At 71.3% G+C, this 55,298-nt stretch carries 39 protein-coding genes (1 of these 39 only partly in view); 27 read left to right on the top strand and 12 right to left on the bottom strand.

What is annotated here, in order from left to right; all coding sequences use genetic code 11:
- Positions 1 to 232: 232 nt before the first annotated feature.
- From ACIQE0_RS33850 to ACIQE0_RS33840, 3 genes are all read right to left on the bottom strand, one after another.
- The gene (locus tag ACIQE0_RS33850) at positions 233 to 1,288 is read right to left on the bottom strand and encodes a type III polyketide synthase (protein ID WP_366337371.1); all 1,056 of its coding nucleotides are present in this window, start codon (positions 1,286 to 1,288) and stop codon (positions 233 to 235) included.
- 260 nt (positions 1,289 to 1,548) lie between these two features.
- Positions 1,549 to 2,760 carry a cytochrome P450 gene (locus tag ACIQE0_RS33845; RefSeq protein ID WP_366337369.1) on the bottom strand — a complete coding sequence of 404 codons (1,212 nt, stop codon included), beginning with the start codon at positions 2,758 to 2,760 and terminating at the stop codon, positions 1,549 to 1,551.
- Positions 2,761 to 3,552: 792 nt separating this feature from the next.
- Positions 3,553 to 4,086: a hypothetical protein gene (locus tag ACIQE0_RS33840; protein WP_402339109.1), complete on the bottom strand. Its 534-nt coding sequence runs from the start codon at positions 4,084 to 4,086 to the stop codon at positions 3,553 to 3,555.
- Positions 4,087 to 4,301: 215 nt separating this feature from the next.
- Here ACIQE0_RS33840 and ACIQE0_RS33835 point away from each other — a divergent pair, with 215 nt between their 5' ends.
- The 12 genes from ACIQE0_RS33835 (at position 4,302) to ACIQE0_RS33780 (ending at position 19,322) form a co-directional block, all read left to right on the top strand.
- Complete coding sequence (locus tag ACIQE0_RS33835; RefSeq protein ID WP_402339107.1) at positions 4,302 to 5,075, top strand: PTS sugar transporter subunit IIA; 774 nt, start codon at positions 4,302 to 4,304, stop codon at positions 5,073 to 5,075.
- A gap of 46 nt (positions 5,076 to 5,121) precedes the next feature.
- Positions 5,122 to 6,711: a PTS ascorbate transporter subunit IIC gene (locus ACIQE0_RS33830; RefSeq protein WP_402339105.1), complete on the top strand. Its 1,590-nt coding sequence runs from the start codon at positions 5,122 to 5,124 to the stop codon at positions 6,709 to 6,711.
- 253 nt (positions 6,712 to 6,964) lie between these two features.
- Entirely contained in the window at positions 6,965 to 7,420 is a 456-nt protein-coding gene (locus ACIQE0_RS33825) for a MarR family winged helix-turn-helix transcriptional regulator (RefSeq protein ID WP_366337363.1), read from the top strand.
- Complete coding sequence (locus ACIQE0_RS33820) at positions 7,417 to 8,406, top strand: ABC transporter ATP-binding protein (protein ID WP_402339102.1); 990 nt, start codon at positions 7,417 to 7,419, stop codon at positions 8,404 to 8,406. The genes ACIQE0_RS33825 and ACIQE0_RS33820 overlap by 4 nt, the downstream gene beginning before the upstream one ends.
- Complete coding sequence (locus tag ACIQE0_RS33815; protein WP_402339100.1) at positions 8,366 to 9,223, top strand: ABC transporter permease; 858 nt, start codon at positions 8,366 to 8,368, stop codon at positions 9,221 to 9,223. The genes ACIQE0_RS33820 and ACIQE0_RS33815 overlap by 41 nt, the downstream gene beginning before the upstream one ends.
- 687 nt (positions 9,224 to 9,910) lie before the next feature.
- Positions 9,911 to 10,300, top strand: coding sequence for a cell division protein SepF (locus ACIQE0_RS33810; protein WP_366337357.1), 390 nt, complete (start codon positions 9,911 to 9,913; stop codon positions 10,298 to 10,300).
- Between the two features lie 55 nt (positions 10,301 to 10,355).
- A complete protein-coding gene (locus tag ACIQE0_RS33805; RefSeq protein ID WP_402339098.1) occupies positions 10,356 to 11,789 on the top strand; it encodes a biotin transporter BioY in 1,434 nt (477 codons plus the stop codon).
- Complete coding sequence (locus ACIQE0_RS33800; RefSeq protein WP_366337353.1) at positions 11,786 to 12,142, top strand: nucleotide pyrophosphohydrolase; 357 nt, start codon at positions 11,786 to 11,788, stop codon at positions 12,140 to 12,142. Before ACIQE0_RS33805 ends, ACIQE0_RS33800 begins: the two co-directional genes overlap by 4 nt.
- A 475-nt stretch (positions 12,143 to 12,617) precedes the next feature.
- Positions 12,618 to 13,073 (top strand): DUF6099 family protein, encoded by a 456-nt coding sequence (locus tag ACIQE0_RS33795; RefSeq protein WP_366337351.1) that lies wholly within the window; start codon positions 12,618 to 12,620, stop codon positions 13,071 to 13,073.
- Between the two features lie 577 nt (positions 13,074 to 13,650).
- Positions 13,651 to 14,574 (top strand): LLM class F420-dependent oxidoreductase, encoded by a 924-nt coding sequence (locus tag ACIQE0_RS33790; protein WP_384102132.1) that lies wholly within the window; start codon positions 13,651 to 13,653, stop codon positions 14,572 to 14,574.
- A 237-nt stretch (positions 14,575 to 14,811) separates the two neighbouring features.
- The gene (locus tag ACIQE0_RS33785) at positions 14,812 to 16,434 is read left to right on the top strand and encodes a 3' terminal RNA ribose 2'-O-methyltransferase Hen1 (RefSeq protein ID WP_402339114.1); all 1,623 of its coding nucleotides are present in this window, start codon (positions 14,812 to 14,814) and stop codon (positions 16,432 to 16,434) included.
- Complete coding sequence (locus tag ACIQE0_RS33780; RefSeq protein WP_402339095.1) at positions 16,431 to 19,322, top strand: polynucleotide kinase-phosphatase; 2,892 nt, start codon at positions 16,431 to 16,433, stop codon at positions 19,320 to 19,322. The genes ACIQE0_RS33785 and ACIQE0_RS33780 overlap by 4 nt, the downstream gene beginning before the upstream one ends.
- A gap of 131 nt (positions 19,323 to 19,453) precedes the next feature.
- Here the strand turns inward: ACIQE0_RS33780 and ACIQE0_RS33775 are convergent, their stop codons facing one another.
- Positions 19,454 to 20,500 carry a helix-turn-helix domain-containing protein gene (locus ACIQE0_RS33775; RefSeq protein WP_402339093.1) on the bottom strand — a complete coding sequence of 349 codons (1,047 nt, stop codon included), beginning with the start codon at positions 20,498 to 20,500 and terminating at the stop codon, positions 19,454 to 19,456.
- Positions 20,501 to 20,595: 95 nt separating this feature from the next.
- On the opposite strand from ACIQE0_RS33775, the gene ACIQE0_RS33770 reads away from it, so the two are divergent.
- The 6 genes from ACIQE0_RS33770 to ACIQE0_RS33745 all read left to right on the top strand — a co-directional run bounded on the left by ACIQE0_RS33770 (position 20,596) and on the right by ACIQE0_RS33745 (position 30,101).
- Positions 20,596 to 22,137 (top strand): MFS transporter, encoded by a 1,542-nt coding sequence (locus ACIQE0_RS33770; protein ID WP_402339091.1) that lies wholly within the window; start codon positions 20,596 to 20,598, stop codon positions 22,135 to 22,137.
- Between the two features lie 131 nt (positions 22,138 to 22,268).
- Positions 22,269 to 23,504 (top strand): arginine deiminase, encoded by a 1,236-nt coding sequence (locus ACIQE0_RS33765; RefSeq protein ID WP_402339089.1) that lies wholly within the window; start codon positions 22,269 to 22,271, stop codon positions 23,502 to 23,504.
- 280 nt (positions 23,505 to 23,784) lie between these two features.
- Positions 23,785 to 24,789 (top strand): ornithine carbamoyltransferase, encoded by a 1,005-nt coding sequence (argF, locus tag ACIQE0_RS33760; RefSeq protein WP_366337339.1) that lies wholly within the window; start codon positions 23,785 to 23,787, stop codon positions 24,787 to 24,789.
- Between the two features lie 192 nt (positions 24,790 to 24,981).
- Entirely contained in the window at positions 24,982 to 26,463 is a 1,482-nt protein-coding gene (locus ACIQE0_RS33755) for an amino acid permease (RefSeq protein ID WP_402339087.1), read from the top strand.
- Positions 26,464 to 26,901: 438 nt separating this feature from the next.
- Positions 26,902 to 27,729 (top strand): enoyl-CoA hydratase family protein, encoded by an 828-nt coding sequence (locus ACIQE0_RS33750; protein ID WP_384102118.1) that lies wholly within the window; start codon positions 26,902 to 26,904, stop codon positions 27,727 to 27,729.
- Positions 27,714 to 30,101, top strand: coding sequence for an FAD-dependent monooxygenase (locus ACIQE0_RS33745; RefSeq protein ID WP_402339084.1), 2,388 nt, complete (start codon positions 27,714 to 27,716; stop codon positions 30,099 to 30,101). Before ACIQE0_RS33750 ends, ACIQE0_RS33745 begins: the two co-directional genes overlap by 16 nt.
- A gap of 61 nt (positions 30,102 to 30,162) precedes the next feature.
- Here the strand turns inward: ACIQE0_RS33745 and ACIQE0_RS33740 are convergent, their stop codons facing one another.
- Positions 30,163 to 31,158 (bottom strand): ScbA/BarX family gamma-butyrolactone biosynthesis protein, encoded by a 996-nt coding sequence (locus tag ACIQE0_RS33740; protein ID WP_366337331.1) that lies wholly within the window; start codon positions 31,156 to 31,158, stop codon positions 30,163 to 30,165.
- A 134-nt stretch (positions 31,159 to 31,292) separates the two neighbouring features.
- Entirely contained in the window at positions 31,293 to 31,910 is a 618-nt protein-coding gene (locus ACIQE0_RS33735; protein WP_366337330.1) for a ScbR family autoregulator-binding transcription factor, read from the bottom strand.
- 191 nt (positions 31,911 to 32,101) lie between these two features.
- Here ACIQE0_RS33735 and ACIQE0_RS33730 point away from each other — a divergent pair, with 191 nt between their 5' ends.
- A complete protein-coding gene (locus ACIQE0_RS33730; protein ID WP_366337328.1) occupies positions 32,102 to 33,130 on the top strand; it encodes an NADP-dependent oxidoreductase in 1,029 nt (342 codons plus the stop codon).
- A 32-nt stretch (positions 33,131 to 33,162) separates the two neighbouring features.
- On the opposite strand, the gene ACIQE0_RS33725 is transcribed toward ACIQE0_RS33730, so the two are convergent.
- Positions 33,163 to 33,816, bottom strand: a complete 654-nt coding sequence (locus ACIQE0_RS33725) for a TetR family transcriptional regulator (RefSeq protein ID WP_402339081.1) — start codon at positions 33,814 to 33,816, stop codon at positions 33,163 to 33,165.
- A gap of 453 nt (positions 33,817 to 34,269) precedes the next feature.
- Between ACIQE0_RS33725 and ACIQE0_RS33720 the strand changes: the two genes are divergently transcribed.
- Entirely contained in the window at positions 34,270 to 35,076 is an 807-nt protein-coding gene (locus tag ACIQE0_RS33720; protein WP_366337324.1) for an HAD family hydrolase, read from the top strand.
- 91 nt (positions 35,077 to 35,167) lie between these two features.
- Here the strand turns inward: ACIQE0_RS33720 and ACIQE0_RS33715 are convergent, their stop codons facing one another.
- Both ACIQE0_RS33715 and ACIQE0_RS33710 read right to left on the bottom strand, forming a co-directional pair.
- Positions 35,168 to 36,040: a PaaX family transcriptional regulator C-terminal domain-containing protein gene (locus ACIQE0_RS33715; RefSeq protein ID WP_402339079.1), complete on the bottom strand. Its 873-nt coding sequence runs from the start codon at positions 36,038 to 36,040 to the stop codon at positions 35,168 to 35,170.
- 4 nt (positions 36,041 to 36,044) lie between these two features.
- A complete protein-coding gene (locus tag ACIQE0_RS33710; protein ID WP_402339077.1) occupies positions 36,045 to 37,652 on the bottom strand; it encodes an AMP-binding protein in 1,608 nt (535 codons plus the stop codon).
- Positions 37,653 to 37,823: 171 nt separating this feature from the next.
- Between ACIQE0_RS33710 and ACIQE0_RS33705 the strand changes: the two genes are divergently transcribed.
- Complete coding sequence (locus tag ACIQE0_RS33705; protein WP_402339075.1) at positions 37,824 to 38,987, top strand: acyl-CoA dehydrogenase family protein; 1,164 nt, start codon at positions 37,824 to 37,826, stop codon at positions 38,985 to 38,987.
- A gap of 142 nt (positions 38,988 to 39,129) precedes the next feature.
- Here ACIQE0_RS33705 and ACIQE0_RS33700 read toward each other — a convergent pair whose 3' ends face one another.
- Together ACIQE0_RS33700 and ACIQE0_RS33695 are read right to left on the bottom strand one after the other, a co-directional pair.
- Positions 39,130 to 40,854 (bottom strand): SulP family inorganic anion transporter, encoded by a 1,725-nt coding sequence (locus ACIQE0_RS33700; protein WP_402339073.1) that lies wholly within the window; start codon positions 40,852 to 40,854, stop codon positions 39,130 to 39,132.
- Positions 40,855 to 41,500: 646 nt separating this feature from the next.
- Positions 41,501 to 43,030, bottom strand: a complete 1,530-nt coding sequence (locus ACIQE0_RS33695; protein WP_366337314.1) for a UDP-N-acetylglucosamine 1-carboxyvinyltransferase — start codon at positions 43,028 to 43,030, stop codon at positions 41,501 to 41,503.
- A 79-nt stretch (positions 43,031 to 43,109) separates the two neighbouring features.
- On the opposite strand from ACIQE0_RS33695, the gene ACIQE0_RS33690 reads away from it, so the two are divergent.
- The 3 genes from ACIQE0_RS33690 (at position 43,110) to acnA (ending at position 48,084) form a co-directional block, all read left to right on the top strand.
- A complete protein-coding gene (locus tag ACIQE0_RS33690; protein WP_402339071.1) occupies positions 43,110 to 44,090 on the top strand; it encodes a DUF1648 domain-containing protein in 981 nt (326 codons plus the stop codon).
- A gap of 1 nt (position 44,091) precedes the next feature.
- Entirely contained in the window at positions 44,092 to 44,451 is a 360-nt protein-coding gene (locus tag ACIQE0_RS33685; RefSeq protein ID WP_366337310.1) for a GntR family transcriptional regulator, read from the top strand.
- Between the two features lie 918 nt (positions 44,452 to 45,369).
- Complete coding sequence (gene acnA / locus ACIQE0_RS33680) at positions 45,370 to 48,084, top strand: aconitate hydratase AcnA (protein ID WP_402339069.1); 2,715 nt, start codon at positions 45,370 to 45,372, stop codon at positions 48,082 to 48,084.
- 97 nt (positions 48,085 to 48,181) lie between these two features.
- On the opposite strand, the gene ACIQE0_RS33675 is transcribed toward acnA, so the two are convergent.
- Positions 48,182 to 51,601 carry a GH92 family glycosyl hydrolase gene (locus ACIQE0_RS33675; RefSeq protein WP_402339067.1) on the bottom strand — a complete coding sequence of 1,140 codons (3,420 nt, stop codon included), beginning with the start codon at positions 51,599 to 51,601 and terminating at the stop codon, positions 48,182 to 48,184.
- 592 nt (positions 51,602 to 52,193) lie between these two features.
- Between ACIQE0_RS33675 and ngcE the strand changes: the two genes are divergently transcribed.
- The 3 genes from ngcE to ACIQE0_RS33660 all read left to right on the top strand — a co-directional run.
- Complete coding sequence (gene ngcE / locus ACIQE0_RS33670; protein WP_402339065.1) at positions 52,194 to 53,627, top strand: N-acetylglucosamine/diacetylchitobiose ABC transporter substrate-binding protein; 1,434 nt, start codon at positions 52,194 to 52,196, stop codon at positions 53,625 to 53,627.
- A 65-nt stretch (positions 53,628 to 53,692) separates the two neighbouring features.
- Positions 53,693 to 54,616, top strand: a complete 924-nt coding sequence (locus ACIQE0_RS33665; RefSeq protein WP_366337302.1) for a sugar ABC transporter permease — start codon at positions 53,693 to 53,695, stop codon at positions 54,614 to 54,616.
- 11 nt (positions 54,617 to 54,627) lie between these two features.
- A protein-coding gene (locus ACIQE0_RS33660) for a carbohydrate ABC transporter permease (protein WP_366337300.1) crosses the window boundary here: on the top strand, positions 54,628 to 55,298 show its 5' portion. 205 nt of this gene lie beyond the right edge of the window; the window shows 671 of its 876 coding nt (coding positions 1-671); its start codon is at positions 54,628 to 54,630; its stop codon lies off the right edge, out of view.

Raw genomic sequence — 55,298 nt, 5'->3', positions numbered from 1 at the left:
GTACTGCAGGGGGGACCCTGTGGGAGAGTAGGACGCCGCCGAACAATCTTTGTGGGAAGGCCCCGCACCGTATGGTGCGGGGCCTTTCTGCGTTCTGGGTTTTTAGTTGCCCAACAAGGCTGCGGCGTAGGTGAGTTCGGTGTCGAGAGACGATCTACCGTCTGGGCGGGGGCCCTCTTGGAGGGCCTCCGCCATCGTTGCCCCTACCCCTGCTTTTCTCTTTTCCCTTCCCTCACGCGGCTGCGGACGACCACGTCCCCAGCGCCATCTCCGCGGTGATGCCGGGGCCGAAGCCGGCCAGTAGACCGCGCTCTCCCTCCCGCGTTGACGCCTCGTCGAACATGCGGGCCAGCGCGTCCAGCACCACCGCGCTGGCGATGTTGCCGTACTCGGTCAGCGTCGCGCGGCTGAAGCGGAACGCCTCGTGGGGCACGCCCAGGAAGCGGCTGAGGTCGTCGAGGATGCGCGGACCGCCGGCGTGGACTATGTAGAAGTCCAAGTTGCCCGCGTCCCAGTGGTGTTGCTCGGCCAGTGCGCGGAGCGCCGGTGCGAGCGGTTCCATCGTTCCCGGGACCCGCTTGTCCAACTGGAAGTGGAATCCAGTGGAGCGCACCGCGTAGGAGATCCAGTCCTCGGTGTGCGGGATCAGGTAGGAGGCGTTCCGCTCCAGGTGCACTCCCCTCCCGCCCTTGCCACGCATCACGGCCGCCGCGACCGCGTCCCCGAACAGGCCGTTGGACAGCAGCGATCCGACTCCGATGTCCGTGGGCTGGTAGCACAGCGAGCAGAACTCGCACGCCACGAGCAGGACGTTGGCGTCCGGATAGGCCCGGCAGAAGTCGTGTGCGCGGTTGATCGCGGCACCGCCCGCGGCGCAGCCGAGTTGGGCGATCGGGACCTGTCGGGTGTCCGACCGGAATCCCATGTGGTTGATGAGCCACGCCGTCAGTGCCGGCATCATGAAGCCGGTGCACGACACGTAGACGATCAGGTCGATGTCCCGTGGTTCCAGTTCGGCCTGGTCGAGCGCCCTGCGCACGACGGCGGGGACGCGTGCCTTGGATTCCTCTTCGTAGATTGCGCTCCGGGCGTCGAACCCCGGATGCTCCAGCACCTTGTCGATCGGTTGGATCAGGTGCCGCCGCACCACGCCCGTATGCTCGATGAGCCGCAGCACGAGTTTCAGCTGGGCATGGTTGCCGTGCAGCTGCCGTGCCAGTTCGAGGGTGTCGTCCCTGGTGATGATGTACTCAGGGACTGCGATTGCCGGTTTGCACAAAACCGCCATCGGATGCACTCCTTGCAGACTGTGGTCCGCCCAGTGCTTTTTCTGCTCTGTGATTCGCGCCGTGGGTGCTTCCATTGTCGGCCGACGGAACCTCGGTAGATTCCGTCGGCCTGATGACACAGACCCCTGGAAGGACGCGAGCGGGCCATCCGTCGAAGAATGAACTCTCCCCGTGCAGATGGGTCATTCCTTGACCGTACGCCAGGGGAGTGAGTTCCGCATGCCGCCGAGGGGCCGCGGTTTCCCGCGGCCCCGGCACCTCACCACACCACCGGCAGGGCCAGCGGATAACGCCAGATCGCCGACTTGTTCCAGCGCAGTTCCTCGGCCGGCTTCGCCAGTTTCAGCTCGGGGAACCGCTTCAGCAGGGTGCCCATTGCGACCTGGATCTCCGTCAGCGCCAGCGGGGCGCCCAGGCAGTGGTGCCCGCCCCAGCCGAACGTCATGTGGCCGGTGCTCTCGCGCGAGAGGTCCACTTCGTCGGGCCGCTCGAACTTCCCCGGGTCCCGGTTGGCCGTCAGGTACGAGACGTGCACGATGTCCCCGGCCCGGATCGTCACCCCGCTCAGCTCCACGTCCTCCAGTGCGACCCGCGGGATGCCGACGCCCTTGCGAAACGGGATGAACCGCAGCAACTCCTCGATCGCCTGCGGCTGCGCCTCGGGGTGCTCGCGCAGCATCGCCATGTCCTCGGGCCGGGTCAGCAACATGTAGGAGAGGTTGCCGATCTCGTACGTGGTGGTGTCCTGGCCGGTGATGAGGAGCACCATGGCCATGACGGTGAGTTCCTTCTCGTCGAGGAACTCGTCCCCGACGCGGGCCGTCGCCAGCGCGCTGACCAGGTCGTCGCCCGGCTCACGCCGGCGCCGGGCCGTCAGCTCCGTGAAGTACTCCCGCATGTCCGCCTTGGCACGGATGGCGTTGTCCTTGTTGTCGAGGCTGGTGTTCATCATCGTCCGGGCGTACTTGCGCAGTTGCGCGCGCTCGCCCTCCGGGATGTCCAGCACCTCGCAGATCGTCGTCAGCGGCAGCGGCGACGCGAGGTTCTCCATCAGGTCGCCGGGTGCCCCGTCCTCGACCATCCGGTCCAGCAGGTCGTCCACGACGCGCTGTGTGCGCGTCCGCATCCGTTCCACCTGCTTGGGGGCGAACGCCTTGGAGACCAGGCTTCGCAGCCGGCTGCTCGCGGGTGGGTCCATGACGTTGATCGCCTCGTCCTGCACGATCGGTTCCGGCGTCATCCGCGGAAAGTCCCGCCCGACGATCGCGTGCCGGCTGAACCGCCGGTCCGTCGTCACCGTCCGCACGTCCTCGTACCGCGTGACCAGCCACGCCTCGCCCTCGCCATAGGGCAGCCGAATACGTGCAACGGGCTCTTCGGTCATGATCCGCCGGAGCGTCGGATCGAACTCCAGCGCCTCGGCGTAATCGAAGGGGCAGTTCCAGACGTTGCTGTCGGTTTCCTGTGCCATTCCGAACTCCCGGGGTGAGAAGGACGGTGCTTCGTCGAAGGGTCGGTCCAGTTCCAGTCGGAGCAGATGGAGAGCTTGGAGAGTGGATGACTCGGAGAGTCGAGGAGATGAAGGGTTGCGGAGTCGAAGAGTTGAAGAGGCGGGGAATTGGCGGGATGAAGCGTTGAAGGGGTAAATCGTCGGGGGGATTTCCGTATGCGGACCGGGTGGTTGAAGGTATGCGCGCCTTGTTCGCGCATGCCTTTTCAGTGGGCGGCAAGGGGCTATTTCATCCCCGACAGCGTACGCAGCCGCCTCCGGGCCCGCCTCGGCTGACCGGTCCGTAATCGGGCGGTCATGCCGTACGGCGGCCCCGCCCTGCGCCTCGTTTCAGCCTCTCCTGGGCAGGCGGAGCGGTGCAGCGTCACCGCCGATCCCGTTACGCCAAATGAGTGAGGGGTGGGCGATCCTCCAGGTCCGGGACCTTTGCGCCCAGCCTGCTGGGATGGCGGTCGGTGTGATGGTGCGCGGTGACGGCGCGGTCACGCCGGTGAGGAAGAGGGAGGGGGAGGGGGAGATGGGAAAAGGGAGGGAGGGGGAGTAGCCGTGGTTATGGCGTGGCTACCTGATGGCGATGCGATGGCTATTTCTGCTGGGGTATCCGTGGCGGAGAGTCGAGATGGTGGGCGGAGGAGCGCCGTGCGCCAGATACGACGGGGGATCCGCTACAGCTTGGTTGGCGACCGCTCGGTACAGCCATCCAGGAACAGCCGTCCAGACATAGCCGTCTATGCACAGCCGTCCAGGGCCCGTTCACTCCGTTTGGTGGGCGTCTCGGGCTGCGTCCACGAAGTTTTCCAGCGCCTTCCAGAAGGGGCGGAATGCGGCATCGAACTCCTCGCGGCAGTCCTTGTCTTCGGCCAAGCCGGCCTGAAGCGCCTCGTAGAAGGGGCCGGTGGCCTTCTGGAGGGTGAGTGCCGCGGCCGCGGCCGAGGGCGGGCCCTCCAGTTCCACGATTCGCGCGCAGCGTCGGATCTTGGCGTATTCCGCAATCTCGCGGTCGAGCAGTACGTCGAGCCTGGCGGCCCGCTCCTCGGCGGCCGACTCGCGCAGAGCCGCCGAGATCTCCCAGCACAACTCGCCGATCCGGTGGGTCTGTTCGATCAGGTCCAGATAGGCGGTGCGTCGGCTTTCGCGCAACCGCTCCGCTCGCTGTGAGCGCGCTGCCGTCTCTGCCTGTATCCGGGCGGCCCGCGCACTGCCGCGACTGGTGACCCAGCTGGCCAGTACCGCCGTCCCGCCCGTCACTGCCGCGATTGCCAGAGTCCACGCCGTGCTGTCGCCCACGCGGCGTCACAATACCCAACGCGCCTTCCACCGGCCGTTGGTGAGCTGGTCCCAGCACCGCCCCCGTGCGCGCTCCTCTCCGCCATCGCTGTCTTCCTCCCCGTTCCTGAGCCCTCAGGGGCAACTCGCAACCCGACTCGATATCCCCGTATCGTCCCCAACTCCCGGGCTACGCACCGGTGCACGGCCGCCCACCCGCCCGTAGAGTGCCCGCCATGGCAGCTCTGAGCGATCTTCTCCCCGCCGCGGCCATCCGCCTGGACGTACCGGTGCCGGACTGGCGGGCAGCGATCCGGACGGCGGGTGGGCTGCTGGTGGAGGCCGGCGCGACCACCGCCGCGTACACCGCTGAGATGATCGCGAACGTGGCGGAGAACGGCCCGTACATCGTGATCGCGCCCGGCTTCGCCCTGGCCCACGCCCGTCCCTCGCCCGCCGTGCTGCGGACCGCGCTGTCCTGGGTCCGTCCGGCGGCGCCGGTGGACTTCGGCCATGAGACGAACGACCCGGTACACCTCGTCGTCGCGCTCGCCGCGCGGGACCAGAGCGCGCACACGGCGGCACTGGCGGCGCTGGCGCGCCTGCTCGCCGACCCCGGTACCGCCCGGGCCCTGCGGGAGGCCCCCGACGCCGAGGCCCTGCGCACGGTGCTCGCCGGTCCCGATGCGGGCCGCCAACGGGCCGACGCCGCCGAAGCCCGCCCCGTACACACGATCCTGACGGTGTGCGGTAACGGTCTCGGTACCAGTCTCTTCCTCAAGACCACGCTGGAGCGGGTGCTCGACCGCTGGGGTTGGACCCGCCACGTCACCGTGGAGGCGACCGATGCCCTCTCCGCCAGGGGCAGGGCGTCCGAGGCCGTCGCCGTCCTCACCTCCCGGGAGATCGCCGGGATGTTGGGCGAGATCGGCATCCCGGTGGCGGCCGTGGAGGACTTCACCAGCCCCAGGGAGGTCGATCGCGTGCTCCGCGACCTCTACGACGTGTGACATCGATGGCGCGCCACTGAGGCCAGGCCACAAGGAGAGATCGCCCATGACCGTGCTCCTGTCCATCGCCACGTTCCTCGTCAACGAGGTGCTCAGCCGGCCCGCCTGCCTGATCGGCCTGATCACCGCGGCGGGGTTGACCGCACTCCGGAAGCCCGTCGGGCAGATCGTCGGCGGCGCCCTCAAGGCCACGCTCGGCTTTCTGCTGATCGGGGCCGGCGCGAGTCTGGTCGTCAGCGCGTTGGGGCCGCTGGGCGGCATGATCCGGGGTGCTACGGGAGCGCAGGGAGTGATTCCGACCAACGAAGCGATCGTCGGCATCGCTCAGGAGCGGTTCGGCGCCCGGGTCGCCTGGTTGATGCTCCTGGGGTTCGCCGTCGCCCTCCTCCTGGCGCGGTTCACGCCCCTTCGGTACGTGTTCCTGACGGGGCACCACATTCTGTTCATGGCCACTCTGCTCACGATGGTGTTGAGCGCGGCCGGACAGCCCGCGCCGATCGTGATCGCCGTCGGCGCCGTCCTGTTGGGCATCCTGCTGGTGGCACTGCCCGCGTTCGCTCATCCCTGGACCCGGTGCGTCACGGGCGACAACACGCTCGCCATCGGCCACTTCGGCACCGCGGGTTATGTGCTCGCGGGCGCCACCGGCCGGCTCGTCGGCCGGCGCAGCCGCAGCACCGAGGAGATGAAACTGCCCGAGGGCCTGCGGTTCCTGCGGGATTCGATGGTCGCGACGGCGCTGTCGATGGCGGTGATCTACGTCGTCATGGCGCTCGGCTACCTGGCCAAGGCCGGGCGGAGCACCGCCTTCAAGGCGTTCGCGGTCGGCTCTGGTGGCGGTGACGGTGCGGCCGGCGACCTCGGCAACTACCTCATGCAATCCGTCATGCAGGGGCTGCAGTTCGGCATCGCGGTCGCGGTGATCCTCTTCGGTGTCCGTACGATCCTGGGCGAACTGGTTCCCGCGTTCCAGGGAATCGCCGGGAAACTGGTGCCCGGCGCGATACCGGCCCTGGACGCGCCGATCGTCTTCCCGTACGCCCAGAACGCGGTGCTGATCGGCTTCCTCGCCAGCTTCACCGGGGGCCTGGCCGGCCTCGCCCTCCTCGCCTGGCTGCTCCATCCCGCCCTTGGGCTCGCGCTCGTTCTGCCCGGGCTGGTACCGCACTTCTTCACGGGTGGCGCGGCCGGCGTCTACGGGAACGCGACGGGCGGCCGGCGCGGTGCGATCGCCGGCGCCTTCCTGAACGGCGTGCTGATCACCTTGCTGCCGGCGCTGCTGCTCCAGGTGCTCGGGGCGTTCGGCAAGGCCAACACCACTTTTGGGGATGCGGACTTCGGCTGGTTCGGGACGCTCATCGGCTATGCGGCCAAGGCCGGGCCTGCCGGTGGGGCGGTCACCATGGTGGTCATCGGAGGTGCGGTCCTGGCCGGTGCGATCGTTTTCCAGAGGCGTGTGGTGGACCGGGGCTGGGACCCGGGTGCCGGGCGGGCGGTCGCCCATCCGGTGGCCACGAGGCCCGCGGCTGTCGACGGGGCAGGGGCAGGGGCGGGTACGGGGCTGCGGCGCCATCCCAAGATCGCGCCGCCCGTAGGAGCACCTGCCCCGCCACCGCCGCTGCCGTCCGAGGACTGATCACCGGCAGTTCGCTGGATCTTGCCGAGGTCGTCGAGAGGCGTACGTCTCCGTCGCCGCCCTGAGTGCAGTGTGTGGGGGTCGAACTCCTCGGGCCGGGTGGTGGAGCCGGTCCGCTCGCGCCTCCCACGCGCCCGTCGACACCACCGGCACGGCCGCCGGCCGCTCCCACCGGCTACGTGGCTGCCGCCCGCTCCGTACTGCCGTGCCGCTCCGTACTGCCCTGCCTCGCACTCAGAGCTAAAGTCGACATATGGCCACAGGGGACCTCCCCGAAGAGCTGGCCGACGTACTGGCCGGAATCCAGCGGCTCATCCGCCGGCGGCTCCGCCCCGGCCTGCCCGCCCCCCGGCTGCGCGGTGCGCAGGTCGAACTCCTGCGGCTGGTCGCCGCCCGGCCCGGCATCCGCGTCTCCGCCGCCGCGCAGGAGCTCTATCTGGCGGGCAACTCGGTCTCCACCCTGGTCAACGAACTCAGCCAGGCCGGCTACCTGCGCCGCGAGACCGACCCTGCCGACCGGCGCTCGGCCCACCTCTTCCCCACCCCGGAGGCCCGGTCGCGGCTGCACGACTGGGAGGCCCGCCGCAGCGCCCTGGTCCGCGAACAGGTCGCGCACCTCCCCGAGGCCGACCGGGCGGCACTGGAGGCCGCCCTTCCGGCACTGCGCCGGCTCGCCCACAACCTGCACCAGCAGACGGAGGGATCATGACCAGCGACGACCCCGGCCGGACGGTGCCGCGCGCCGCCCCCGTAGAGCCCCAGGAAGCCGTCGGTGCGCCGGCCGGGGCCGGCAGCCCAGCGGCCCCGGCTCCCGACCAGCCCGCCCTCACCGACGCCCTCACCTGCCATGGCCTGCGCTATGCCTTCGGCGAGACCAAGGCCGTGGACGGGGTGGACCTCGCCGTCCGCCCCGGCGAAGTCTTCGGCCTGCTCGGACCGAACGGCGCGGGCAAGACCACCGCGATCCGCTGCATCACCACCCTCCTCCCCGTCCCCGCGGGCATGGTGCGGGTCTTCGGACACGACGCGGCACGGGAGCGGATGGCCGTCCGACGCCTCCTGGGCTATGTGCCGCAGCAGTTGTCCGCCGACGCCGGGCTCACCGGACGGGAGAACGTCGCCCTCTTCGCGCGGGTCTACGACGTGTCCCGCCGTGAGCGCGCCGCCCGTGTCGCCCAGGCACTGGAGGCCGTCAACCTCACCGACGCCGCGAACCGGCTCGCCAAGACCTACTCCGGGGGCATGATCCGACGCCTGGAACTCGCCCAGGCCCTGGTCAGCGCTCCCCGCCTGCTGATGCTCGACGAACCGACGATCGGCCTCGACCCGATCGCCCGTACCAGCGTCTGGGAGCGCATCAACGTGGTGCGCGCCGCCACCGGTATGACCGTCTTGGTCACCACCCATTACATGGACGAGGCCGAGCAGTACTGCGACCGTGTCGCTCTGATGCACCGCGGGCGGATCCGCGCCCTCGGCACCCCCGGCGAACTCCGTGCCGATCTGCGCGCCCGCAGGGCATCTGCCGAGCAGCCCACGAGCGCGTCGCCCGCATCCCTCGGCTCTCCTTCGTCCGACACGGAGCCGACGCTGGAGGACGTCTTCCGGGACGTCGCCGGCACCGGCCTCGACGAGCAGTCAGGAGACTTCCGTGATGTCCGGAGCACCCGCCGCACCGCGGCCCGGGTCGGCTGAGACCGCCGCACATGACCTGGACCTGCTGCTGACCCCACCGCGCGCCCGTACGGGCTGGCGGGTACTGCCCGCCCGAGTCGTCGCGATGTGCGTGGTCGAGCTGCAGAAACTCCGCCATGACCGCACCGAGCTCTACACCCGCGCCGTCCAACCCGCCCTCTGGCTCGTGGTCTTCGGTGTGACCTTCACCCGTATCAGGGCCATTCCCACAGGTGGCATCCCCTATATCGACTATCTGGCGCCCGGGATCATCGCCCAGTCCGCCATGTTCATCGCGATCTTCTACGGCATCATGATCATCTGGGAGCGGGACGCCGGCATCCTCACCAAACTGCTGGTCACCCCGACCCCACGGTCCGCCCTGATCGCGGGCAAGGCGTTCGCCGCCGGGGTGAAGGCGCTGCTCCAGGCCGTGGTGGTGGTCGTCATCGCCGCGCTGCTCGGCGTGGCCATGACGTGGAACCCGCTGCGCCTGCTCGGTGTGGCCGTCGCCGTGATCCTCGGCTCGGCCTTCTTCTCCTGTCTCTCGATGACCATCGCCGGCATCGTGCTGACCCGCGACCGTCTGATGGGCATCGGCCAGGCCATCACCATGCCGCTCTTCTTCGCCTCCAGTGCCCTCTACCCCGTGGCCGTCATGCCCGGCTGGCTGCAGGCCATCAGCAAGGTCAATCCCCTCAGCTATCAGGTGGACGCCCTCCGCGGACTGCTCCTGGGAACCCCCTCCCACCTGCCCCTCGATTTCGCCGTTCTCGTCGTTGCCGCGGCCGCCGGTATCGCCGCGGCTTCCTCACTGCTTGGCCGCCTGGCCCGCTGACCCGACGGCCGCCACCGCATCCTGGTGAACGACCGATCGTCTTCCTCGCCCGGCGGACCCGGCCCTGGCGGCCGAGCCCCTCTCCCGCAGACACGTTGTGCACTCATGCCCCCACCGTAAGCAACCCCACTGACAATGGGGCTGACCAGTGGAAATGGCCGGTCTGCTGCACCTTCTCGGTGTTCCGGAAGGTGACCTGGGCCGCGCGGAGAGACCGGGCCCGTGCCGCGTCACATGTCCGCGGGGCAGTGAACGCCGGGCACGGTGTGGGGAGTTGTGCGGAAACGGTCGTCGTCCGGCGAGTTCCGGACTGGTCCGGTCTGGTGTGGTTGGGCTGGCCCGGCCTGCCGGCTCCTCGTGCCCGGCGTTCATCGCGGCGCCCTCGCACCGCACTGGCGCCCCGTCCACTTGCCGGCGGCCGCAGCGCTACGTGACGAGTGCCCATCAGGAGGTTCGCCCGTCCACGGGGGTGTGCCCGGGCTCCGTCGCAAGAGAGGATGAACGGGCATACACAAACTCGATCCGGTAGTTCTGCCCAGGTGTCCGCACTGGTCAGGGCGATAAGGCAGGATGGAAGTGGCTGCGGCGCCGCGTGTGTCGCAGTCACCGACGTTTGTGGGTTTATCCCTAGAATCGTTCGATGCACATACCGCAGAAAGCCAGCGCTCCTCTGGGTGAGGTGATTCGGTGAACGGCCCCGATGCCACCGACGAGCAGTGGGAAGGGCTCGCCGAAGTCGTACCGCTACGCGGCGGTAGCGGATGGCCCTCCTGGCCCGACCACCGGGCCCTCCCGGACGACGAACCGACCGAGGAGACACGGCGGTTCATCGTCATCCGCGTCCAGACCTTCGCGGACGCCCGGGAGGTGGCCGAGTACCTGATGGCACAGTTGCCGGTCCTGTTGGACCTCAGCAGTGCCGACGGCGATGTCGCCAAACGCATCCTCGACTTCGCCAGCGGGGTCGTCTTCGGCCTCGGCAGCGGCATGCACCGCGTGGACACCAATGTGTTCCTGTTGGCGCCGGTCGGCACCGAGGTCGCGGGGCCTGCGGCGGGCGCCGTCCCCCATTCGTAGGAAGAGCAGTTGGGCGTAACGGTTCTCCGAGCGGTCTGCTGCATAGCGTCCCCTCATGGATACCGACAGCGTGCGTCCGGCGGTCACCGAATTACGACTGTCCGCCTTCAAGAACCATCGCGGCGTTACCCTTCCGTTCGGCCCGTTGACGCTGCTCAGCGGGGACAGCGGAAGCGGCAAGTCCAGTGTGTTGCAGGCCTACGAGATCCTTGCCCGGCTCGGCAGCGGAGACCCGCTGGAACGGGCCGTCGGCGTGGTGGCGGGTGGGGCCGGTGCCTGTGTGCCTGCCGGCGTACGGGCGGATGGCCAAGGGCGGCGCGGTTTCCGGATCGGCTGTACGGTCGACGGCCCGGTAGGCCCCGTTCGCCTCGATCTCGCCGTCCAGGCGGAACCCGAACTCCGCCTCGTCGGCGAGCGGTTGACGGGCTGTGGCGAGACGCTGCTCACCACCGCGCTCACCGACCCCGACCGCCCCGCGGTCCAGGCCGCCTGGCACACCGCCGGTGCCACCCCGGTGACCCGCGCGCCGCTGCCCGACGACCGGCTTGCCACCTCCCTCCTGCCGCTGCGCGTCGCGGGCAAGACGGAGGGGCAGCGGCTCGTCCTGGCCGCCGCGGAGCAGGTCGTGGTCGCGCTGCGTTCGGCGTTCGTGTGCGATCCGCGGCCGGAGGCCATGCGGGGGCAGGCGGCGGGGCGCGTCGTGGGCGAGGGCCGTGCGACGGGCGGCGCGTCCGGTGGGGGAGGCGCGGGCCGTGGTGCCGGGGCGCGTGGGGGTGGCCGGGGCGGCGGCCCGGGGCGCTCGGGCAGAGGTGGGGGAGCCGGTGGTCCCGGTGGGGCATCGGGGGCGCATGGGCGGAAGGGCGTCCGGAGCGGGGGCGAGACCAGTGGTTGGGGTCATGACGACGAGCGTGACGAGGGGCGGCTGCGGTCGTCGTGCGAGAACCTCGCCGCCGTACTGGAGCGCACCAGTCGCGAATGTGCCCGGCGGCACGCCGTCCTGGTCGCCGCCCTACGGGACGCCTGCGCGGGGCCGGTCGACGGGCTGCGTGCGGTGCCGCGGCAGCAGACTGCGGCGGTGGTGGATGCCGCGGCCGCGGGGGGAGCGAGCGGTGGCGTGGCCATGGAGGGGCACGGGTACGCGGGTTCGCCTGTACTGCGGACGGTTCTCGACCGCGGCGAACTGGGGGAGATGCCTGTTGAGCAGCTCGGCGACGGCGAGTTGCGGTTTCTCGGGCTGGCACTGGTGCTGCTGACGGGGCCCGGGGTGCTCGCCATGGATCCGGTGGGGGAGATTCCGTCGGCACTGCAGCAGATGACGGTGATGGCGGACGGCATGGACCGGTGCATGGACCGGCGGCAGGCCCGGGAGCTGGTGTCGTTGGCCGTGCGGATGGCCGAGCGCGGGCACGTCCGGCTGCTGGGGACGGTGCGGGATTCCTCGGTCGCCGATGGGCTGCCTGGTGTGCAGGTGCTACACCTAGGGGTATGAGCAAGGATCTTCATGCGCTGCAGCGACGCCTGGCCGACTTCGCGGCCGCTCGGGACTGGCAGCAGTACCACACTCCCAAGAACCTGGCCGCGGCGCTCAGCGTCGAGGCGGCAGAACTGGTCGAGATCTTCCAGTGGTTGACGCCCGAGGAGTCGGCGAAGGTGATGTCCGACCCCAAGGCGGCCGGGCGGGTCGAGGACGAGGTCGCGGATGTGCTGGCGTATCTGCTCCAGTTCTGCCAGGCGGTGGGGGTCGATCCGCTGACCGCGCTCGCCGCGAAGATCGAGCGGAATGAGACGCGGTTCCCGGCGGTCCGACAGGCGCCGCCGGACCGCCCGCGCGACGGCGAGTAGCCGCCGGGCGGTACACATCGGGCGCTATGTGAGAGGTTGGGCCGGCGGGGCGGGGCGGGAGCCTTCGCCCCGCCGGCTTGTGCGTGCCACCCGGGTGTCGGCCGTGCGTCGGCCATGGCGCGGACCGCCGTTCGGCGCACCGCCATCGCGGTCGCCGTCGTGCCTCGCGCTCCGCACGGCCGCCGCAGCAGTGCCTGGCGTGACAGCAGCAACCTGTGTGGCAGATGTTGTCCATTTCAGGTTGTGGGGTGTGTGGGGGTGTAGTGCAACATGAGGGAAATCCGAGGGCCGGAACCGCCGTTGCTACCGGTCGGAAACCGCCTCTCGTCACTCTATGGAGTCATGGATCTTTCCACAGCGCCTTGGTTGTCCACAGATTTGCGAATTCCCCTGGCGTTTTTGGCTGTTGACCCTCACTCTGGGTAGTGGAAGGGAAGTGGGGTGAATGCACATGACGAAGGAAGGAGGGACGCGGATGGACGCGGTGCGAATCATCGCGGCCAGCCGACGCGGTCTGGCGCAGGCGAACACGGTGCATGACGTGATCGTCGAGGCGTGGCAGGCACAAGCCCTGGCGGAAGCGATAGGCAGCCATCTCGCGATATTCGGGCCGTACGAAGTGCGGTCCAGAGCCCGGGGGTTGGGCGACGCGGGCGGGCGGTTCAGCGGGGGACTGCTCTGTTCGACGGCGACCGCCGGCGGGCTGCGGGCAGCTCAGCTGACCGAGATACGCGACGTCAAGGCGGCTCTCATCAGCCTGTGTCAACTGCTCCGAGAAGTGTGCGAGGCGCTGGTCGGGGTGGTGATCTCGGCCGAGGAGGAGGGGATGTACTGGACGTGTGTGGAGGCGATGGACACCGCAGACGAATCAAGGGACCACGCCACCGGGATACTGGAGAAGCTGGAGGTACGCGACCGGCACCTCGCCTGACAGCGGGCGGGCCGTCTCTCGAACTGCCTGCCCTGTGGAACCGTCAGAACGTCCGGAGCCGCCGGCTCATCCGGAAGCGCCGCCGGCCCGGCCTGACACCCCACGCCTGGTGAGCGCTTCAACCGGTGTGCAGGACAGCGGCGCCTGACGCGCGCCCTTGGCCGACCACGCCCGGAAACGGCGCTCGCCCACGTCTTTCGCATCCTCCCGCTCCCGTGCCCGCTCGGCCTCTTGCCCCCCATCTCCCTCTCTCTGTCCCCCGCGATTCCTGCTCCGGTTCCGGTCCCGCGCTGTCGGCCTCGCCTCTGCGGCGAGAGGTGGCCGTGCCGGGGCAGTTGTTCACCGGCCTCGACTCCCTGCACCCCGCCAACGCCACCCACACCACGCACCTCTCCCAGCTCTCCCACCTCACCACCCCATCCGCCTCTCCCACCCGTACATCCCCGTCACCACTGCGTCCGCCGCGTCGACTGCATCCGCCGCATCCGCCAGACGCGCCGCACCCGTCGGAACGAGTCACCCAGTACGTCGGCAGGCCCCCACGATTGGTTCGCCGAACACCGTGCAGGATGGAGGTATGGACCTACGAATCTTCACCGAGCCCCAGCAGGGGGCTTCCTACGACACCCTTCTGAAGGTCGCCAAGGCCACCGAGGACCTCGGGTTCGACGCCTTCTTCCGCTCCGACCACTATCTGCGGATGGGGAACGTCGACGGGCTGCCCGGCCCGACGGATGCCTGGATCACGCTGGCCGGTCTGGCCCGCGAGACCAAGCGGATCCGGCTCGGCACACTCATGACGGCCGGCACGTTCCGCCTGCCGGGCGTGCTGGCCATCCAGGTCGCCCAGGTCGACCAGATGTCCGGCGGCCGGGTGGAACTCGGCCTGGGCGCGGGGTGGTTCGAGGAGGAGCACAAGGCATACGGCATCCCGTTCCCCAAGGAGAAGTTCGCGCGGCTGGAGGAACAGCTGGCGATCGTCACCGGTCTGTGGGCCGCAGAGGTAGGAAAGGAGTTCTCGTACGACGGCACGTACTACCAGCTGGAGAACTCGCCCGCGCTGCCCAAGCCCGCACAGGGCAAGGTGCCGGTGCTGATCGGCGGCCACGGGGCGACGCGCACCCCGCGGCTGGCGGCGCAGTACGCCGACGAGTTCAACATTCCCTTCGCCTCGCTCGAAGACAGTGAGCGCCAGTTCGGACGGGTGCGGGCGGCCGCCGAAGCGGTCGGGCGCAAGGGGGACGACCTGGTGTACTCCAACGCCCTGATCGCCTGCGTCGGGAGGAACGACGCCGAGGTGGCGCGGCGGGCCGCGGCCATCGGGCGTGAGGTGGACGAGCTGAAGGCCAACGGTCTGGCGGGTTCGCCGGCGGAGGTCGTGGACAAGCTGGGCCGGTACGCCGCCATCGGCTCGTCCCGGGCCTACCTGCAGATCCTGGATCTGGAGGACCTGGACCACCTGGAGTTGATCTCGGAGCAGGTGCAGTCGCAGCTGGGCTGACGCCGGCTTCGGTTCTGTCGCCGCTTCGGTCCTGGCGCGGTTTCGGGTTCGACGGCGTTTCGGTCCTGATGTCGTTTCGGTGGTGACGGCGCTTCCGTGCGGTGCGCGGCGCGCTGTCCGGGACGCCCGGGGGAGGGCGCCGGGTGCTTGGGGCTTTCGTGGGGGAGTGCCAGGCGCCCGGGAGAGGACCGGGGAAATCCGGTGGGTGCCGGGGGTGCGCACACCGATACTCAAATGGTGTTTCTGACCATAAGTGCCACGGGCACCACCGACCGTCCTGCGACCGACCTCGGGTATCTGCTGCACAAGCATCCCGGGAGGGCGCAGCAGTTCTCGACCGCGCACGGTACCGCGCACGTCTTCTACCCGGAGGCGGATGCGGAACGGTGCACGTCGGCGCTGCTGTTGGAGGTCGATTCCGTTGCCCTGGTCCGTCGTGGGCAGGGGAGGGGGCGTGCCGGGGCTTCGGGCTCCGCGCTCGGGCAGTACGTCGACGATCGTCCCTACGCGGCGTCGTCGCTGCTGGCGGTGGCGCTGCGGAGTGTTTTCGCGAGTGCGATGACGGGGCAGTGCGCGGCCCGGCCCGAACTGGTCGGGCGGGAGCTTCTGTTGCGCATCGAGGTGCCGGTGCTGTCCGCTCGCGGCGGCGCCGGGTTGGTGGAAAGGCTGTTCCGGCCGTTGGGGTGGTCGGTGTCGGCCGAGGTGCTGCCGCTCGACGAGGTGTTTCCCGAGTGGGGGGACTCGCGTTACGTACGGCTGGTCCTGGAGGGCGAGGTGGAACCGGCTGCGGCGTTGCGGCAATTGTGTGTGCTGCTGCCGGTGCTGGACGACGCCAAGCGCTACTGGGTGGCGCCTGATGAGGCCGAGGAGCTGTTGCGGGCGGGGGAGGGCTGGTTGGCGCGCCATCCGGAGCAGCGGCTGATCGGCGGGCGCTACCTCGCCCGCCGCGAGGCGCTGACGCGTGCGGGGGCGGCCCGACCGGAGCTGGAACGGCTTGCCGAGGTGGACGACGCGGCCGTCGAGGAGATCGACAACGCGGTGGACGAGGCGGCGGACACCGAGGAGAAGCCGGTGCCGCTCGCCGTGCGGCGGCGGGAGGCCGTGCTCGACGTGTTGCGTACGGCCGGGGCCGCGCGGGTCCTCGATCTGGGGTGCGGGCAGGGGCAGTTGGTCGGCGAGCTGCTCAAGGAGGGGCGGTTCACCGAGATCGTCGGGATGGATGTGTCGCTGCGTGCGCTCCATGAGGCGCGGCGCAGGCTCCGCCTCGATCGGATACCCGAGCGTCAGGCGCAGCGCGTTCGGCTCGTCCAGGGCTCGCTGGCGTACACGGACGGCAGGCTCAAGGGGTACGACGCGGCGGTGCTGAGCGAGGTCGTCGAGCATGTGGATCCGGAGCGGCTGCCGGCGTTGGAGTACGCGGTCTTCGGTGCGGCCCGGCCGCGGACGGTCGTGGTGACCACGCCGAACGCCGAGTACGACGTGCGAGGGGAGTCGCTGCCCGCCGGGCAGGTGCGGCATTCCGGTCAACGCGTCGAGTGGACGCGGGAGGAGTTCCGGCGCTGGGCCGGGGAGGTGGCCGCGCGGTACCGCTATGCGGTCGCGTTCGGCCCGGTGGGGGCGGAGGACCCGGAGGTCGGGCCGCCCAGTCAGCTGGCGTGCTTCACGCGTCAGGACCGTGATGCCGCCGTGGCAGGCGAGGGCGTTGGTGGTGTGGTGGAGGAGCGTCACGGTGGTGGCGTCAGTGGTGTGAGTGGTGCTGGTGGCGTCGGGGATGCCGGTCCTGGCTGCGATGTCAGTGGTGGCGGTCATGCTGGAGATGTCGGTGCTGGGACGAGCGGCCGGAAGGGGGTAGCGGCATGACCGACGAGGACCGTACGGCGTCGGGGCGGCCGGCTGGGCCGGCGGCGCCGGGGGCTGGTAGCCGTCCGGCGGCGCTTTCGCTCACCGTGCCCGATCTGTCGCTGGTGGTGTTGGTCGGGGCGACCGGTTCGGGGAAGTCGACCTTCGCCGCCCGGCATTTCAAGCCGACCGAGGTGATCTCGTCCGACTACTGCCGGGGGCTGGTCAGCGACGACGAGAACGACCAGAGCGCCAGCGGAGACGCCTTCGAGGTGCTGCACTTCATCGTCGGCAAGCGGCTCGCGGCCGGGCGGCTGACGGTGGTGGACGCGACCAATGTGCTGGAGGAGTCGCGGGCCCAGCTGGTGCGGCTGGCGCGTGAGTACGACGTCGCGCCGGTGGCGATCGTGCTGGACGTACCCGAGCAGCTCTGCGCCGAGCGGAACGCGACGCGTGCCGACCGGGCCGGGCTGCCGCGCCGCGTCATCCAGCGGCACCAGCGTGAACTGCGGCGTTCGCTGGGGAGGTTGGAGCGCGAGGGCTTCCGTACGGTGCACGTCCTACGGGGCGCGCGGGAGGTCGAGGCGGCGGAGGTCGTCAGGGAGCGGCGACTGAACGACCTGCGGCACCTCACGGGCCCGTTCGACATCGTCGGCGACATTCACGGCTGCCGGGCCGAGCTGGAGCAGCTGCTCGACCGGCTGGGATACACGGTGGCCCGGGACGCGCGGGGCCGGGCCGTGGACGCGGCGCACCCCGAGGGCCGTACGGCGGTCTTCGTCGGCGACCTGGTCGACCGGGGCCCGGACAGTCCCGGTGTGCTCCGTCTGGTGAGCGGAATGGTGGCGGCCGGTCACGCACTGTGCGTGTCCGGGAACCACGAGCACAAGCTGGGACGTTATCTCGGCGGTCGCACGGTGCCGCACACGCACGGCCTCGCCGAGACCGTCGCGCAGTTGGAGAAGGAGGACGAGGCGTTCCGCGCCGGGGTCGCGGAGTTCGTCAGGGGACTGGTCAGCCACTATGTCCTGGACGGGGGCGGACTGGTGGTGTGCCATGCCGGGCTGCCGGAGAGGTACCACGGTCGTACGTCGGGCCGGGTGCGGTCCTTCGCGCTCTACGGTGACACCACGGGCGAGACCGACGAGTTCGGCCTGCTGGTGAGGTATCCGTGGGCGGAGGACTACCGGGGTCGCGCCGCCGTCGTCTACGGCCACACCCCCACCCCGCGCGCCGGCTGGCTCAACAACACCATCTGCCTGGACACCGGTTGCGTCTTCGGCGGGAAGCTGACCGCGCTGCGCTGGCCCGAGCGTGAGCTGGTCGGGGTGGCGGCGGAGCGCGTCTGGTACGAGCCCGCCAAACCGTTGGCCTCAAAGGCGCCGGGCGGGGCGGACGGCCGACCGCTGGATCTGGGCGACGTGGCCGGCCGGCGGACCGTCGAGACCCGCCAGATGGGCCGTCTCGCCGTGAAGGAGGAGAACGCCGCGGCCGCCCTGGAGGTGATGAGCCGCTTCGCGATCGATCCGCGGCTGCTGCCGTATCTGCCGCCGACCATGGCGCCCTGTGCGGCCGCCGAGGTGTCCGAGGCGGATGCGCGCGGTGAGGGGTTCCTGGAGCACCCGCGGGAGGCGTTCGCCGAGTACCGCGCGGCGGGCGTCCGGGAGGTGGTGTGCGAGGAGAAGCACGGGGGCTCCCGGGCGGTGGTGCTGGTCTGCCGTGACGAGGCGGTGGCCCGCGAGCGGTTCGGCGTGATCGGGGAAGGCGTGTCCGGCGCCCTGTACACCCGCACCGGACGGCCGTTCTTCGACGACCGGGAGACGACCGAGCGGATACTGGGGCGGGTCCGCGACTGCGTGGAGCGGGCCGGGTTGTGGGCTGAACTGGGCACCTCCTGGCTGCTGTTGGACGCCGAGCTGATGCCCTGGTCCCTCAAGGCGACGGGTCTGTTGCGCACGCAGTACGCGGCGGTGGGCGCGGCGTCCCGGGCGGCGTTCCCGGGGGCGCTCGATGCCCTGGAGGCGGCGGCTGCTCGTGGGGTCGATGTGGCGGCGCTGCTCGCCCGGCAGCGCGAACGGGCCGCGGACGCCGAGGCGTTCACCGAGGCGTACCGGCGCTACTGCCGGCGTGTGGGGGAGGAACCGACATCGTTCGGGGGCGTCGGGTCGGGGGAGGCCGGGGCGGGGGAGCGGACCGTGCCGCGGGATCGCGACGAGACGACGCAGGAGGGGGGCGGGCTCGCGGGGCCGGCCGATATCCGGCTCGCGCCGTTCCAGATACTCGCCGTCGAGGGGCGCAGCCTGGCCGGCCTGCCGCATCGTGAGCAACTGGCCCTGATCGACCGGCTGATAGCGGCCGAGGAGGCGCTGGCGGCGGGGGCGGGCGGCATGGCGCAGGACGTTCCGTCTGCCGAGCCCGCCGTTCCCGCCGAGCCTGCCGAGGCCACCGAGCCCACCGAGCTCACCGAGCCCACCGCTCCCGCCGCGGATCGAATACGGCTGCTCGCGCCGACCCGGCGGCTGGTCGTCGACACCGAGGACGAGGCGTCGGTCGCGGCCGGTGTCGCGTGGTGGCTGGATCTGACCGCCGAAGGTGGTGAGGGCATGGTGGTCAAGCCGGCCCCGGCACTGGTCAGGCAGCGGGACGGCCGGCTCGTCCAGCCGGGCATCAAGTGCCGCGGCCGGGAGTACCTGCGGATCGTCTACGGTCCCGAGTACACCCGTCCGGAGAACCTGCGGCGGCTGCGGGTCCGCAATCTCGGTCACAAGCGTTCGCTGGCCCTGCGGGAGTACGCGTTGGGACTGGAGGCGCTGGACCGGCTGGCGGACGGGGAACCGCTCTGGCGCGTGCACGAAGCGGTCTTCGCGGTGCTCGCGCTGGAGTCGGAGCCGGTGGACCCGCGGCTGTAGACCCTGACGTCACACGGCGGTTGGTGGTTGGTGGTTGGCGGTTGCCGGTCTGCGGTCTGCGGTCTGCGGTCTGCGGTCGGCCGGGCGGCGTCCGGCAGGTAGGCCCGGCGGGCGCCCCACCACGGTCACGCTCAGACCGCCTGTCCTGCCGGGCCTGCCCGACCCACCCGACCCACCCCATCCACCCCATCCACCCCATCCACCCGGCCCACCCCACCCGCCCGACCCGCCTGGTACGTCCGTCGGTAGTCGGCCGGGGGCACGCCCACGATCCGGGTGAAGTGGCGGCGGAGGTTGGCGGCCGTGCCCAGGCCGGCGATCTCCGCGACCCGGTCCACGCGCAGGTCGGTGCTCTCCAGCAACTCGCGGGCGCGGGCGAGGCGTTGGGACTGGAGCCACTGCATGGGCGTGGTCCCGGTCGTGGCGTGGAAGCGGCGGATGAGGGTGCGCGGGCTGGTGTGCGCGTACCGGGCGAGGTCGGCGACGGTCAGCGGCTCGCGGAGGCGTTCGGTAGCCCAGTGCAGGACCGGTGCCAGCGAGTCGTCGCGGTGCTCCGGCAGCGGCGTCTCGACGTACTGGGCCTGGCCGCCGGGACGGTGCGCCGGCGCGACCAGCTGCCGGGCGACGGAGTTGGCGACGCCCGTGCCGAAGTCCTCGCGGATCAGGTGCAGACAGACGTCGATGGCCGCGGTGGCGCCCGCGCCGGTGAGGACGTCGCCGTGGTCGACGTAGAGGACCGACGGGTCCACGGTCAGCGTCGGATAGCGCTCGGCGAGCAGGTCGGCGTACTTCCAGTGGGTGGTGGCGGTCCGGCCGTCGAGCAAGCCGGCCGCGGCGAGGGCGAAGGCGCCCGAGCAGAACGAGACCACCCGCGCGCCGCGGCGATGGGCCTCGCGCAGCGCCGCGACGAGTTCGTCCGGGGGATCGCCGTGCACGTCGGCGGAGGCCGGCACGATGACCGTGTCGGCGGTGACCAGCTCCTCGGCCCCGTGTGTGGTCCGGGTGCTGAACAGGGCACCGGCGAGCGCCACTTCACCTTCCTGGGCGCCGATCGTGCAGATCCGGAGGTCGTAGCGGCCGGGCGCCAGCTGGATCCGTTCGTTGCCGAAGACGTGGCAGGGGACGGCGAGTTCGAAGAACGGCATGCCGGCGGTGACCGCGATCGCTAGGGAGGGCATGGCGGGAGTGTGGCAGAACGCGTGGCAGCAATGTAGCGAGTGGTGGCAGGGCTGCCACTCGTCCGGTGGGAGCGCCGGGCCGATGCTTGATCGACATGACCACTCCGCTTCCGGAAGGCCGGGGGACCGGTGCGCCCATCGGCGCGGCCCCCGCTTCCCTCCAACTCGACGACGGTGGAAGGGACTTCACCTCCGTCGCCTCCGTCGGTCGGCGCGCCGCCGCCGCGTCCGAGGTCCCGGCCGAGCGCGCTGCCCCCGACCCCCGCCGCTGGCTGATCCTGGCGATCGCCTCCGCCGCGCAGTTCCTCGCGGTGCTCGACCTGATCGCGGTCACCATCGCGTACCCGGCGATCGGTCAGGGCTTCGCGCCGGCGCCGGCCGCCACGCTCTCCTGGGTGCTCAACGGCTACACCGTCGTGCTCGCCGCGTTCCTGATACCCGCCGGCCGGTTCGCCGACGAGGTCGGACGGCGGCGCTGCTTCCTGGCCGGCATGGTGCTGTTCGGCCTCGCCTCTGCGGCCTGCGGCGCGGCCCCCACCCTGACCCTGCTCATCGTGGCGCGGGTGGTGCAGGGGGTGGCCGCCGCGGTCCTGATCCCCACCTCGCTCTCCCTCGCGCTGCCGGCCTTCCCGGCCCGCGAGCGGGCGACCGCGGTGGGCGTGTGGACGGCGGTCAGCGCGGTGGCGGCGAGTTCCGGGCCGGTGCTCGGCGGGTTGCTCGCTGCCTACGACTGGCGGCTGATCTTCCTGATCAACGTCCCGGTGGTGCTGCTCGCGGTCGGCTCGGGCATTCGGTTGCTGCCCCGTTCGGTCCGCGCGGCCCGCGGTCCGCGGTGGGCGCTGGACCTGCCGGGGACGGCGCTGGTGCTGGTCTGCATCGGCGCGTTGGTGACCGCGTGCGTCGAGGCCCCCGAGTGGGGCTACGCCGCCCCGGCCACGCTCGCCGTCCTCGGCGCCGGTGTACTGGCGGGAGCGCTGGGCGTCCGCCACGTCCGCCGGGCCGCGCACCCCGTGGTGGACCCGGCGCTGTTCCGTACGCCGGGCTTCACCGCGGCCACCCTGGGGCTGCTCACCTACTTCGTCGCCTACGGGGCGATGCTGCTCGCCGCGAGCCTGTTGTTCACCGATGTCTGGCACTACCCGGTGCGGACGGCGGGCCTGGCGATGGCGCCCTGGCCGCTGACGGTGCTGGTGGCCTCCGCGGTCTCCGGCCGGATCGTCGCGGCGATCGGCAACCGGGCGACGGCGGTGATCGGTGCGCTGTGCTTCGTGGCGGCCGCGCTGTGGTGGATCGTCCTGGCCGGCGACGGGAGCGGGGGGACCCGCTACGCGGTGTGCTTCCTGCCCGGACTGGTCTTCGCCGGGTTGGGCACCGGCCTGTACCAGCCGGTGATGTTCGCCGCCGCCGGGTCGCTGACCGGCGGCCAACTCTCCCTCGGATCGGGCGTGTTGATGGTCTCCCGGCAGGCCGGCACCGCGCTGGGCGTGGCCGTCCTGGTCGCCGTCATGGGCGGTCAGCAGCACCCGGCGTTCGGGGCGCTGCGCGCCGGCTGGGGCATCGCGGCGGTGACGTCGGCGCTGGCGGTGGTGGCGGCCGTGACCCTGCGGCGGGGACGGGGCGGGGAGGCGGGGCGGTAGACGGGGAACCCCGCGGGGCTCGCGGGTTCCCGCCTCCCGGGCCCCGCGCCCAGGCCCGGCCCGCGTCGCCACGCCCTCCGACATCCCCCGGACTCCTCCCGCGGTGCCTGCCGAGCGGACAAGATGGGGAGATGGGATTCCATGTCGACTCAGAGGCCGGGCGGCTCCGCCGGGTGATCCTGCACCGCCCCGATCTGGAACTGAAGCGGCTCACCCCCTCCAACAAGGACACCCTGCTCTTCGACGACGTGCTGTGGGTGCGCCGGGCCCGCGCCGAGCACGACGGGTTCGCGGACGTGCTCCGCGACCGGGGCGTCGAGGTGCACCTCTTCGGGGATCTGCTGGCCGAGAGCCTGCAGATCCCCGAGGCGCGGACGCTGGTCCTGGACCGGGTCTTCGACGAGAAGGAGTACGGGCCGCTGGCGACCGACCACCTGCGGGCGGCGTTCGACGCGCTGCCCGTGCCCGAACTCGTCGAGGCGCTGGTCGGCGGGATGACCAAGCGCGAGTTCCTGGAACACCATCCGGAACCCACCTCGGTCCGCTTCCATGTGATGGACCTGGACGACTTCCTGCTGCGGCCGCTGCCCAACCACCTCTTCACCCGCGACACCTCCGCCTGGATCTACGACGGGGTGTCGATCAACTCCATGCGCTGGCCCGCCCGGCAGCGCGAGACCGTGCACTACGAGGCCATCTACCGCCACCATCCGCTCTTCCGCGACGAGCCCTTCCATGTCTGGTCGGAGGGGCAGGCCGACTTCCCCTCGACGATCGAGGGCGGCGACCTCCTGGTGCTGGGCAACGGCGCGGTACTGATCGGGATGAGCGAGCGGACCACCCCGCAGGCGGTGGAACTGCTGGCCCGCGGGCTGTTCGCGGCGGGCTCCGCGCGGACGATCGTGGCGCTGGACATGCCCAAGCGGCGCGCGTTCATGCACCTGGACACCGTGATGACCATGATCGACGGGGACACCTTCACCCAGTACGAGGGCCTGGGCATGCTCCGCTCGTACACCATCGAACCGGGCGCCGGCGCCCAGGACCTCAAGGTCACCGACCATCCGCCGGAGCACATGCACCGCGCCATAGCGTCCTCCCTGGGGCTCTCCGACATCCGGGTGCTCACCGCGACCCAGGACGTGCACTCGGCCGAGCGCGAGCAGTGGGACGACGGCTGCAACGTGCTCGCCGTGGAGCCCGGCGTGGTGGTGGCCTACGAGCGAAATGTCACCACCAACACCTTTCTCCGCAAGCGCGGTATCGAGGTGATCACGATCCCCGGGAGCGAACTGGGGCGGGGGCGCGGCGGACCGCGCTGTATGAGCTGTCCGGTGACGAGGGACGCGGTGCCGGGGGCGGGGTGAGGCGAGGGGGGAGCGGCGGTGCGGGTCGGGGCGATGGTGGCGGCCTGGCGACGCGGTGCGGAGCCGCCGATGGCAGTCTGGGACGACCTGGGAATCGGGAACGCCGAACTGTGCTGGGCTGTCGGACCGCCGAACTCGGGGCCGGTGGAGCCGCCCGCGGAGAATCCGCCGTATAGAGATACGGTTGTTCGTATAGACTTCCATTGGCTGTATGCCCCATCCTGTCCTGTCCTCATTCCCTGCACCGCCCCGCCCCTCCTCGCGAATCAGGAGCCCACCCATGGCGATAGACCTCACCGGCCGCCACTTCCTCAAGGAACTGGACTTCAGCGCCGAGGAGTTCCGCCGACTGATCGAGCTGGCCGCCGAGCTGAAGGCGGCCAAGCGCGCCGGTACCGAGGTCCGCCGCCTCCAGGGCCGCAACATCGCCCTGATCTTCGAGAAGACCTCGACCCGGACCCGCTGCTCCTTCGAGGTCGCCGCCGCGGACCAGGGCGCCTCGACCACCTACCTCGACCCGTCCGGTTCGCAGATCGGGCACAAGGAGTCGGTCAAGGACACCGCCCGCGTGCTCGGCCGGATGTTTGACGCCATCGAGTACCGCGGCAGCCGCCATGACGACGTCGAGGACTTCGCGGCGCACGCCGGGGTGCCCGTCTACAACGGGCTCACCGACGACTGGCACCCGACCCAGATGCTCGCCGACGTGCTGACCATGATCGAGCACGGTGGCGGCCGTCCCCTGGAGGAGACCGCCTTCGCCTACCTCGGGGACGCCCGCAACAACATGGGCAACTCCTACCTCGTCACCGGGGCGTTGCTCGGCATGGACGTGCGGATCGTGGCCCCGCGGCAGCTCTGGCCCGAGGAGGGTGTCGTCGCACAGGCGCGGGCGCTCGCGGAGACCAGCGGCGCCCGGATCACCCTCACCGACGACGTCGCGGAGGGCGTGCGGGGCGCCGACTTCGTCGCCACCGACGTCTGGGTGTCCATGGGGGAGCCCAAGGAGGTCTGGGACGAGCGGATCGCGCTGCTCGCCCCGTACGCGGTCACGATGGACGTGCTGCGGGCCACCGGGAAGCCGGACGTGAAGTTCCTGCACTGCCTGCCCGCCTTCCACGACCTCGGCACCGCGGTCGGTCGGGAGATCCACGCCCGCCACGGACTGACCTCGCTGGAGGTCACCGACGAGGTCTTCGAGTCCGCCCACTCGATCGTCTTCGACGAGGCGGAGAACCGGATGCACACCATCAAGGCCGTGATGGTGGCGACGCTGGGGCGGTAGTGCGCGGCGCCGCCGGCCGGCGGCAGCGGAGGCGCCCCGGCCTGCGTCCGGCCGTCCGCCGCCGTGGCCGATCATGCGGCCCCGATGGTTACCATCGATGCGCTACGGGGTCCGGGCTCACTGGTCCGGACCCCGCGCCGCGCCCGGCTCACCCGCGCCGCGCGCTCGCACCACCAGAGAGAGAACCACCCCATGCCCCGCTCAGGCGCGTCCGGACTGCGCATCAAGTCCCCCGATCTCCTCCTCGCAGAATCGGGAGCGGACCTCCATGGCCATGGCCTGCGGCGCAGCATGGGGCTCTTCCAGCTGATCTGCTTCGGCGTCGGCGCCATCGTCGGCACCGGCATCTTCGTCGGCCTCTCCGAGACCGTCGCCCAGGCCGGCCCCGCGGTCCTCGTCTCCTTCGTCCTGGCGGCCGTCACCTGCGTCTTCACCGCGTTCGCCTTCGCCGAGCTGGGCGGTGCCATCCCGGTCTCCGGCAGTTCGTACTCCTACGCCTACGCCACCCTCGGCGAGCGCACCGCCTTCCTCGTCGGCTGGTGCCTGCTGCTCGAATACGGCGTCTCGGTCTCGGCGGTCGCCGTCGGCTGGGGCCAGTACCTCAACCAACTGCTCGGCAGCCTCACCGGCTGGCAACTGCCCGCAGCCCTCGCCAACCCGCCCGGTGCGGGCGGCGTGGTCAACCTCCCCGCCGTCGTCGTGGTGCTGCTGGCCGCCGTGCTGCTGGTCCGCGGCATCCGGGAGAGCGCCCGCGCCACCGCGGCGATGGCGGTGCTCAAGCTGGCGGTCCTGGTGCTGTTCTGCGTGATCGGCTTCGGTGCGTTCCGCAGCGGCAACCTCTCGCCGTTCACCCCGGAGGGCCTGGGCGGGATCACCTCCGGCGCGTCCGTCGCGTTCTTCTCGTACATCGGCTTCGACTCGATCACCACCGCCGGTGAGGAGGCGCGGAACCCGCGCCGCGACGTCCCCATCGCGATCATGGTCTGCATCGGGCTGGTCACGGTCCTCTACTGCCTGGTCGCGCTCGCCGCCATCGGCGCGCTCTCCGCGGGGCAGGTGGCGGGCCGCCCCGCGGCGCTGTCGCTGATCGTCGACCGGGTCACCCACACCGACCTCGGCGGCGTGGTGATCGCCTTCGGTGCGGTCGTCGCCATCGCCTCCGTGGTCCTCGCCGTGATGTACAGCCAGACCCGCATCCTGATGGCGATGTCCCGCGACGGCCTGGTCCCGCCGGTCTTCGCCCGGGTCTCGCCCCGGACCGCGACACCCATCGCCAACACCTGGATCGTCGCGGCGGTCTTCGCCGTCCCGGCCGCGGTCGTCCCGCTGGGCATGGTGATGAACCTCAGCAGCGTCGGCACCCTCGCGGCCATGGCGGTGGTCAACGTCAGCGTGCTGGTCCTCCGCCGCACCCGGCCCGACCTGCCGCGCCGCTTCCGCGTCCCGCTCTTCCCGCTGAGCCCGCTGCTCGGCGTCGCCTTCTGCGGCTACCTCATCTACGGCACCGGCCCGGTCATCTGGCTCCAGTTCGCCGTGTTCGTCGCCGTCGGCGCACTGGTCTACGCGCTGTACGGGCGCCGCCACTCGCGCTTCGGGACCGCAACGCCCGCGCCCGTCCCGGCGGATACCGCCGTCGGCGCCGCCGCCCCCGCCCATCCCGTCGCTCCCCGCTGACCCGGTTCCGTGGACGGCGGCACCGGCCGGGCGCGCGCTGAGCGCCCGGCCGAGCCGTCGTCCTTGCCTGGCTGCCGGGGCCTGCCGGGGCCTGCCGGCGGCGGCTGTCGGCGGCCTCTGTCGGCGGCCTCTGTTGGCGGTGTCTTGATCTGCGTCCGCCAGGCGTCGTTCTTCTCTGATCGTCGGCGTCCGTCGGCGCGTCCGTAGGCATTCTTCGGCGACCTTCGGCGGCGGTGCCCTGCCCGCGCCGCCAACGCCCCCTCACCCGTCGCCCTCGTCGCCCCATCGCCCCTCAACTCCCGCCCGGATATCGCGCACTCATGACGACAGTCACGAAGCAGTGATAACTTCGAGGGGCATTTCGCGCGTCCCGCACCGCCACCGCATCCGCGGCCACCGCACGCACCAGCCGACCGGCTGAAGGGGGCAGGCAGACCGATGAGCCCGTTCGCAGGATCCGCCCGCAGTACCGGCGCATGGCAGCACATCCGGGTCACCAGGGAGGACGGTGTCGCCACCGTCACCCTCGCCCGCCCCGAGAAGCTCAACGCGCTGACCTTTGAGGCCTACGCCGACCTCCGCGACCTGCTCGCCGAACTCTCCCGGGAGCGCGCGGTCCGCGCCCTGGTGCTGGCCGGCGAGGGCCGCGGCTTCTGCTCCGGCGGCGACGTCGAGGAGATCATCGGCGCCACCCTCGGTATGGACACCGCCCAGCTGCTGGACTTCAACCGGATGACCGGCCAGGTCGTCCGGGCCATCCGGGAGTGCCCCTTCCCGGTCGTCGCGGCGGTGCACGGCGTGGCCGCCGGGGCCGGTGCGGTGCTCGCCCTGGCCGCCGACTTCCGGATCGCCGACCCCTCCGCCCGCTTCGCGTTCCTCTTCACCCGGGTCGGTCTCTCCGGCGGTGACATGGGCGCGGCCTATCTGCTGCCGCGCGTCATCGGCCTCGGGCACGCCACTCGGGTGCTGATGCTCGGCGACCCGGTGCGCGCCCCCGAGGCCGAACGCCTGGGCCTGATCAGCGAGTTGGCCGAGGAGGGCCGGGCCGACGAGCGGGCCGCGGCGCTGGCCCGGCGGCTCGCCGACGGACCCGCCCTCGCCCACGCCCAGACCAAGGCGCTGCTCACCGCGGAACTCGACATGCCGCTGGCCGCCGCCGTCGAACTGGACGCCAGCACCCAGGCGTTGCTGATGAACGGCGCCGACTACGCCGAGTTCCACGCCGCGTTCACCGCGAAGCGCGCGCCCGTATGGCAGGGGAAGTGACCGCGCCCGGGGCGGACGGGCGGCCGCTGAAGGTCGCCGTGCTGGGCGGCGGCCCCGGCGGGCTCTACGCCGCCGCCCTGCTCAAACGCCTCGACCCGGCCCGCGAGATCACCGTCTGGGAGCGCAACGCCCCCGACGACACCTTCGGCTTCGGCGTCGTCCTCTCCGACGAGACCCTCGGCGGCATCGAGCACGCCGACCCGGTCGTCTACCGCGCCCTGCAGGCGGAGTTCGTGCGCTGGGACGACATCGACATCGTGCACCGCGGCCGCACCCTCACCTCCGGCGGCCACGGCTTCGCCGCCCTCGGCCGCCGCCGGCTGCTGGCGATCCTCCACGAGCGCTGCCGGTCGCTGGGCGTGCGGCTGGTCTTCCGCACCGAGGCCCCGCCGGCCGCCGAACTCGCCCGCGACCACGACCTGGTGATCGCCGCGGACGGTCTGCACAGCACCACCCGCACCGCCCACGCCGACGTCTTCCGCCCGCGGCTGACCACCCACCGCTGCCGTTACATCTGGCTCTCCGCCGGCTTCGCCCTGGACGCCTTCCGCTTCGAGATCGCCGACACCGGCCGCGGCATCGCCCAACTCCACGCCTATCCCTACGCCCGTCCCTCAGCGACGCTTCCCCGGGCTTCGTCCGGGGCCCCGCGGCCCGAGCTCGACCGGCCCGGCGAACCCGCCGAGGGCGCCAGCACCGTCATCGTCGAGATGCGCGAGGAGGTCTGGCGTGCCAACGGGCTGGACGCCCTCGACGAGCACGCCTCGGCGGCCTGGTGTGCCGAGCTCTTCGCCGGCAGTCTGCGCGGCCGTCCGCTGCGTACCAACAACTCCGCCTGGATCGCCTTCCGCACGGTCGTCAACGAGCGCTGGTCGCACGGCCGGATCGTGCTGCTCGGCGACGCCGCGCACACCGCCCACTTCTCCATCGGCTCCGGCACCAAGCTCGCCGTCGAGGACGCCCTGGCCCTCGCCGCCTGCCTTCGGGAGCAGCCCGCCCTGCCGGAGGCGCTGGCCGCCTACGAGGCCGAGCGGCGGCCGGTCGTCGCCTCCACCCAGCGGGCCGCCCGGGCCAGCCTGGCGTGGTTCGAGGACCTGGCCACGTACACCGGGCAGCCACCGCACCAGTTCGCGTTCAACCTGCTCACCCGCAGCCGCCGGGTCACCCACGACAATCTGCGGCTGCGGGACGCGGAGTTCACCGAGGCGGTGGCCGCGGAGGCGGGCGTGCCCGGCGGCACGCCGCCGATGTTCACCCCCTTCCGGCTGCGCGGGCTGACCCTGCGCAACCGGGTCGTGGTCTCCCCGATGGACATGTACTCCGCCGACGGCGCGGGCACCCCCGGGGACTTCCACCTCGTCCACCTCGGCGCCCGCGCCCTGGGCGGCGCCGGTCTGGTGATGACGGAGATGGTGTGCGTCAGCCCCGAGGGGCGGATCACCCCGGCCTGCACCGGGCTGTACACCCCCGAGCACGAGCGGGCCTGGCGCCGGATCACCGACTTCGTCCACACCCAGGCCCCCGGCACCGCCCTCGGCCTCCAACTCGGCCACTCCGGCCGGAAGGGCTCGACCCGGCGGATGTGGGAGGGCATCGACCAGCCGCTCCCGGAGGGCAACTGGCCCGTCGTCGCCGCCTCCCCGCTGCCCTACCGCCCGGGGGTGAACCAGATCCCGCACGCCCTGACGACGTCGGAACTCGGTGCGGTGCGCGAGCAGTTCACGCGCGCCGCGGCCCGGGCCGCCCGCGCCGGCTTCGACCTGCTCGAACTGCACTGCGCGCACGGCTATCTGCTCTCCGGCTTCCTGTCCCCGCTGACCAACCGGCGCACCGACGCCTACGGCGGGTCCCTCGCCGGCCGGCTCCGCTTCCCCCTGGAGGTCTTCGACGCGGTCCGCGAGCAGTGGCCGTCCGACCGGCCCATGACGGTGCGGATCTCCGCCACCGACTGGGCGGAGGGCGGTACCACCCCGGAGGACGCGATGGCCCTCGCGGCCGCCTTCGCCGAACACGGCGCCGACGCCATCGATGTCTCCACCGGTCAGGTGGTGTCCGATGAGCGGCCCGACTTCGGGCGCTCGTACCAGACCCCGTTCGCCGACCGGATCCGCAACACCCTCGGTGTCCCCGTGATCGCGGTCGGCGCGATCTCGTCCTGGGACGACGTCAACTCCCTGATCCTGGCCGGCCGCACCGATCTGTGCGCCCTGGCCCGGCCGCATCTCTACGACCCGCACTGGACCCTGCACGCCGCCGCCGAGCAGGGCTACGCCGGCCCCGGCGCCCCCTGGCCGCTGCCCTACCAGGCGGGCAGCCGCACCCCGCCCACCGGCCGTACCGATGCGCCGAAGCCCCGCCTCACGCTGCACTGACGGGGAGGCCGGACGCAGCGGGACGGGGCCGTTGTGGGGGGTGTGGGCTACGGGTGGTGCGTCAGCACGGTTCGGGCACGGCCTCCGGGAGGGGCAGGGCGGTGACCGTCGCCGCCATCACCGGCTTGCCGTTCTGCTCGATGCTCACCGTCACGTCCCGGCGGCCGTCGTCCGTCGCCTCGGCGGTCCGTGCCTGGATCCAGCACGGTGCGTCCATCTCGGCGTACCGCTCGAAGGCGCAGGACAGCGAGACCGGCAGGGTGCAGCCGGGGGCGGCCGCCCGCGCGGCCTGCCGCACCGCCTCGATCATCAGCATGCCGGGGGCGTGGTCCACGGGGTGGTCGAAGAGCACCGGATGGGAGGTGTCCACCCGCAGCTGCCAGCGGTCGTCCCGGTCGGCGGGGGAGAGCACCACGTCGGCGATCCGGTCCCGGCCCACCAGATGCGGCGTGACCGGCTCCGGGATCGCCAGCCGTCGGGCGTTGGCCTGTGCCAGGTCGCCGTACTCGCCGCGCAGCCGGCGGTAGACGGCCGGGCTGTGGCAGGAGTACTCCAGCGTGGCGTGGGCCAACTCGGTGCCGTTGCACACGATGCGGAACTCCTGGCGGAGGCTGATCAGCCGCTTCCGGCGCCGGACCACGTCGTGGTCGGTGACGTGCAGTTCCACGTCGGCCGGCGACTCCGTGGCCCGCAGGGCCGACGGTACGAGGTCGTAGCGGACCTTCTGCCAGATGATCGGGTGGTCCAGCGGTACACCGTGGGCGACATGGCTGAGTAATATCCCCGCCTGACGGACCGTCTCGATCAGCAGCAGCGGATCGTGCATCCCGTGGGCCGGCACGTAGAAGCTGTGCGCGCGCGGCCATTGGGCGGTCACCAGCCAGCCGTCCGTACCGCTCCGCCGCCAGTTGGTCAGGAACACCTCGGAGACCGCGGCCCGGTGGACGTACTCGCGGGGCACCGTCGTGGTCAGCGTGACGGGCTGGTCCCCGTCCGCCAACTGCCCGTCGGCGCCGGATCGTTCGCGGGCGGACGGGGAGAGGGTGGCGCTGGCCATGGGGGTCCTTTCTGAGGTGCGGCGCTCGACGCCCTGGCGGTCGGGCGAAGTTCCTGCGTAACAATACGAACCAGACGGTTTTCTTTCTAGTGTCGAGTAGGGGGGTTCCCTCCTCGGAGCGACCGCCGCGGGCGTCAGACCGCGACCTGCACCGAGCGGCCGTGCGGATCGAGGTGGCTCAGCGCACCGGGCGACGCCAGGCCCGGCAGGGTGTGCTTCCACAGGGCCGTGACCCGCTCGGGAAGATCGGCGCGGTTGGTCGCGGCGCGCGAGAACAACTGCACGCCCATGTAGGAGGCGACGAAGAACTCGGCGGCCCGGTCCGGTGCGATGGCGGGCAGTAACTCGCCGTTCTCCCGGGCCTCGGTGAACATCGTGGTGATGATGTCGGTCCACGCCTGGTACGGGACCAGCGGCTCCTCGCTGAAGGTCGTCTCGACCGCGATCCGGGTGCCTGCCTGGAGCAGCGGATCGCTGCGCAGGGCCAGCGCCACCTGGTGCGTGAAGTCGATGGCGTCCTGGAGGCGGGAGTCGCTGACCGGCGGGATGAAGGGGTCGGTCTGCTCCAGGATGACCGCACGGGCCAACGCGTCCTTGGAGTGGAAATGGAAGTAGACGGCGCCCTTCGTGACCCCGGCGCGCTGGATGATCTCCGCCATCGTTGCGGCCTGGTATCCGCGGGTGCCGATGACATGGGCCGCGGCTTCGAGGACGGCGCGCCTGGTGCGCAGTGCGCGTTCCTGCTTGACCACCGATCATCCTCCGTATGCTCTCTTGGAGTTGTTGCCTGGGTGCGACCCGCTGCCGTGGCCGCGCAGTCTATTTCCGCATCATAAAGAAGCCAACCATGCGGTATTCAGCGATCGCACGGCAGGTTGCGGCCGGAATTCGTGCTTCGATCGCGCGGTGCCTGTGGTAGCGCCAACGTGCAAGGAGTAGACCGATGACCATGCCCGCCGTGCCTGGACTCCCTTCCGTCCACCGCGAGATACGACTGACCCGCCGTATCGACGGCGAAACACTGACGGAACGTCATTTCACAATGGCCGAAGTCCCGCTGCCCGAACCGGCTCCCGGCCAGGTGCTGGTGCGTACCCGCTTCATGGCGGTCACCGCCGCGATGCGGTCGCAGATGACCGCGGAGCGCCTGCCGATGCCGTCCTTCGAGCCGGGGAAGCCGTTGTGGGGCTCCGCCGTCGGCGAGGTCGTGGCCGACCCCGGCGGCGTCCTCGCGCCCGGCGAGCTGGTGCACCACCCCTGCGGCTGGCGGGAGTTCGCGGCCGTCGACCAGGGGCGGGTGCGCCGGCTGGACCTGGCCGCGCTGCCCTCGCCGGCGGCGCATCTCTCCCAGGGGGCCACCGCCTGGGGCGCGCTGCGCCGGGCCGCCGAGGTCCGCCCGGGCGACACCGTGTTCGTCAGCGGGGCGGCCGGCGGTGTGGGCAGCCTGGCCGGCCAGTTGGCCCGCCGGCTGGGTGCCGGCCGGGTGATCGGCAGCACCGGCTCGGAGGCGAAGGCCGCCCGGCTGCGGGAGGAGTTGGGGTACGACGCGACGGTCGTGCGCGGTGCCGGGCCGATCGAGGAGCAGCTGCGCCGGGCCGCGCCCGACGGCATCGACGTCCTGCTGGACACCGTGGGCGGCGAGCAGCTGCGGGCGGCGCTCGCGGTGGCGCGCCCGGAGGCCCGGTTCGCCCTCGTCGGCGCGCTGTCCAGTCAGTTGGGCGGCGGCGGGCTGGCCTGCCCGGTCGAGGTGGACGCTGCTGTGATCATCGCGCGCCGGGTGGCGCTGCGCGGCTTCGGAGTGTACGCACATCCCGACCTGCCGGAGGAGTGGACCGAGGAGTTCGGCCGGGGGCTGCGGGACGGTTCGCTGGTCTTCCCGCACACCCTGCTGAAGGGGATCGCGCAGGCGCCGCGGGCGCTGTGCGAACTCACCCAGGGACGCCATGTCGGGGCGGTGCTCGTCGAGTTGTAGGCGCGGCACGGGGCGGGGCGGGTCTCGCGCGGTCAGCCGGCCGGGACCTGCGCCGGTGCCGGGATGCCGGCGGTCGCGACCCGCCCCGACGCGGCCGGCAGCAGCCCCCACAGTCCGGTGACCGCCTCGGTGTCCCACCACGTCCGGTCGCCGCCGCCCAGGTGCAGCAGCCCCACCACGACCGACGTCAGCAGCTGGGCGGTGCGCCGCGGTTCGGCGTCCGAGGGGTGCGGGCCGGTGAGGCCGCCCCCGGTGCCGACCGGTTCGCCGGTACCGCAGGTCACCGCCTTGTCGAGGAAGAGCGCGTACCAGCGCTGCTCCAGGGCGTGGATGTCCAGGCCGGGCGCGGTCTCCGGGCGCAGTCGCAGCCCCGCGCGCAGCACCGGGTCCGACTGCACCCGGCTGAACAGCGTGACGGCGAACTCCCGGACGGCGGTGGTCAGCGGCTCGGGGGAGCGCAGGAAGCCCTCCTCGATCTCGTTGAGGGTGGCCAGCGCGGTGTCCCGTACCGCGAGGGTCAGATCGTCCTTGGACGTGAAGTGGAAGTAGAGGGCTCCCTTGCTGAGGCGGGCCCGCCGGCTGATCTCGACCATGCCCGCTGCGGGCACTCCCTTTTCCAGGAACGTCTCTGCTGCCGAGCGGATGAGCGCCTGTCGGCTCTGGATGGCGCGGTGCTGCGTGGGCACGGTGTCCGTCCCGTCTCTCGTACGACTGCAACGTGGAGGCAGTCTACAGAGAAAACCAACCATGCGGTTCGCTATGCTGGAGGCGATTGGCCGGAAACGCCCTGGTCTGTCGGAAACCTAACGCCCTGTCCCCAGGCCCGAATCCGGGTCATACGGGGCTTCCGAAGGCCTCTTCAGTGTGTCGTGCAGGGGAACACTTGTCGACCCGTCAGGGAGGGGCTAAGGCACATTGACAAACAGCGCAGGCGGTTTTTAAATCTCCGAAGGCGGTAAGCGGGACGATCCCTTCCGATGCCGCCGCTTCGACGGTCGCGTGCCGCCCTTGGACAGCGGTGCGCCACGGCGAGACCGCCTCTGCCGCCACAGTCGTCGGTCGTGGGCCCGGCCCGACCAGCCGGACCCGCACAGTCACCCGAGCCCCCGCACCCATCGGAACCGGAAAGGTCCCCATCCATGCGCGTATCAATGGAAGTCGGCGAACGTCCTGTGAGAGGCGCGCGGAGCGCCGGCGGCGGTGAGACGCTCAGGGCCGCCGTCTTCGACTTGGACGGCACCCTCGCCAACACCCTGCCCGCGATCAGCAAGCTGCTGGTCAAGGTGGCCGCGGAACAGGGCTGTTCGGTGACCGCGCGGCAGGCGGCCGCGGCCATCGGCAAGCCCCCGGCCGCCGCGTTCGGGCGGCTGCTGGGCCGCCCCGAGGACGACGGCCGGGTGCAGGCCGCCATCTCCCGCTACCGGGAACTCTTCTCCTACGAGGTCCTGTGCCAGGGGCCGCAGCTGCTCTACCCCGGAGTGACGGCCGGGCTGTCCGCACTGCGCGCCCACGGCGTCGAACTGGCCGTCGCCACCTCCAAGACCACCCGCAGCGCGGAGGCGCTGCTCGATGTGATGGGCATCCGCGACCTGGTCGGCCCGGTCGTCGGGCAGGACATGGTCCGGCGCGGCAAACCGCACCCGGAGATGGTGCTGCGCGCCGTCGGCCGGCTGGGGGTCCCGGCCTGGCAGAGCGCGTATGTGGGCGACACCGTGGGGGACATGAGGATGGCGGTGACCGCGCGCATGGAGCCGGTCGCGGTCACCTACGGCAGCGGCACGTTCGGTGAGCTCGCCGCGGTCGCCGGGACGCGGATGTGCAGCTCGTTCAAGGACGTGGTCTCGGTGATCGCGGCCGCCCGGCCGCGCCCGGCGGCCGCGGGCCCGGTCCGGCCGTCGCGTCCGGCCGCCGCCGTCCCGCTGGTGGGACACCAACGGCGGCGCTGACACCAGGGGGTGCGCGAAACGCCCGCGGTCCTGGGGGAACACCGGGCCGTGGGCGGCAGGCGACGGAGTGGGACGTACTGGGGCAGCCGGTTCAGCCGGCGTCCTGGGTGCGGTGCGTCCCCGCCGTCGCCTCTCGCACATAGGCGGCGCCCGCGGTGCGCAGGGTGCCGTGCAGCCGGCGGAACACCTCCGCCGCGCGGCCGCCGGGCCAGTCGTCCGGCAGCAGGGCGGCGGGCAGGCCGGGGTCCGCGTAGGGCAGGTGGCGCCAGGCGTCCAGGGCGAGCAGATGGTCGCGGTAGGCCGCCTCGGGGGAGCCGGCGCGGCTGCGGCTCCAACGGGCCAGCACCGGTTCCTGCTCGGCGAGGAAGGCGCGGTGCCGCGCGGCCAGGGCGTCCAGGTCCCACCAGCGCGCCACGGCCTGCGCGGTGGGGGTGAATCCGGCGTGGGTGCCGGTGAACAGGTCGACATAGTCGGCCAGTTGCAGTCGTTCCAGGGTGTGCCGGGTCTCCTCGTAGAGGTGCGCGGGGGCGATCCACACCCCGGGCGCCGCGGTGCCGAAGCCCAGCCGGGCCAGCCGGGAGCGCAGCAGATGGCGCTTGCGCCGCTCCTCCTCGGGGACGGAGAAGACGGCCAGCACCCAGCCCTCGGGCGGCGGTCCGGCCGGCCGGCCGAAAATCCGGCGGTCGCCGTCGGCCAGCAGTTGGCGGCCCGCGTCGGAGAGTCCGTAGGCGGCCGCGCCCGCGGCCGTGCGCTCGGGGACCAGCAGCCCGCGGCGCTTGAGTCGGGAGACCGCCGAGCGCACCGACGGCGCGTCCACGCCGAGCACTCCGAGCAGCCGGATCAGCACGGCCACCGGCACCGGTCCGGGTATGCCGCCGGCGTCCTGGGGGCCGCCGCGGCCGTAGGCGCCGTAGAACGTGACGATCAGGGACCGCGGGGTGTGCTGGGTGGTGTCGTCGTTCACCGGGTCACTCTAGAGTGCGGTCGCGCAGCCGGAAGCGCTGGAGCTTGCCGGTCGGGGTGCGGGGCAGCGCGGTGCGGAAGACCACCTCGCGCGGGCACTTGTAGGGCGCGATCCGGGACTTGACGAACGTGCGCAGCGCGGCGACGGTCTCCTCCCCGGGCGGTACGCCGTCCCGCAGCACCACATGCGCGACGACCACCTCCCCGCGGTCCTCGTCGGGCCGGCCGACCACCGCCGCCTCGACCACGTCCGGATGCCGCAGCAGGGCGTCCTCCACCTCGGGCCCGGCGATGTTGTACCCGGCCGAGATGATCATGTCGTCCGCGCGGGCCACATAGCGGAAGTAGCCCTCCTCGTCCCGCACATAGGTGTCGCCGGTGAGGTTCCAGCCGTCGCGCACATAGGAGGTCTGGCGCGGGTCGGCCAGATAGCGGCAGCCGGTCGGCCCGCGGACCGCGAGCAGGCCCGGTTCGCCGTCCGGCACCGGCTCGCCGTCCGGGCCCACCACCCGCGCCTCGAAACCGGGCACCGGCAGCCCCGTCGTCCCCGGCCGGATCGCGTCGTCGGCGGCGGAGAGGAAGATGTGCAACAGCTCCGTGGCGCCGATCCCGTTGATGATCCGCAGCCCGGTCGCCTGGTGCCAGGACCGCCAGGTCGCGGCAGGCAGGTTCTCGCCGGCCGACACGCAGCGGCGCAGCGAGGCCAGATCGTGCCCGGCCAGCTGGGGCAGCATCGCCCGGTAGGCGGTCGGCGCGGTGAACAGCACCGAGATCCGGTGCGCCGCGATATCGCCGAGCAGCTGCTGTGGACCGCGCCAGTCGGCCAGGTACGCCGAGGCCCCGGCCCGCAGCGGGAAGACCACCAACCCGCCCAGCCCGAAGGTGAAGCCGAGCGGTGGACTGCCGGCGAACACGTCGTCCGGACGCGGCCGCAGCACCTGCGCGGAGAAGGTGTCGGCGATGGCGAGCACATCGCGGTGGAAGTGCAGACAGCCCTTGGGGCGGCCGGTGGTGCCCGAGGTGAAGGCGATCAGCGCGACGTCGTCGGAGGCGGTCGGCACCGCCTCGTACGGAGCGCCGCCGGGCCGTGCGCACCGCACCAGATCGTCCGGCCCCTCCCCGCCGAACGTGGCGATCCGCAGGCCCGGCACCCCGGCCCGGACCAGATCGTCGGCCACCCGGGCGTCGCACAGCGCGTGCCCGACCCGGGCGATCTTGCAGATCGTGGCGAGTTCGTCCGGCCGGTGCGCCGCCAGCACCGTCACCGCCACCGCGCCGGCCTTCATCGCCGCGAGCCAACAGGCCGCCAGCCAGGGCGTGGTGGGGCCGCGCAGCAGCACGCGGTTGCCCGGCACCACGCCCAGGGAACCGGTGAGCAGATGCGCGAGAGCGTCGACCCGCGCCCGCAACTCCCCGTAGGACCACACCTGTCCGTCGGCGCCGCGGAGGGCGGGCCGGTCCGTGCCCAGCCGGGCGATGGTGCCGTCGAGGAGCTCCGCACCGCAGTTCAGCCGGTCGGGATAGCCCAGGTCGGTCAGGTGCGGCCACTGCTCGGGCGGCGGCAGCCCGTCGCGCGCGAAGGTGTCGGTGTGGGCCGAGGTCCGTAGCTCCATGCGGGGTGCGCCCCCTTGGGCCGGGTGGCCGCCGCGCGGCCGGGGAGTCAGGAAGAGGACTGCCGTACCGATCCTCGTCAGCGTAACGTCTTCGTGACGGCAGTCAACAGACCGCGATAACCGGCCGCCGGGCCGTCGCCGCGACCGGTACCGCTACCAGGGAGCCGCCTTGTGACCGCATTCGCGCTGGGACCGGAGCAAGAGGAATGGTGCGCCCGACTGCGCGCCCGGGCGGCCGAACGGCTGCGCCCCCTGGCGGAGAAGGGGGAACCGGGCCGCGTCAACCGGCCGCTGGTCGCCGCCCTCGGTGAACTCGGCCTGCTGGACCGCCTCTTCCCCGACGGCGGCAGCCCGCGGGCGCTGGACCTCTGCCTGCTGCGGGAGTCCCTGGCCCAGGAGTGCACGGAGGCGGAGACCGCCCTCGCGCTCCAGGGGCTGGGGACCTGCCCGGTCGTCCAGTCCGGGACGGAGGCCCAACGGGCCCGCTGGCTCCCGGAGGTGACGGCCGGCCGGGCGGTCGCGGCCTTCGCGCTGAGCGAGCCCGGTGCGGGCTCCGACGCCGCGGCCCTGGCCCTGGCCGCCGAGCCCGACGGCCCCGGCCGCTGGCGGCTGACCGGGGAGAAGTGCTGGATCTCCAACGCCCCGGAGGCCGATGTCGCCACCGTCTTCGCCCGCACCGGCGGCGCCGACGGGGCCCGCGGCATCACCGCCTTCCTCGTCCCCGCCGACCGGCCGGGCCTGGGCGGTCAGCGGCTGGACATGCTCAGCCCGCACCCCATCGGCACCCTGGTCTTCGACGGCACACCGGTGACCGCCGCCGACGTGCTCGGCGAGGTGGGCGGCGGCTTCGGGGTGGCGATGCGCACCCTGAACCTCTTCCGGCCGAGCGTGGGCGCGTTCGCGGTCGGGATGGCGCAGGCCGCACTGGACGCCGCGCTGGCGCACGCCGGTACCCGCACCGCGTTCGGCGGACCGCTCAAGGACCTCCAGTCCGTCGGCCATCAACTCGCCGAGATGGCCACCCGGGTGGAGGCCGCCCGGCTGCTGGTCTACGCGGCCGCGGCCGCCTACGACCGCGGCGCCCCGGACATCGCGCGCCGCTCGGCGATGGCCAAACTGCTCGCCACCGAGACCGCCCAGCACGTCGTCGACGCGGCCGTCCAGATCCACGGCGCCCGCGCCCTGCGCCGCGGCCACCTCCTGGAACACCTCTACCGCGAGGTCCGCGCCCCCCGTATCTACGAGGGCGCCACGGAGGTCCAACGCTCGATCATCGCCAAGGAGCTCTACCGCGGCGCCGCCCGCCCACCGGCCGGAGCCGGCGCCGAAAGCTGAACTCCGGCCCTACGGACGCCTGTTGGCCTCCCACGTCCGGCCCGGCGCCGATCGCTGCGACGGTTCCGGACCCGAATCGGCCCGGAACCGTCGCGCGCCGCGCCCGCCGACCGCCCCTTCCCCCTCGCCCCGCCGGTCGGCTTCAGTGGCGGTACAGCGGCCCGTCCGGAGGGGCGGACGCGAGCGGGTGGAGCCGTTGCCGTGCCTGGGCGACGGCCTCGGCGGCGGTCGCGAAGAGGCCGCCGGGGGCGGGGAGTCTGGCCAGCACACCGAGGGCGTCGAGGTGGACGCGGTGGGCGTCGCACACCCCGGACAGATGGACCAGCGCGCCGCGCCGGACGTGGTGGTCGATGACGTCCGCCAGGGTCAGCATCGCCGTGGTGTCCAGGCCGGTGATCCGCCCGAGGTCGAGGACCACCGCCCGGGCCTGCGAGAGGATCACCGGCCGCAGGACCCGGTCGGCGGTGGTGAACAGCAGCGGGCCGGCGAAGCGATGGACCGAGATCTGCGCAGCGGGCGGGCCGGCCCCCTCCGCGGCGTCCGGCGCCTCCGGCGACGGCGGTCGGGCGCCGGCGTCCAACGCCCCCTGGGCGGGGACCCACTGGTGCTCGACCCGCGCCGCCGCGGCCAGCGTGCGCAGCGCCAGCACCATGGCCAGAACGACCCCGGTGACCACCGCGGTGACCAGGTTGACGGCCAGGGTGAGCGTCCCGGTGACGGCGGCGATCACGGCCTGGCCCCGCCCGACCCGTCCCAGGGCGCGCAGTGCGGCGAGGTCGATCATGCGTACCGCGGTGGCGATCAGGACCCCCGCCAACGCCGCCAGGGGCACCGCGGACACCAGGGGCGCCGCGATCCAGACGACCAGCGCGATCGCCGCGGCGTTGGTCAGCGCGGCCAGTTGGGACACCGCGCCGGACCGCACGTTGATGGCGGTGCGGCACATGGTGCCGGTGGCCGCCACCCCGCCGAAGAACGGCAGCGCCAGGTTGGCGACGGCCTGCCCGAACAACACCCGTTGGCCGTCGTGGTGTTCGGTGCCGCTGAGCGTGTCCGCCGCGGCGGCCGTCATCAGCGACTCCAGGGCGATCAGCGCCGCGAGCGTCGTCGCCGCGGGCACCAGCGCGAGCACCTCGGCCGGCTCCAGGAAGCCGGAGGACACAGTGGGCAGCCCGGTCGGGAAGTGCCCGATCCGGGCGAGTGGAAGGGGTGCGACCTCGGCGACGACGGTGGCCGCGGCGACGGCCAGCAGCGGGAAGGGCACGGCCGGGCGCAGCCGGGCCCCGACCAGGCTCACGACCGCGGTCGCCACGGCCGTCAGGAGGGCCGGCCAGTGCGGTTCGGTGACGAAGCCGGCCACCGCCCGCGCCGCGGCGGCCGCGACGGGCTCCCCGTGCGGCACCGTCCTGCCCAGCGCCGACGGCACCTGCTGCGCGACGATCACCACGGCGGCGCCGAGGACGAAGCCCTTCACGACCGGGGCGGGGACCCAGCGCGCGTAGCGGCTGGCACGGGCCAACGCCAGTGCCAGCAGCGCGAGTCCGGCCAGCAGTCCGGTCGTGAGCACCCCCGTCGTCCCGTGTTCCTCCGCGATCGGCGCGAGCACCACGGCGACCACGCCGCTCGGCCCGGTGATCTGCAACCGGGCGCCGCCCAGCACGGCCGCCAGCGCGCCGGCCAGTACGGCGGTGACCAGCCCCGCGCGGGCCCCCAGCCCGGTCGCCACGCCGAACCCGATGGACAGCGGCAGGGCGGCCACCGCCACCGTCAGCCCGGCGAACACGTCCTTGCGCGGCGCCCGGCCCAGCGCCGCGAGATCCGCCCGCCCCGGCAGGAACCGGGTGAGCCGGCCGGACCCCACCCGCACCGCATGGACCGGCTCCCCGCTTCCCAGGCTCTCCCACCTATCGCCACACCCTCCGCCCCCGTTCCCCCCGTTTCCTCTGCTTCCTCTAATTCCTCTGTTTCCACTTCCCTTACGCTGCACGGCATTTCCGCCCTTCCCTCGAAGGCCTTTGGGTGTCGCCCGCACAGGGCTGCCCGCCGACATTCCTCTCCCGTCGCTTTCCGTCGCTACAGGAGCCTGTCGACGACGGAATGCAGAGGTGTGGCGCGCCCGAAGAAAAGCGCTGCGGAGGAGTCCGTCCGGTACGGTGAACCATTCCGTCCGCGGCTACGCGATGGCCCGCATCCCCTTGCGTGCGGGCGCTATACAAGCTCGCAGACGCGTTACGGCGGAGCAATACAGAATTGGGGTTCGGGGTTTCATCAACTGGAGCGAACCGCCGTCCGCTCGAATGCCTTTCGGAAAATACCGCTTCGGGTTTGTCTGAACTGCCGTGGTGATGCGCGGTCTTCTTTCGGCCATCACCGCGATCGCGCGACAGCGCGCAGCAGTCGTTATCGATGGGACGTCATGCGAAAGGCCCCGGAAGAGCGGAACCACCGCATCTCCCAGGGCCGTTTCTGTCGACCGCCAGCCCGTCTCAGCCGTCTCAGTCGCCTCGACCGTCTCAGATATCCCGGAACGTCTCGATCTGTGCCCCGATCGAGTTGAGGCGTTCGGCGAGGTCCTCGTAACCGCGGTTGATGACATAGACGTTGCGCAGGACCGAGGTGCCCTCGGCGGCCATCATGGCGAGCAGCACGACCACGGCGGGGCGCAGTGCCGGGGGGCACATCATTTCCGCGGAGCGCCAGCGGGTGGGGCCGTCGACCAGGACGCGGTGCGGGTCGAGGAGTTTGACCTGGGCGCCCAGCCGGTTGAGGTCGGTGAGGTAGATGGCGCGGTTGTCGTAGACCCAGTCGTGGATCAGGGTCTGGCCCTGGGCGCTGGCAGCGATGGCGGCGAAGAAGGGCGCGTTGTCGATGTTCAGGCCCGGGAAGGGCATCGGGTGGATCTTGTCGAGCGGGGCCTGGAGCTTGGAGGGGCGCACCGTCAGGTCGATGAGCCGGGTGCGGCCGTTGTCGGCGGGGTACTCCGCGCTGCGCTCGTGGTCCAGGCCCATCTCCTCCAGGACCGCCAGCTCGATCTCCAGGAACTCCACCGGGACCCGGCGGATCGTCAGTTCCGACTCGGTGACCACCGCGGCCGCGAGCAGGCTCATCGCCTCCACCGGGTCCTCGGACGGCGAGAAGTCCACATCGCGGTCGATCCGGGCCGTGCCGTGGACGGTGAGCGTGGTGGTGCCGATCCCGTCGACCCGGACGCCCAACTCCTCCAGGAAGAAGCAGAGGTCCTGGACCATGTAGTTGGACGAGGCGTTCCGGATGACCGTGACGCCGTCGTGCCGGGCGGCGGCCAGCAGCGCGTTCTCGGTGACGGTGTCGCCGCGTTCGGTCAGCACGATGGCGCGCTTGGGGACGACACTGCGGTCGACCTCGGCGAGGTAGGTGCCGTCGGTCGCGGTGATCTCCAGGCCGAAGTGGCGCAGCGCGGCCATGTGCGGGGTGACGGTCCGGGTGCCGAGGTCGCAGCCGCCGGCGTAGGGCAGCTTGAAGTGGTCCATGCGGTGCAGCAGCGGACCGAGGAACATGATGACGCTGCGGGTGCGGCGGGCCGCCTCCAGGTCCATGGCGTCCAGGTCCAGTTGGGCCGGCGGCACGATCTCCAGGTCGTTGCCGTCGTTGATCCAGCGGGTGCGGACGCCGATGCTGCTCAGCACCTCCAGGATGCGGTAGACCTCCTCAATGCGAGCCACCCGGCGCAGAGTTGTGCGCCCGGAGTTGAGGAGCGTCGCGCACAGCAGCGCGACACAGGCGTTCTTGCTCGTCTTGACGTCGATGCTGCCGGACAGCCGGCGTCCGCCGACCACCCGCAGATGCATCGGGCCGGCGTACCCGAGCGAGACGATTTCGCTGTCGAGGGCCTCGCCGATGCGGGCGATCATCTCAAGGCTGATGTTCTGGTTCCCGCGCTCGATGCGGTTGACCGCACTCTGACTGGTTCCCAGAGCCTCGGCGAGCTGCGTCTGTGTCCAGCCACGGTGCTGCCGCGCGTCACGGATGAGCCTGCCGATGCGTACGAGGTAGTCGTCTGCCATGAGGTGACCGTATCTCAGATATGAGATGGATGCGTTATCGCCGATTGTTCTACTACTATGCGAACAACTGGAGGTTGCCATGATGCGATCCGCCCCGTCCGCCCCGCCCGTGCACTCCCGCCGGCAGGGCTGGACAGCCGCCTTACCGTTCATCCTCGTCACCGTGGTCGTGGGCGGCTGTTACGCGCTGCTCGCCGGCCGACTGCCCGAGCGGCTGGCCACCCACTTCACCGTCGGCGGCCAACCCGACGGCTACTCCTCGCCCCAAAGCCTCCTGCTGGCCTTCCTGGTGCCCATGCTCGCCTTCGGCGCCGGCGCCGCCGCGCTCGTCCAGCGAGGGCTGCCCGCGCGCGGGGTGCGCTGGACGATCACGTCGGGCTACTTCTTCGCCGCCTGCCTCGGCTACCTGGCCGTCCTGACCCTGCTGGAGAACGCCGGCGGCGGCGCCGCGGTCCGGATGCCCACCTGGCAGGTCGCCGTGGGCATGGGGGCGGGCGCCGTCGCCGGCGGGTTGGGCTGGCTGCTCGCCGGGCCCGACCCGGAGCCGTCCCGGCCGGAGCCCGGCACCGCGCACCGCCTGGACCTGCCCGCCGGGACCCGGGCCGGCTGGTCACGCACCATCAGCTCACCGCTGATGGTCGCGATGGCGGGCCTGATGGCGTGCGCCGGGATCGCCCTGGGCGTGTGCGTCGGCTGGTTCGGCGGCGCGGCGATGCTCCTTGGCGGTCTGGCGGTCGCGGCCCACTGTTCCATGCGGGTGACCGTCGACCGGCGCGGACTGACGCTCACCCCGACGCTGCTGCCGGTGCCGCTGCACCGCATACCGCTCGGCAAGGTGACGGAGGCGACCAGCCGCCAGATCTCCACGCTCGCCGAGTACGGTGGCTGGGGATACCGCATCCTGCCCGGCGGCAGAGGTCTGCTGCTCCGTTCGGGGGAGGGTGTGGTGCTGCGGCTCACCAGCGGCCGGGAGTTCGTGGTGACGGTCGACGACTCCGCCACCGCCGCCGCGCTGCTCAACACCTACCTCGACCGCAGCCGATCCGGAGAAGGAGGCTGACGTGCTCTTCCGCGTCGACCCGGCCTCGTCCGTGCCGCTCGGTGACCAGATCGCCGCCTCGGTCCGCGGCGCCATCGCCGACGGTTCGGTGCACGCCGGGGAACGGCTGCCCGCCGCCCGCGCGCTCGCCGCCTCCCTCGGCGTCAACGTCCACACCGTGCTCCGCGGCTACCAGCGCCTGAAGGAGGAGGGCCTGATCGAACTCCGGCGCGGCCGGGGCGCGGTGGTCACCGGCGCGGCCTCCCCGGCCCGGGCCCGCCTCGGCGAGACCGCCGAGCGCCTCGTCGCCGAGGCCCGCGACCTGGGCCTGACCGACGAGGAGATCGTGCGGGTGGTACGGCTGGGGCTGGATGCCGGGTGAGTGCGGGCGCCCTGGTGCCGTAGGCCCGCCGGCCGTGCGGCGGGCCCGCATCGGGCCGGTCCGCCGGACGTCGCGACCGCATCCAACCATCGTGACGCGCCGGGGAGTTGAGGTGCATGACGCGCCGCGTATGGCCGTGCCCACCCTGGCCGTCGGCCCGGTCCCGGCGCTGGTACGGCCGGCACCGGGTTGTCTGGGACGGTCAATCCCCATGGCGGAGGCGGCCCGTGAGTGCGCCGCCCACCGCGAGCCACCCGCAGACGGAACGTCATGCGACGAACCGGGCGCCGTCCGGGCCCTGCCCCAGGCGGCGTCGGCCCGCGGGTGGCGCTCAGGGGAGCGGCGGGCGGTGGAGGCCGACGGCCGGCCCCTGCTGGAGGCGTCGGCCGCCGCGCGAGCCGGGGTGCCGGTCCCGCGGGCCCGTGGTGGGCGACCGCGGCCTCCACTCGGAGCTGGGCCGTGATCACGTTTCGGTGAGAGACGGCATGACGGTGCGACGCGCGCCGTGGGCGGGTCGGGGAGCCGGCGGCGGTGCCCTCGACCCGTCTCGCATGATCGCGACGTGCGTCGGGTCCCCGCCGGGAGGAGCATGGAGCGAGCAGCGCGCTCCGGGCATGAGGAGATCCGTGGCGGCGACAGGCGCCGGGGCCGCGGGCCGAGATACGTCGTCGTCCTGGAGGGGTGGGCCCCGCCGCCCGCATGGACCGGTCTCCGGCGCGGTGGCGCATCACGACCGCCAGGGCATGACCAGTCAGCAGCGATGTACTAGAGTTATCTCGACATCGAGATATCTGCCGAGAGGCGTACCGCTGCCGTACGAGTAAGGCATGCCTAACTAAGGCTCACCTTAGCGGATCGGTGATGAACCCGTGACGGCAGGATGCGGTGGTACGCGCGAATTCATTGAAGGAGACTGTCGTGTCGGCGAACAGCTTCGACGCCCGCAGCACGCTGAAGGTGGGCGACGAGTCGTACGAGATCTTCCGGCTGGACAAGGTGGAGGGCTCTGCCCGGCTGCCCTACAGCCTCAAGGTGCTGCTGGAGAACCTGCTCCGCACCGAGGACGGCGCCAACATCACCGCCGACCACATCCGTGCGCTCGGCAACTGGGACTCCCAGGCCCAGCCCAGCCAGGAGATCCAGTTCACGCCGGCCCGCGTGATCATGCAGGACTTCACCGGTGTGCCGTGCGTCGTGGACCTGGCGACCATGCGTGAGGCCGTGAAGGAGCTGGGCGGCGACCCGGCGAAGATCAACCCGCTGGCCCCGGCCGAGCTGGTCATCGACCACTCCGTCATCGCCGACAAGTTCGGCACCAAGGACGCCTTCGGCCAGAACGTGGAGCTGGAGTACGGCCGCAACAAGGAGCGCTACCAGTTCCTGCGCTGGGGCCAGACCGCGTTCGACGAGTTCAAGGTCGTCCCCCCGGGCACCGGCATCGTCCACCAGGTCAACATCGAGCACCTGGCGCGCACGGTCATGGTCCGGGGCGGCCAGGCCTACCCCGACACCCTCGTCGGCACCGACTCGCACACCACCATGGTCAACGGCCTGGGCGTGCTGGGCTGGGGCGTCGGCGGCATCGAGGCCGAGGCCGCGATGCTCGGCCAGCCGGTCTCCATGCTCATCCCGCGCGTCGTCGGCTTCAAGCTGACCGGTGAGCTCAAGCCGGGCACCACCGCCACCGACCTGGTGCTCACGATCACCGAGATGCTGCGCAAGCACGGCGTCGTCGGCAAGTTCGTGGAGTTCTATGGCGAGGGCGTCGCCGCCACCTCGCTGGCCAACCGCGCCACCATCGGCAACATGTCGCCGGAGTTCGGCTCCACCGCCGCGATCTTCCCGATCGACGGCGAGACGCTGAACTACCTGAAGCTGACCGGCCGCTCCGAGCAGCAGGTCGCGCTCGTCGAGGCGTACGCCAAGGAGCAGGGCCTCTGGCTCGACCCGGCCGCCGAGCCCGACTTCTCCGAGAAGCTGGAGCTGGACCTCTCCACGGTCGTCCCCTCCATCGCCGGCCCGAAGCGCCCGCAGGACCGCATCGTCCTCGCGAACGCCGCCCAGCAGTTCTCCCAGGACGTGCGCAACTACGTCTCGGACGACTCCGAGGCGGGCAAGGAGTCCTTCCCGGCCTCCGACGCCCCGGCCGTCTCCAACGGCGTCCCGTCGAACCCGGTCACCGTGACCGCCCCCGACGGCACGACCTACCAGATCGACCACGGCGCCGTCACCGTCGCCGCGATCACCTCCTGCACCAACACCTCGAACCCGTACGTGATGGTCGCCGCCGCGCTCGTCGCGAAGAAGGCCGTCGAGAAGGGCCTGACCCGCAAGCCGTGGGTCAAGACCACCCTCGCCCCGGGCTCGAAGGTCGTCACCGACTACTTCGACAAGGCGGGCCTGACCCCCTACCTCGACAAGGTCGGCTTCAACCTCGTCGGCTACGGCTGCACCACCTGCATCGGCAACTCCGGCCCGCTGCCGGAGGAGGTCTCCAAGGCCGTCAACGACCACGACCTGGCCGTGACGTCCGTGCTCTCCGGCAACCGGAACTTCGAGGGCCGGATCAACCCGGACGTCAAGATGAACTACCTGGCGTCCCCGCCGCTGGTGGTCGCCTACGCGCTGGCCGGCTCCATGAAGGTGGACATCACCACCGAGGCGCTGGGCGCCGACCAGGACGGCAACCCGGTCTACCTCAAGGACATCTGGCCGACCGAGGCCGAGGTCAACGACGTCGTCGCCAACGCCATCGGCGAGGACATGTTCAACAAGTCCTACAGCGACGTCTTCGCCGGCGACGCCCAGTGGCAGGCGCTGCCGATCCCGACCGGCAACACCTTCGAGTGGGACAGCGAGTCCACCTACGTCCGCAAGCCCCCGTACTTCGAGGGCATGGAGATGGAGCCGGCCCCGGTCGCCGACATCACCGGCGCCCGCGTCCTGGCCAAGCTCGGCGACTCGGTGACGACGGACCACATCTCGCCCGCCGGCGCCATCAAGGCCGACACCCCGGCCGGCCAGTACCTCACGGAGCACGGCGTCGCGCGCCGTGACTTCAACTCCTACGGCTCGCGCCGTGGCAACCACGAGGTCATGATCCGCGGCACGTTCGCCAACATCCGCCTGCGCAACCAGATCGCGCCGGGCACCGAGGGCGGCTACACCCGCGACTTCACGCAGGCCGACGGTCCCGTCTCCTTCATCTACGACGCCTCGCGCAACTACATTGCGCAGGGCACCCCGCTCGCGATCCTCGCGGGCAAGGAGTACGGCTCCGGCTCGTCCCGCGACTGGGCCGCCAAGGGCACCGCGCTGCTCGGCGTCAAGGCCGTCATCGCCGAGTCCTACGAGCGCATCCACCGCTCGAACCTCATCGGCATGGGCGTCCTGCCGCTCCAGTTCCCGGAGGGCCAGTCCGCCGAGTCCCTCGGTCTGACCGGCGAGGAGGCCTTCTCCTTCACCGGCGTCGAGGAGCTCAACAACGGCACCACCCCGCGCACGGTCAAGGTCACCACCGACACCGGTGTGGAGTTCGACGCGGTGGTCCGCATCGACACCCCCGGTGAGGCGGACTACTACCGCAACGGCGGCATCATGCAGTACGTGCTGCGGAACCTCATCCGCAAGTAAGCGGTACGGCACGGCAGCACGAACGAGGGCCGCACTCCCCGGAGCTGGGGGGTGCGGCCCTCGCGTTGCCCGCCGTCGACGGCGGCGGGACGGCCGACTACGGGTGCGGCGGCGCGAGAAGCTCCAGTTCGGCCAGCTCGGCCCGGTTCCCGCAGACGATCCGGTAGTGCCGGTACGTCCCGGGCGAACGGAGCGAGAAGGCGCGGGTCTGGCGGTCCCATGCGAAGGTCTCGCCGGACCTTTGGTCCAGTTCCGTCCAGTTCTTCCCGTCCTGCGAGCCCTCCACCACCCAGGCGTCCGGCGCCCGCGCGCGGTCCGCCGAGGTGAGCGTGTACTGGAGGGCCCGGACCGGTCCCGCCACCGGCAGCTCCGCGGAGGTGAACTCGGCGGACGTGGCGGAGGAGTTGTCGAAGAGCGGGCCCGCGGGCGTCGTCACGTCCCGGGGCGGTGCCGGGACCTTGTCGTCCCGGGTGATCGAGGTGGGCGCGGCGTCCGGGCCGGTGGCCCAGGCGGAGGGGTGCGGGCCCATCGCGAAGTCCAGGGTGCCGCCGCGGGCGAGCAGCGCGTGCGGCAGGGCGGTGGAGTTCCACGGCTTGCCGTCGACCCGCAGGCCCTGCACATAGACGTTCCGGGCGCTGTTGCGGGGCGCGTTGATCACCAGGTCGCGGCCGTTCTCCAGGTGGACCGTGGCCTTGGTGAACAGCGGCGAGCCCACCGCGTACTCGCCCTGGCCCATCACCAGCGGATAGAACCCCAGGGCGCTGAAGACGTACCAGGCGGACATCTCGCCGTTGTCCTCGTCTCCCGGATACCCCTGGCCGATCTCGCTGCCGAGGTAGAGCCGGGAGAGCACCTCGCGGACCTTCGCCTGGGTCTTGTACGGCTGCCCGGCCGCGTCGTAGAGGTAGGCGATGTGGTGGGAGGGCTGGTTGCTGTGCCCGTACATCCCCATCCGGACGTCGCGGGCCTCGGTCATCTCGTGGATGACGTCGCCGTAGGAGCCGGCGAACTGCTTGGCGGCGGTCTCCGGGGTGCTGAAGTAGGCGTCCAGTTTCTTCGCCAGGCCGGCCCGGCCGCCGTAGAGGTCGGCCAGTCCGCGGGTGTCCTGCGGGGCGGCGAAGGCGAAGGTCCAGGCATTGGTCTCGGTGTAGTCGTAGCCCCAGACCCGCGGGTCGAAGCGGTCCGGCGACAGCCGCCAGGCGCCCTGGGCGTTCTTGCCCTGGAAGAAGCCGACACGGTCGTCGAAGAGCCGTACGTAGTTCTGCGCCCGGCCCAGGAAGTACGCCGACTCCTCCTTGTAGCGGGGGTTGTGGGTCCTGGCGTAGAGGGCCTCTCCCATCCGGGCGATGCCGAAGTCGTTGAGGTAGCCCTCCAGCGCCCAGGACGCGCCCTCGCGGGTGTCGGTGCTGGTGTAGCCGAGGAACGGTGCGGTGTCCATGCCCTTGCGGCCGACGCCGGGGGACGGCGGGGCGACGGTGGCGTTCTTCACCGCCGCGTCGTAGGCGGCCGCCGCGTCGAAGGGCACGCCCTTGACGTAGGCGTCGGCGAACGCGACGTCGGAGCTGGTGCCGGTCATCAGGTCCGCGTAGCCGGGTGAGGACCAGCGGGAGATCCAGCCGCCGTCCTTGTACTGCTGGACGAAGCCGTCGACCATCTTCCCGGCGCGCCCGGGGGTGAGCAGGGAGTAGGCGGGCCAGGTGGTGCGGTAGGTGTCCCAGAAGCCGTTGTTGACGTACACCGTGCCGTCGACGATCTTCGCGCCGGTGTGCGTGGGGGTGTCCTGGCCGGCCGGCGGGGAGAACGGGCTGGCGTAGCGGGTGCGCGAACCGACCTGCTCCGAACCGGAGTTGGGGTAGAGGTAGAGCCGGTACAGGCTGGAGTAGAGCGTGGTCAGCTGGTCGCGACTGGCGCCCTGGACCTCGATCCGGCCCAGCAGCGCGTCCCACTGGGCGCGGGCGCGGTCCCGGACGCCTGCGAAGGAGGTGCCGTCCGGGATCTCCCGGTCGAGGTTGGCCTTCGCCTGGTCGACGCCGATCAGCGAGGTGGCCAGGCGCAGCGTCACGGTGCGGTCGGCGCCCGGCCGCAGCTTCAGATAGCCGGTGACGTCCTTGCCGCCGCCGCCCTCCAGCGATCCGCCCGCGGTGACCGGCGTGTCCACCACGCCGTAGACGAACAGCCGGCCGGCGCCGACCGAGAGCCCGCTGCGGACGTCGGAGTAGCCGCTGATCACGCCGTGCGCGGCGTCCAGGGTGAGGCCGCCCTTGTTGCTCACGTTGTCGAAGAGCAGGTTGGCGTCGGCGCCGGGGAAGGTGAAGCGCATCAGCGCGGCGTGGTCGCTCGGCGCGATCTCGGCCCGCAGCCCGTTGTCGAAGGTCACCGCGTACTGGTACGGCCGCGCGGTCTCGTGCTCGTGGTGGAAGGGCAGCGCGCGTCCGGTGCGCGAGGCGCCCGGGGTGCCGGCCGCGGTGGACGGCATCACCTGGAAGGTCTGCCGGTCGCCCATCCAGGGGCTCGGCTCGTGACTGGCGCCGAACGCCTGGAGGGTGGGGAGGTTGTCGGCGTTGTTCTTCCGCGCGTACTCGTAGAGCCAGTCGGTGGAGCCGGCGTTGGTCACCGGGGTCCAGAACGTGAAGCCGTTCGGCACCGCGGTGGCGGGGAAGGTGTTGCCGCGCGAGAAGCCGCCGCTGGAGAGGGTGCCGCGGGTGGTGACGGCGTAGTCGGAGAGGTGGGCGAGCGGCTTCTCCGGCGCCTTGGGGCCGATGGCGAGGTCGTCGAGCCAGCCGCGGAAGGCGGGTGCGGTGCGCGGCGCCCGGGGCGCGTCGTAGGCGAGCAGGACCCGGGCGATGGTCTTGCCGGCGGCGACCGCGCCGATCCGGGACTCGCGGTTGTTCCACTGGTTGACGTAGAGCGTCTTGGCGGCGGCCTGGCCCTGCGGGGTCAGCGGCGCCCCGTACTGGTCGGTCGCGGCCAGCTGGCTCAGGTACGTCCCGTCGGTGAAGGCCAGGTCGACCGCGACATGGGTGGCCGGATAGTCCAGGTCGGTCGCGGCCAGCTCCGGGAAGAGCTTGTACGACAGCGTCGTCGCGGGGGTGACGGGGAGGTGGACGGCGAAGAGCTTGTTGTACGAGTAGGCCCGGCCGGCGGCGGTGTGGGTGCCGGCGTAGCGCAGCGCATGGCCGCCGGTGAAGCCCGCGTGGGCCTTGGCGGTGGGGGAGTCGGCGGGGCCGGTGCCGGGTGCGGTGCTCATCCCGGGGGCGCCAGGGGTGATGCCGGGGGTGACGCCGGAGGTCTTCGGCCGGCCGTCCGGGCCGGTCTCGACGGTGTCGGTCCAGTCGGGTGCCGGCTGGCCGGGTTCGAAGGAGGAGTGGAACTCCGTTGCGCTGTGCGGTGGTCGGGGCGGCGCGGCCTGGGCCGCGCCGGTGGCGCCCGGCGCGGTCAGGACGAGCAGGGTGGCCGCCGCGAGGGCGGCGGGGCGGGCGATCCTCCGCAGTGGACTGTGCCGGTGTCTGTGCCGCACGCGAGCCCTCTCAACGGGATTGACATCGTTGTCAGTTGTGTAGTGCAGAGATAAGTAAGGTGCGCGTGGGGGTGGGTGTCAAGGGTGCGACGGGAGCGGGAGCGGTCGGGCCGCCACGGGGTCCGGGATGCGGGCGAAGGCGCATGCCGGAGAGGTCTCAACTAGGGAAAGACTCCCGGCCAACTCGGTATCCGATCTTGCCCGTTCGGCCGGAAGTGGACTATACCTGTCGGCGTCCGAAACCGGTCGTACGTCTGCCGGGTCGGATTCCGGGGGGAAGGCGGGGAGGGACGCGATTTCCCCGCATTTCCCTTGGGCGTGTCGTCGAACCGATGACGTTCGGCCGGAGGCCGGGCCGTGCGGCGTCTGGTGCGTGCGATCGCAAGGCGGAGGGCTGTCTCGATACCGGGGTATCGGGGTAGTCCGACAACGCGGCGAGCGTGCGTGCCAGGCGTCGCACGGCAGGCGCCCGTTTGACGACACGCCTGGCGCGCCCGGTTGCACATCCCGTACCACTCAGCTTCATCTGACCCGCGGTGCCGGGGTGGCTCCGGTACACCGCCTGAGTCCTGAAGAAGGCGAGGACTTGAGCATGGGATCCACCTCTGAAGTAGGCCGTCGCGATCTGGTCAAGCGGGCCGCCGCGTTGGGAATTTTCGCGGTTCCGGCCATGGGTGCCCTCTCGGCCTGTGCCACCGGGGGCGGTGGCGGCTCCGAGGACGGCACCAAGAACAAGGGCGCCACCTCCGCCAAGAATCCGCTCGGCGTGAAGAACGGGGTGCCGCTGGAGGCCTTCATCTTCAAGGGCGGACTGGGCGACCAGTACGCCAAGGACGCCGAGGCCGACTACGGCAAGACCTATGGCGTCACGGTCAAGCACACCGGCACCCAGCAGATCGGTCCCAAACTCCAGCCGCGCTTCGCCGGCGGCAATCCCCCCGATGTGATCGACAACTCCGGCGCCGACCACCTCGACATGAACAAGCTGTCCGCACAAGGGCAGTTGCAGGATCTCACCGCACTGCTCGACGCCCCGTCGCTGGACGACCCGAAGAAGAAGGTCCGGGACACGCTCTACCCCAGCACCATCGAAAAGGGCAAGCACAAGGACGCCTTCGACGTCTTCTACTACGCCTTCACGGTCTACGGCACGTGGTATTCGAGCAAGGTGCTCAAGGACAAGGGCTGGGAATACCCCACGTCCTTGGACGACATGGTCAAGCTCTGCGCCGAGATCAAGAAGGCGGGGATCGCGCCCTGGACGTATCCGGGGAAGTATCCCTACTACGTCCACTTCAACATGTTCGCCCAGATAGCCAAGATCGGCGGTCTGGACAAGTGGATCGCCATCGACAACCTGGAGCCGAACGCCTGGACCTCCAACGACGCGGTCAAGCAGGTCGTCGGGCACTACGAGGAACTGGCCGCCAAGGGCTACTTTCTGGCGGGCAGTCAGGGCATGACGCACATCCAGGCGCAGACCGCCTGGACCCGCGGCAAGGCGGTCTTCATCCCCAACGGCTCCTGGGTGGAGAACGAGGCCGCGCCGACCACCCCGGCCGACTTCGAGATGACCGTCGGCCCGCTCTTCGACGGCGGCAGCGGCGACAAGCTGCCGCACGGCACGCTGCGCGCCGAGCCCAGCGAGCCGTTCATCGTCGCCAAGGGCGGGAAGAATCCCATCGGCGGAATGGAACTGCTGCGGATGATGCTGTCCAAGAAGCACGCGCAGAATTTCGCCACCAAGGTCAAGTCGCTCACCGCCCTGCGGGGCGCGACCGACGGAATGCAGCTCTCGCCGGGCCTCGCCTCGGCCGCCAAGGCGGTCAAGGAGGGCGGGCAGAACCTCCTGATGATCCAGCTCCAGGAGTGGTATCCGCAGCTCACCGACGAAAAGCTCGGCGGTCTGACCAGCCAGCTGCTCACCGGTGACCTCAAGGCCGCCGAGTGGATCAAGAAGGCGCAGGAGTACGCGGACGCGATCGCCAAGGACAGCTCCGTCACCAAGTTCCACCGCACCGCCTGAGCCGGGCTTTCCGACCGGGATTCGCGTCCACGTACCACCGCTGACGAGGGAGGGCCGGGGAGCTCATGCGACACGGCAAGTACCGATTCATCGTGGGGTTCCTGGCCCTGCCCCTGTTGATCTACGGCATCTTCGTGATCTCGCCGTTCGTCCAGGCGTTCCAGATATCCACCACCGAATGGAGCGGCCTGCGCGGCACCGCCAAGAGCGTCGGGCTGGCCAACTACGGAAAACTGCTGCACAGCGACGATTTCTGGAATGCGCTCCAACACAACGTCATCATGCTGGTGTTGGTGCCGATCGCGACGCTGGCGCTGGGACTGTTCTTCGCCTTCATGCTGAACGTCGGCGGCCGCTCCCGGCGCGGTGCGGTCATCACCGGCGTCCGCGGCGCGACGTTCTACAAATTCGTCTACTTCTTCCCGCAGGTCATCTCGATCACCATCATCTCGGTGATCTGGTTCAACATCTACAATCCCGATCCGCACGACGGCATGCTCAACTCGCTGCTCGGCGCGGTGGGTCTGGATTCCCTCCAGAGCGCCTGGCTGGGGGAGGGGAGCCTGGCCCTGGCCTGCATCATGGTGGTGATGGTCTGGGCGAACGTCGGCTTCTACGTCGTGCTGTTCTCCGCCGCCATGGCCTCCATCCCCCGGGAGATCTACGAGGCCGCGCTGCTGGACGGCGCCAACCGCTTCCACACCTTCTTCCGGATCACCCTTCCGCTGCTGTGGGACACCGTGCAGACGGGCTGGGTCTACATGGGCATCATCGCGATGGACGCGTTCGCGCTGGTGCAGATCATGTCCGTCAACGTGGGCGGTCCGGACGGCGCGACCGACGTCGTCCCGCTCCGCCTCTACCTAACCGCCTTCCGCGACAGTCAGTTCGGCTACGCGGCGGCGATGGGCGTCGCCATGCTCGTCGTCACGCTGCTGTTCGCCGCCCTCACGATGCGCTTCGCGCGCCGTGAGCGGATCGAGTTCTAGGGACAGGGCGCATGACGACACCGACCACGCAGGCGCGATCGCGCCGGACCGCCGAGGGCGGCACGCTCAACGTCTTCTCGCACGGCATCCTCGTCATCTGGGCGCTGATGGTGGGCCTGCCGCTGCTGTGGGTGCTGTGGAGCTCCTTCAAGAGCAGCGGCGCCATCCTCACCTCCCCCTGGTCGCTCCCGGGGAAGCTGCACTTCGAGAACTGGGCCAACGCCTGGGAGAAGGCCAACATCGGCCGGATGTTCCTCAACACCCTGATCGTGGTGGGCGGTTCGCTCACCGGCACGATGGTGCTGGGGTCCATGGCGGGCTATGTCCTGGCCCGCTTCGAGTTCCCCGGCAACCGCCTCGTCTACTACCTCTTCGTCGCCGGGATGTCCTTCCCGGTCTTCATGCTGGTGATCCCGCTGTTCTTCGTGCTGCGGGACTTCCCCGGCGTCCCGCTGCTGGCGACGTACCCCGGCCTGATCCTGGTCTACATCGCCTATTCGCTGCCGTTCACGGTCTTCTTCATGACGTCGTTCTTCCGCACCCTGCCGACCTCCATCGCGGAGGCGGCGATGATCGACGGTGCCTCGCACATGAGGACGTTCTTCCAGGTCATGCTGCCGATGGCCAAGCCGGGCCTGATCAGCGTGGGGATCTTCAACTTCCTGGGGCAGTGGAACCAGTA

Origin of the sequence: Streptomyces sp. NPDC093097, from assembly GCF_044754325.1 — a bacterium.
In the GTDB taxonomy this organism is placed as follows: Bacteria; Actinomycetota; Actinomycetes; order Streptomycetales; family Streptomycetaceae; genus Streptomyces.
The sequence above is the reverse complement of the archived record's forward strand: the minus strand, read 5'-3'. Positions and strand labels throughout refer to the sequence as shown.

What these genes read in the sequence shown, in the direction of transcription:
- ACIQE0_RS33790 (WP_384102132.1), top strand. Translation starts at nt 13,651, where the DNA reads ATGGACCTACGAATCTTCACCGAGCCCCAGCAGGGGGCTTCCTACGAC.
- ACIQE0_RS33805 (WP_402339098.1), top strand. Translation starts at nt 10,356, where the DNA reads ATGGATACCGACAGCGTGCGTCCGGCGGTCACCGAATTACGACTGTCC.
- ACIQE0_RS33820 (WP_402339102.1), top strand. Translation starts at nt 7,417, where the DNA reads ATGACCAGCGACGACCCCGGCCGGACGGTGCCGCGCGCCGCCCCCGTA.
- ACIQE0_RS33765 (WP_402339089.1), top strand. Translation starts at nt 22,269, where the DNA reads ATGGGATTCCATGTCGACTCAGAGGCCGGGCGGCTCCGCCGGGTGATC.
- ACIQE0_RS33845 (WP_366337369.1), bottom strand. Translation starts at nt 2,760, where the DNA reads ATGGCACAGGAAACCGACAGCAACGTCTGGAACTGCCCCTTCGATTAC.
- ACIQE0_RS33835 (WP_402339107.1), top strand. Translation starts at nt 4,302, where the DNA reads ATGGCAGCTCTGAGCGATCTTCTCCCCGCCGCGGCCATCCGCCTGGAC.
- ACIQE0_RS33750 (WP_384102118.1), top strand. Translation starts at nt 26,902, where the DNA reads ATGAGCCCGTTCGCAGGATCCGCCCGCAGTACCGGCGCATGGCAGCAC.
- ACIQE0_RS33690 (WP_402339071.1), top strand. Translation starts at nt 43,110, where the DNA reads ATGATGCGATCCGCCCCGTCCGCCCCGCCCGTGCACTCCCGCCGGCAG.
- ACIQE0_RS33815 (WP_402339100.1), top strand. Translation starts at nt 8,366, where the DNA reads ATGTCCGGAGCACCCGCCGCACCGCGGCCCGGGTCGGCTGAGACCGCC.
- ACIQE0_RS33755 (WP_402339087.1), top strand. Translation starts at nt 24,982, where the DNA reads ATGCCCCGCTCAGGCGCGTCCGGACTGCGCATCAAGTCCCCCGATCTC.
- ACIQE0_RS33730 (WP_366337328.1), top strand. Translation starts at nt 32,102, where the DNA reads ATGACCATGCCCGCCGTGCCTGGACTCCCTTCCGTCCACCGCGAGATA.
- ACIQE0_RS33740 (WP_366337331.1), bottom strand. Translation starts at nt 31,158, where the DNA reads ATGGCCAGCGCCACCCTCTCCCCGTCCGCCCGCGAACGATCCGGCGCC.
- ACIQE0_RS33745 (WP_402339084.1), top strand. Translation starts at nt 27,714, where the DNA reads ATGGCAGGGGAAGTGACCGCGCCCGGGGCGGACGGGCGGCCGCTGAAG.
- ACIQE0_RS33795 (WP_366337351.1), top strand. Translation starts at nt 12,618, where the DNA reads ATGGACGCGGTGCGAATCATCGCGGCCAGCCGACGCGGTCTGGCGCAG.
- ACIQE0_RS33720 (WP_366337324.1), top strand. Translation starts at nt 34,270, where the DNA reads ATGCGCGTATCAATGGAAGTCGGCGAACGTCCTGTGAGAGGCGCGCGG.
- ACIQE0_RS33695 (WP_366337314.1), bottom strand. Translation starts at nt 43,030, where the DNA reads ATGGCAGACGACTACCTCGTACGCATCGGCAGGCTCATCCGTGACGCG.
- ACIQE0_RS33780 (WP_402339095.1), top strand. Translation starts at nt 16,431, where the DNA reads ATGACCGACGAGGACCGTACGGCGTCGGGGCGGCCGGCTGGGCCGGCG.
- argF (WP_366337339.1), top strand. Translation starts at nt 23,785, where the DNA reads ATGGCGATAGACCTCACCGGCCGCCACTTCCTCAAGGAACTGGACTTC.
- ACIQE0_RS33825 (WP_366337363.1), top strand. Translation starts at nt 6,965, where the DNA reads ATGGCCACAGGGGACCTCCCCGAAGAGCTGGCCGACGTACTGGCCGGA.
- ACIQE0_RS33665 (WP_366337302.1), top strand. Translation starts at nt 53,693, where the DNA reads ATGCGACACGGCAAGTACCGATTCATCGTGGGGTTCCTGGCCCTGCCC.
- ACIQE0_RS33770 (WP_402339091.1), top strand. Translation starts at nt 20,596, where the DNA reads ATGACCACTCCGCTTCCGGAAGGCCGGGGGACCGGTGCGCCCATCGGC.
- ngcE (WP_402339065.1), top strand. Translation starts at nt 52,194, where the DNA reads ATGGGATCCACCTCTGAAGTAGGCCGTCGCGATCTGGTCAAGCGGGCC.
- ACIQE0_RS33710 (WP_402339077.1), bottom strand. Translation starts at nt 37,652, where the DNA reads ATGGAGCTACGGACCTCGGCCCACACCGACACCTTCGCGCGCGACGGG.
- ACIQE0_RS33800 (WP_366337353.1), top strand. Translation starts at nt 11,786, where the DNA reads ATGAGCAAGGATCTTCATGCGCTGCAGCGACGCCTGGCCGACTTCGCG.
- ACIQE0_RS33850 (WP_366337371.1), bottom strand. Translation starts at nt 1,288, where the DNA reads ATGGCGGTTTTGTGCAAACCGGCAATCGCAGTCCCTGAGTACATCATC.
- ACIQE0_RS33775 (WP_402339093.1), bottom strand. Translation starts at nt 20,500, where the DNA reads ATGCCCTCCCTAGCGATCGCGGTCACCGCCGGCATGCCGTTCTTCGAA.
- ACIQE0_RS33830 (WP_402339105.1), top strand. Translation starts at nt 5,122, where the DNA reads ATGACCGTGCTCCTGTCCATCGCCACGTTCCTCGTCAACGAGGTGCTC.